Below are 57671 nucleotides of genomic sequence, written 5' to 3' on the forward strand. Positions count from 1 at the left end.
ACCAAAAATCGCTTCGTTTAAATATCCGGAAAAAAAATATAAAAATCCGCTGAGCGCAACGGTAACTAAAAAAATGGCCATGACTACCGTAGAGAGCAATTCTTTCAGCTGCTGTTCTTTATGTTCATATTCGGCAACATACTTGATAATTCCGTTTTGAAATCCGAGCAGACCAATACTTTCAACTGAACTAATAAAATTCCTTAAATTCCCCACCAAGGCCATACCTGACGGCCCCACAAAAACAGCTAAAAATTTTGAAGTAATAAAACCAACAGCAATTTTTATCAGCACGCTGATACTGTTTAACGAACTTACTTTGAATAATTCCTTATCCCGTATTTTGCCCAATACTTTCAATTAATATTGATTTAAAATTTGAATCAAGGTATCAACCTCTGCCTCGGTCATGACCGGACTCATCGGAAGGCTCAATACCTCCTGATGGATTTTTTCGGTAACAGGAAAAGAACTGTCCTGCCAATGGTTCAAAGCCTGCTGACGATGGGGAGGAATGGGGTAATGAACCATTGTCTCGATGTCGTTTGCTTTGAGGTATTCCTGCAATTCTCCTCTGTTTGCCGTACGGACGACAAACAAATGAAAAACATGATTGGCAGAAAAATCCCAATGCGGTAATACAATCTTATCGTTTTTAATTTCGGCTAAATAGCGTTGGGCTATTTCTCTTCGGCATTCATTTTCTTTGTCCAAATGAGGCAGTTTCACATTCAAGAAAGCGGCCTGCAATTCGTCTAATCGGGAATTCACGCCGATGAAGTCGTTATGGTATTTTTTTTCGGAACCATAATTTCGTAAAGCGAAAAGCACCTTGGCTAATGCGGCATCATTGGTTGTAATGGCACCGGCGTCGCCCAAAGCTCCTAAGTTTTTTGAAGGGTAAAAACTAAACCCGGCAGCATCAGACAAATTTCCGGCTCTTCGGTCTCCCGTTTGAGCTCCGTGTGCCTGAGCAGCATCTTCTATAACCAATAAATTATATTGTTTGGCAATAACATTAATATGATTCATATCAGCTATTTGTCCGTACAGATGAACCGGCAAAACAGCTTTGGTTTTTGAGGTTATTTTGGCCGTAATCAAATCGGAGTTGATGTTGTAGGTTTCCGGTTTGGGTTCTACCAAAACAGGAACCAAATCGGCTTCAAGTACAGCCAGAATACTCGCAATATAAGTATTGGCCGGAACCAGGACCTCATCGCCCTTTTGCAATCGGCCCAATTGAATATAGCCTTTAAAAATAAGCACCAAAGCATCAAGACCATTCCCTACTCCGATGCAAAATTTTGTTCCGCAGTAAGCGGCAAAATCGTTTTCAAATGCCTTGACCTCATCGCCCAAAATAAACCAGCCTTTATCCAGAAATTGTTGTGTTTTTTGGTGAAAGGCTTCTTGGTAAGGCAAATTGATTTTATGTAAATCGAGGAATTTAATCATATCAGTACGTTTTCGAGTCTAGAAAAATTGGCGGTTGGCACTTCATAAAAATCCTGAACCGTGGTTTTGGCACCAAAACTTTCCTTCCAATACAACAAGCCTTCATTTATTTTTTGGCCATTATCTTCGTGAGATGTTCCAAAATCGAAATAGGCTTTATCTGCAAATACTTCGGTCAATAAATAATAATGTAAAAAATCTAAACTTCCCAATTCACTTTTTTGATCATTGCCCGAAATATATTGCGAATGCGCTACTCTATCGGTAACAAAAACGGTGGTTCCGGCTACTATATTGCCTTCGTAATACACATTGAATTGACGGATGTTTTGAGGGAAGTATTGTTGCAATTTCGCCATTTCCTGAGCCGTATGAACCGGTTTGGCTTTGTGTTTTTTGTCTAAATTGGGAATTAATACCGTATTCCAAAACAAGTCGAAATCTGTCTCTTCCTTTACGGTCAGATTTTTTTTGGCACTTCTTTGCAAGGCATGCTTTCGTCCTTTGGTAAAAGAAAATGGCTGTTTCATGTCCATCACCGAGAGGCAATCTCTTCTGATCAATTGGGCTTTCGTCAAAAATAAAGCATATTCAACTTCTTCCGAAAAAGCCGTTTGATAAATGGCCGGAAGCAATTTTAACTGAACCGTTGTTATTTGATTTTCGTGCAGAAACTGCAAAACTGTTTTTATTATGGTTATGGCTTTGCCTAATTTGATTTTGGCATCAAAAACAAAACCGCCATACGTGAGTCCCTGATGGGAAAAAATTGTAGTACCGACAACATTGGCCGGGAGGATACTGATCAGTTTATCCTGTTCAAAAACCAATAATGAATAATCTGAAAACCTATCGGAATGGTATTCCATAAAATCGCGATGAAACAAAAAAGTCGCATTTTTGGCACTACTTACAAAAGCATTCCAAAGTGCATAATCATTGGCCTCATAACGTCTGACAGTATAGTTTTTCACGGAGTTTGTTTAGACATCGGAAAATTAAACATTTATTTTTAAAAACCTTTGGTATTGTTAAAAATTAGATTTTCAGGATTAATTGACTAATTTTAGGCTTCTTAATCCATAACCAAGGTGAAGGTAAAAAGTTATTGTATAGCATTTATTGTGATTGTAAGCGGTTTTTTATCGGCTTACGGACAAAATGTAAGCTTGTATCAACAATTCAACGGACGGTATGATTTTACCTTTGTGGGGAATACGATGAATTTGGGCGAAAATAACATCACTCCGGGTTGTGCTGATTTGGTTGCATCAAGCTCGTCAGCCGATTTAACTTTGAATCCCGATCAGTTGGTTGAAAGAGCTTACTTGTATTGGGCCGGTTCGGGATTAGGGGATTTCAATGTCAAATTAAACGGTGTTGACATCACAGCTGAAAGAAATTTTTCGGTAACTTCTAACATGCAACTTCCCTATTTCAGTGCTTTCGCAGATGTTACCAATCAAATTCTAAGTACCGGAAACGGCACCTACACGCTTTCGGATTTGGATATTTCGCAAACACTACTCACCGTAGGCGGCTATTGTCAGAACCGAACCAACTTTGCCGGCTGGGCTATTGTTGTGGTTTACAGCGATGCTGCTCTGCCCATAAATCAAATCAACATTTACGACGGTTTGCAGCGGGTACCCGACGATTTGGTCATCAATCTCAGCAGTCTGAATGTATTGGACAACAACAACTCAAAAATAGGTTTCATTGCCTGGGAGGGCGATGTCAATTTGGCCACCGAAACTTTTTACTTCAACAATCATCCGCTAAGCAATGCTTTGAATCCGGTAAACAACGTTTTCAACGGAACCAATACTGTTACCGGAAGTAACCAGTTGTACAACATGGATTTGGACATATACGACATCCAGAATTTCATAAATATCGGCGATGCCACTGCTACCATCAAATTGTCTTCTACGGGTGATTTTATCATGATCAATACTGTGGTCACCAAACTCAACAACCAGTTGCCCGATGCGACAATTACGGTTGACTCAGTAGATAAAACCTGTGATTCAAGGACCATAGTGGCCCATTACACAGTTGCTAATCCAAATTCTACCAACGCGCTTCCCGCCTACACGCCTATTGCTATTTATGCCAACGGACAATTGATTCAAACTACCGCCACCACCGCTATAATCCCTATAGACGGAAGCTGGACTTCTCAAATAACGCTGAACCTGCCCAATACAGTGCCTGATAATTTCACCCTGAAATTTGTAGTAGATGATAGCGGCAACGGAACAGGGATTGTTATCGAATTATTAGAAAACAACAATACGTTTTCACAATTGGTTTCGTTGTGGACATCACCGCAGTTCAATGCTCTTCCGCCACAATATTTATGTACTTCTGACACCAGCAATTATGTAATTGATTTATCGGCTTATCTTCCGCTTGTTTTGGTGAATCCATCGGATACTGTGACTTTTTTCAGCACTTCAGCCGATGCTAATGCTGACGTGAATGCGATAATCAACAGCAGTAGTTATGTGTTAACACAGCCTGTCACTACCCTTTACATTCGGTTGGATAATGCCCATTGCTTCAGCATTACTCCTTTGCAGATAAACCTGAAACCCTATCCGGCCTTCTCAACCCCTGATGGTGTAACCATTTGTCGGGAAACCGAAGAAAGTGCTTTTGATTTAACCGAATACCAAAACAGTATTCCTGCTGTTGCGACTGATTCGGTTACTTTTTTTGAAACGCAGCAAGATGCTGAAAACAATACCAACCCCATTCAAAACAGCGATCATTACCTGCCGAATCAATCTCCGAAAATTGTTTTTGTGCGCATTGACAACGGTTATTGTTTCAGCACAACCTCGTTTACTTTAACTTTTTATGATGTGCCGAAATACAATCCTTTACCCGATTTGCGTTCCTGCAACGAGGGATATACGCAGGGAACTTTCGATTTTTCGGGCTATGAAACAACGGTAAAACAAAATCAGAATGATACTGTTCATTTTTATGAAAGCCTGGATAATGCCGCTACCGGAATTAACCCAATATCCGACCCTGACCATTATGTTGCCTATACCACCCCAAAAACTATTTTCGTCAGAATAGACAATGAAAACTGCTACAGCATTACGTCATTTTCACTCACCACCCGAAACTGTCCGCCAACGGTTTACAACTACATTTCTGCCAATAATGACTCGGTTAACGACCGTTTTGTAGTTGACGGTCTCAAAACTATTTTCACCAATTTTCGCATAGAAATCTACAACCGCTGGGGAAGATTAGTTTGGACGGGAAATAAGGACAGTGAAGATTGGGACGGTCGTGTAAAAGATGGTTTTGAGATTTCCAAAGCTCCTGACGGCACCTATTTTTACGTCATTTACCTCAACGACAAAGACTATCCCGAACCCTTAAAAGGTTTTCTGTATTTGAATCATTGATGGCAAAAATCAAAAAATACTGTACCTTTGGCACTTAGTACCGTTGCTGAACCTAAGATGAAACAAATAACCAGCGCTCAAAATCCATTTATTAAATCATTGGTTTTACTGCAGGAAAAATCAAAAGCCCGAAAACAATCCGGGACATTTTTGATTGAAGGCCAGCGTGAAATTGAACTGGCACTCAAAGGAGGCTATTCAATTGAAACCATACTGTATGTTCCCGAAATTACCGGCAATCAGGCTGTTTCGCACTTTGCCGATGCTGACATCGAATGGATTGAAATTTCTAAAGAAGTATATCAAAAACTGGCCTACCGCGATACTACCGAAGGCATTTTGGCGGTTGCCAAAACCAAACCGTTGTCATTATCCGAACTGCAACTTCCGGAAAATCCTTTGATTGTTGTGATGGAAGCCATCGAAAAACCCGGAAACATAGGCGCCATGCTCCGAACCTGTGACGCAGCCAAGGTGGATGCCGTAATCATTGCCAATCCCAAAACCGATTTATACAACCCAAATATTGTTCGCTCGAGCGTGGGCTGCTTGTTCACCAATCAGATTGCTACTGCTTCTACCGAAGAAACGATTGCATTTTTACAAAAAAACAACATTCATTTTTACAGTGCCACACTGCAAAATTCGACTGCATACCATACCCAGGACTACACCCAACCTACTGCCTTGGTCGTTGGCACAGAAGCCACCGGATTATCCCAGCTTTGGCGCGACAAAGCCACTCAAAACATCATTATCCCGATGCAGGGAGCCATTGACAGCATGAACGTATCTGTAGCTGCTGCTGTTTTGATTTTTGAAGCTAAACGCCAAAGAGGATTTTAATTTCAGAAAGGAATAAGCAAATTCGATCCGGAATTACACAGGGAGCAATTGCCTTAATGATTAACTAAATTGATATGAAAAAATTACTTTTTATTGCCGTTTCTGTTTTCACTTTTGGGAACTTATCGGCTCAAATCACAGAAGCCGAAGTAGATGTTTTAGTAGAAAGAACCCTAAAAACCTTCAATGTTCCGGGGATAGCTGTTGGTATCGTTAAGGACGGGAAATTGGTTTTGGCCAAAGGGTATGGCGTTGCCAACATCAAAACCGGAAAAAAAGTGGATGCCAATACCTTATTTGGCATTGCTTCCAACAGCAAATCGTTTACCGCTGCGGCCTTGGCTATGTTGGTAGATGAAGGAAAAATAAAATGGGATGATAAAGTCATTCAGTACTTACCTGAATTCAAGATGTACAATGAATATGTGACCCGTGAATTCACCATTCGTGATTTATTAACACACCGAAGCGGTTTGGGACTGGGTGCCGGAGATTTGATGATTTGGCCTGATGGTCATGATTTTACACCGAAAGACATTATAAAAAACATCCAATACCTGAAACCGGTTTCCGATTTTCGGGCAAAATACGACTATGACAATCTGCTGTATGTAATTGCCGGAGAACTGATTGAACAAGTTTCGGGCAAATCCTGGTGTGCATTTGTGGAAGAACGCATGATGAAACCTTTGCACATGGACAACAGTGCCGCTTCCTGGTCGCGCCTGAAAGATACTACCAATACCATCGTACCGCATGTAGAAACCAATGGAAAACTGGAAGTTATTCCGAGATACACCAATAGTATTTTTGATGCTGCCGCCGGAATTTATTCTTCGGTAAACGATTTGAGTAAATGGCTGATTCTTCAAATGAATAACGGAAAATACGACGGAAATCAGCAATTATTCAGTCAAAAACAGCACGATGAAATGTGGAAGCCGCAAACCATCATGCCGGTAACCAATTACAAACCCTATAAAACCCTCTTTCGAAATTATGGTTTAGGATGGAGAGTTGAAGACATTAACGGTTATCTGCAAGTTTCGCACACGGGTGGTTTAGACGGTATAGTGACACAAACCCTTATGATTCCTGAAATTCAGTTGGGTATAATTGTGCTCACCAACCAGCAAATGGGTTCGGCCTTTATGGCTATTTCCAACACTATAAAAGACCGTTATCTCGGTTTTACCAATGCCGATCACGTGCAGCGGCTGAGCAGTGAACTCAATCAAAAAGAAGAAGATGCCGATAAAATCACGGATGAAGTTTGGGCCACGGTAGCTAAAAACAGTAAAGACAAAATTAAAATCAATTATTCCAAATACGTCGGAAATTACAAAGATCCCTGGTTTGGTTTGGTAACCATTTCGGAAAAAAAAGGTAAATTATACTTTGCCTCCAACCGTTCAAAACGACTGACCGGTGAGATTTTCTTTTACAAAGACCAAAATTTTGTGGTAAAATGGGATGTCCGAAGTTTCCATGCCGATGCCCATATTTTCTTCGATTTGGATGCCAACGGAAATGCTACTCATTTCAAAATGAAAGCCATCTCGCCGCTGACCGATTTCAGTTATGATTTTCACGATTTAGATTTTACCAAAGACAAGCAATACCTCATCCGCTAAAATCCATAAATCGCTTGGTTATCGCTTGCACATTTCATTTGTAATGTTTATTTTTAGGAATTGATTGAATAGGCTATGACTGAAATTGATTTAGAAGAAGAAAAAAAAGCGATTGCCCGAGAATACAAAGAATTACTTCGCATAAGTTACCAAACCCTTACGGATGATGATAAAAAATTAATCCGAAAAGCGTTTGATGTAGCTGTTGATGCACACAAGGACCAACGCCGCAAATCGGGAGAAGCTTATATTTTTCATCCTATAGGTGTGGCCAAAATAGTAGCCTCCGAAATTGGTCTTGGAGCTACCAGTATAGCGGCTGCACTAATGCATGATGTGGTAGAAGATACCGATATCACGGTAGAAGACATTGAACGCATGTTTAACCCGAAGATAGCGCATTTGGTTGAAGGACTGACCAAAATTGCTCAGGTTAAAAAAGATATGAACATCTCGATGCAGGCGGAGAATTTCCGCAAAATGCTGCTGACTTTAAACGATGATGTTCGCGTAATCCTCATCAAGATTGCCGATCGTTTGCACAACATGCAGACCATGGAATCGATGCCGGATTACAAGCAGGTAAAAATCGCCTCCGAAACCCTATACATTTATGCCCCACTGGCGCATCGTTTGGGATTATACAACATCAAAACCAAATTAGAAGACTTAGGCCTTAAATACACCGAACCGGACGTCTATCAGGACATTGTCAGCAAAATCAAAGAAACCAAAGAAGAGCAGGATGCTTACATCAAAACCATATCGGATGTATTGAAAAAATCGCTTGATGAGGAGGGAGTGGAATATGTAATGAAAGGCCGGCCGAAATCCATTTACTCCATCCGCCGAAAAATGGCCGCTCAGAACGTTACGTTTGATGAAGTATACGACAAATTTGCCCTCCGCATTATATACAAATCCAACCTGCATGACGAAAAGTTCCTGGCTTGGAAAATTTATTCCATTGTGACCGATCATTACCGTCCGAGTCCGAGTCGTTTGCGCGATTGGATTTCCTCACCAAAGTCAACCGGATATGAAGCATTGCACATCACCGTTATGGGACCTAAAGGTCGTTGGGTAGAGATTCAGGTGCGTAGTGAACGCATGGATGAAATTGCCGAAAAAGGCTATGCTGCGCATTACAAATACAAACAAGGTGCAACCGAAGAAAGCGGATTAGACACGTGGCTCAACTTATTGAAAGAAGCTCTGGAAAGTTCTGAAACCAATGCAGTAGATTTTGTGGAGGATTTCAAAATGAACTTGTATGCCAAAGAAATCTTTGTCTTTACGCCCAAAGGAGAAATCAAATCATTGCCCAAAGGAGCCACTTCACTCGACTTTGCGTTCAGCATACACTCTGAAATAGGGATCAAAACCCGCGGCACACGTGTGAATGGAAAACTAGTTCCGCTGAATCACGAATTAAAAAGTGGGGATCAAATTGAAGTCATCACCTCGGTACATCAAAAACCTACGATTAACTGGCTCGACTATGTAACCACTTCAAGGGCTAAAAATAAAATCAGAAACGTACTCAACGAAAATACCAAGAAAATTGCCGAAGACGGTAAAGAATTACTGACCCGAAAACTGAAACATTTGAAGATTACTTTAAATGAAAACGTGGTAAACGAGTTGGTTAATTTCTTCAAACTCAAAACCAGTCTGGATTTGTTTTACCGCGTGGGAATTGGTTCTATTGAAAACCAACAACTCAAAGATTTTGCTGCACAGAAAAGCAATACGCTGATGAATTTCTTCAAAAACAAAATCAAACGTTCGCCCAGCAGCAATCCGGAGGAGATTAACAAGCCCGAATTAAGCAACAATTATGATTTATTGGTATTTGGTTCCGAACAGGATAAACTGGATTATAAACTTTCTTCCTGTTGTAACCCTATTCCGGGCGATGATGTATTTGGTTTTATTACCATAAATGAAGGTATCAAAGTACATAAAAAAGACTGTCCTAACGCCATAACACTACAGTCTAATTACGCTTACCGCATCATGCAGGCCAAATGGATTGATTCATCACAACAAGAATTCAAAGCCGTTTTGAAAATTACCGGTATGGACAGTCTGGGGTTGACCAACGAGTTGACCAAAGTTATTTCAAACAACATGCATGTAAATATTCAGAGTATTTCCCTCAGCGGAGAAGCCGGAATTTTTAACGGGCAAGTAGCAGTCATTGTACAGAATAACAATATTTTGAGAAAACTAATAGAAAACATAAAAAAAATAGACGGGATTGATAAAGTTACCCGGGTATACACCAATTGATAGTGTGAATTTTGCAAAGACCTGAAAAAGCTTCATTGGTTCAACATATTAAACTCAGGAAACTTTGAAACCTTAGCTAAAAAAATTACCTTTGTCGCATGACACAAATTGCATCCGATAACATCAAAAATCAGGAAACCGTAAAAAACGTTTTTACGCATTATCTTGAAAACAAAGGACACCGCAAAACACCGGAACGGTATGCCATTCTTCAGGAAATTTACGACAGCGAAGAACATTTTGACATTGAGAATTTATACCTCAAAATGAAGAATAAAAACTACCGTGTGTCGCGCGCAACCTTGTACAACACTATTGAATTACTGTTAGATTGCGGTTTGGTTCGCAAACACCAATTTGGGCAAAACCAGGCGCATTATGAAAAATCATACTTCGACAAGCAACACGACCACATCATCATGACCGATACCGGTGAAGTGATTGAATTTTGTGACCCGCGCATTCAAACCATTAAGCAGACCATAGAGGAGATTTTTGGCATAGAAATTCACAACCACTCGTTGTATTTTTATGCTACTAAAAAAGAGTAATTCAATTGCCAGAGAATTGATTATTCAAGATATCAACAACAAAATTAAAATACAACTAAACTAACAACAACTACACACAACAACACAACAACAATGACTGTAGACTTACTACTCGGATTACAATGGGGCGATGAAGGTAAAGGAAAAATTGTGGACGTACTCACGTCACAATACGACATCATCGCACGATTTCAAGGCGGACCTAACGCCGGTCACACCCTCGAATTTGACGGCATAAAGCATGTACTGCGTACCATCCCGTCGGGTATTTTTCACCAAAACAACATCAATATCATCGGGAATGGAGTGGTGATTGATCCGGTGGTTTTTAAAAGCGAAATTGACGGTCTGGCTAAATTCAACCTCGATTTACAATCGAAGCTCATTATTTCGCGCAAAGCCCATTTAATTTTACCGACCCACCGTCTGCTCGATGCGGCTTCAGAAACCGCTAAGGGAAAAGCCAAAATTGGCTCAACATTGAAAGGTATAGGCCCAACCTACATGGATAAAACGGGGCGAAACGGCTTGCGTGTAGGCGATATTGAATTGGCTGATTTTAAAGAACGATACCGTGCTTTGGCCGATAAACACGAAGCCATGATAGCTTTTTATGATGTTAACATTCAGTACAATTTGCCGGAACTGGAGAAAGAATTCTTTGAAGCCATTGAAGATTTAAAGAAACTTAGTTTTATAGACAGTGAAGAATATTTGGCGCAGGCACAAAAAAAAGGAAAATCTATTTTGTGTGAAGGAGCACAAGGTTCATTACTCGATGTAGACTTCGGAACTTATCCGTTTGTAACCTCTTCTAACACTACAGCTGCCGGAGCCTGCACCGGATTGGGCATTGCGCCCAACAAAATAAAAGAAGTATACGGAATTTTCAAAGCTTACACCACCCGTGTGGGAAGCGGCCCCTTCCCTACGGAAGATTTTGGTGCAGCGGGTGACATGATGGCAAAAACAGGGAACGAGTTTGGCTCAGTAACCGGAAGAAAACGCCGTTGCGGTTGGTTGGATTTAGTAGCTTTGAAATACGCCATCCAGATCAACGGGGTAACCCAATTGATGATGATGAAAGCCGACGTGCTTTCGGGCTTTGACACCTTAAAAGTGTGTACCGCGTACAATTATAAAGGCGAAGTCATCCACCATTTACCCTACAACATTGAAGAAGAAAATGTAACACCAATCTACACCGAATTGAGAGGATGGCAAGCCGACTTAACCGGCATGACTTCATACGACAGTTTGCCGTTGGCCCTAAAGGACTATATTGAATTCATAGAACGAGCGGTTGGAGTACCTATTAAAATCGTTTCAGTAGGTCCCGACAGAAAACAAACAATAATGAAATAAAACAAGAAACCCTTTCAGCTATGAGAGGGTTTCCTTTTTTTGAGCTTTCTCACCTAGGTACAGCGTAGTTTATGATTTCCTTTTCATGGCGTTGGAATGATTTTATTAACAAGTGCTTCACTTAAAACTGAAGAATAAACAGAATAAACTTCAAAGACACATCTAAACAAAAAATCTTCTGATTTTCAATAAAATATACCTATCTTTAACCTCCCTAGTCTCTGAGGTTTAACCTAAAAAAGTAATTTTAAACCAACAGATTTATGAAAACAAAAATTTTAAAAGGAATTATCCTTACCTCTATTATGGTAATTTTAATTGCCTGTAATGCCAAAAAAGAAGAAAAAGTAACCGTAGACAAAGACCAAATCAAAGCTGAGCTCCAAGCCATGGAAACTGCATACGCTGATGCTTTCAATGCCGGAAAACCCGATGACATTGTATACTATGCTGATGACGCCACCAGCTTTTCTCAAAACATGCCCCCTTTAATGGGAAAAGAAGCTATTTACACCTCTATTAAAAATGACATTTCAGGGTTTACCAAAGGTCACAAAGTTTCCTTTACGGTTAAGGAAGTTTTTCCATCCAACGACGGAGAACAAGTAGTAGAAATCGGCAGTTATAAAGTTGTTGATAGCACGGTTGCCGTTGTTCGTAGCGGGAACTATATTAGTCTGTTTGTAAAAAAAGACGGCAAGTACCTCTGTATTCGGGATATGGGCGCTTCTGACATGCCCAAAGAAGAAGAAAAAGAAACTAAAAAACAATAAAGAATCATAAATTGACCTTATCACCAAAGCATCCTCTGCAGGATGCTTTTTTGTATCAAAAACAATTTTACCAATCTCTTTGTGAGGTGTTGTATAGCAACGGGTAATCCCCTATATTTGCAATCCACAAATTTATTTAGGAATGATAAAGATTACGTTACCAGATGGTTCTGTTAAAGAGTTTGTAAGCGGTTCCACTCCGATGGATGTTGCCAAAAGCATTAGTGAAGGATTAGCCCGAAATGTAATTTCGGCTGCTTTCAATGGTACCACCGTTGAAACCGAAACCCAACTGACAACTGACGGTTCACTGGTTTTATATACCTGGAATGACAAAGAAGGCAAAAAAGCATTCTGGCACTCTACTTCGCACGTAATGGCGCAAGCTCTGGAAGAGTTATTCCCGGGAATCAAATTAACGTTAGGACCGGCCATTGAAAACGGTTTTTACTACGATGTTGATTTCGGCGACCAAAAAATCACCGATGCCGATTTCAAAAAAGTGGAAGACCGCGTGCTGGAAATTGCCAGAGAAAAACACGAATTTAAAATGCGCTCAGTTTCTAAAGCTGAAGCCTTGGAAATTTATAAAGACAACGAGTATAAAACCGAATTGATTTCGAATTTAGAAGACGGAACCATTACGTTCTGCGACCACTCGAACTTTTTCGATTTATGCCGCGGAGGTCATATTCCGAATACAGGAATCATCAAAGCCATGAAAATCATGAGTGTAGCCGGTGCCTACTGGCGCGGGGATGAAAAAAACAAACAGTTAACCCGTGTATACGGCGTTTCGTTCCCGAAACAAAAAGATTTGACCGACTATCTGGAATTGCTGGAAGAAGCCAAAAGACGTGACCACAGAAAGCTCGGAAAAGAATTAGAATTGTTTACCTTTTCACAAAAAGTTGGTCAAGGTTTGCCGTTGTGGTTACCCAAAGGGGCTGCTTTACGCGATCGTTTAGAGCAATTTTTGAAAAGAGCTCAGAAGAAAGCAGGGTACGAACAAGTGGTTACCCCGCACATCGGCCAAAAAGAACTATATGTGACTTCGGGGCACTACGCCAAGTACGGAGCAGACAGTTTCCAACCGATTCACACTCCGGCTGAAGGCGAAGAGTTTTTATTGAAACCCATGAACTGTCCGCACCACTGTGAAATATACAACAACAAGCCTTGGTCATACAAAGATTTGCCAAAGCGCTATGCTGAATTCGGAACTGTTTATCGTTACGAGCAATCAGGAGAATTACACGGTTTGACTCGTGTTCGAGGATTTACTCAGGATGACGCTCACATTTTCTGTACACCAGACCAGTTGGATTCGGAATTCAAAAAAGTAATTGATTTGGTGTTATATGTTTTCGGTTCCTTAGGATTTGAAAACTTTACGGCGCAAGTTTCAGTTCGTGACTTAGATAATCCGGATAAATACATCGGAAGTTTGGAAAACTGGGAAAAAGCTGAGCAAGCCATCATTAATGCGGCAAGAGACAAAGGACTGAATTATATCATTGAAAGTGGTGAAGCCGCCTTTTATGGACCGAAACTGGATTTCATGGTTAAGGATGCTTTGGGCAGACAATGGCAATTAGGAACCATTCAGGTAGATTACAACTTACCGGAACGCTTCGAATTAACTTACAAAGGTTCTGATAACGAATTACATAGACCGGTAATGATTCACCGTGCACCATTTGGTTCGATGGAACGATTTATCGCTATTTTACTGGAGCACACAGCCGGAAATTTCCCGTTATGGTTGATGCCTGAGCAAGCTATAATCTTGTCTTTGAGCGAGAAATATGAAAATTATGCGAAAAAAGTTTTAGAATTGCTGGAAAATCACGAAATTCGCGCCCTAATTGACAACCGTAACGAGACGATTGGTAAAAAAATCAGGGATGCGGAAGTACAAAAAATGCCGTTCATGCTGATTGTGGGAGAGGAAGAAGAGAAAAACGGAACCATTTCTGTACGTCGTCACGGGCAGGAAGGCAAGGGTAACATAACGGTGAGCATTGAAGAATTTGTCAACATTGTAAACGAAGAAGTTGCCAAAACATTAAAAACATTTGAAGTTTAACTAAAATTATAAAGCCATAGCAATAAGAAATAACAGAGGACATCAGCCTCGCGTGGAAAAAACAGCAGCTCACAGAATTAATGAGTTAATTCGTGGTGTTTCTGAGGTTCGTTTAGTTGGAGAAAACATAGAGCCGGGCGTATTTAAATTTGCCGACGCTCTCAGATTAGCCAACGAACTGGAAGTAGACTTGGTAGAGATTTCGCCAAATGCTGACCCACCGGTTTGTAAATTAATGGATTATGGAAAATTCATTTATCAGCAAAAAAAGCGTGAGAAAGAGTTAAAAGCCAAATCGACTCAAATCACGGTAAAGGAGATTCGTTTCGGACCTCAGACTGATGAGCATGATTATGAATTTAAAAGAAAGAATGCTGAGAAATTCTTAAAAGAAGGTTCGAAACTAAAAGCTTTCGTATTCTTTAAAGGACGTTCAATCATTTATAAAGAACAAGGTCAAATCTTATTGTTGCGTTTAGCACAGGATTTGGAAGAATACGGTAAAGTAGAAGCCTTACCGGTATTAGAAGGAAAGCGTATGATCATGTTCATAGCGCCCAAGAAAAAGAAGTAAGCCTAGCCCCGATGGAAGCAAGCTACCGTGTAGCGCGGACAGCGGGAAAAAGCTTCAAAAGAAAGTAAGTAAGTTGAATCACAAATAAATTTGGGAAATTATGCCTAAAATGAAAACAAAATCCAGTGCTAAGAAACGCTTTAAAGTGACTGGCTCTGGTAAAATCAAAAGAAAACACGCTTTCAAAAGCCACATCTTGACTAAAAAGTCTAAGAAGCGTAAATTAGCGTTGACGCATGCTGCTTTGGTTCACCCAACAGACATGAAGAGCGTGAAAGAACAATTAAGAATCATCTAATTAATTGACAATTGATAATTAACAATTGATAATTAAAAGAATTCTTTAGGTTAAACAATTATTTAATAACCTTGGAGTATGGCTTTTTAAGTTCCCTTGATTCAATTCGGGACGCCTGCTACAAAAACACAGAAAAATTATGCCAAGATCAGTAAATTCAGTTGCTAAAAGAGCAAGAAGAAAAAAGATAATGAAGCAAGCCAAAGGTTTCTTTGGTCGTCGTAAAAACGTTTGGACAGTTGCTAAAAACGCAGTAGAAAAAGCAATGCTTTATGCTTACCGCGACAGAAAGCAAAACAAAAGAAATTTCCGTTCGTTATGGATTCAGCGTATCAACGCCGGAGCCCGTTTGGAAGGAATGTCTTATTCACAATTCATGGGATTAGTTAAGAAAAACGGTATCGAATTGAACCGTAAAGTATTAGCTGATTTAGCTATGAACCACCCGGAAGCTTTTAAAGCTATCGTGAATAAAGTAAAATAAACGTTTGTACAACCTCGATTTAACTTACTTACAATAGAAAAACCCAGTCGCAAGATTGGGTTTTTTGCATTTAAAAAGTACCTTTACTAAAAGCATAACCATGCCGGAGCATCTGATTCAGCACCTGAACAAGCACATACAATTGACCGAAGAAGAGAAAGAATTGATTCGGTCTAAAGTGGTTTTGAAAACCGTAAAGAAAAAAGAACTGTTACTGCGAGCCGGAGATGTTTGCCTCATGCAAAACTTCATTGCAAAGGGCTGCTTTAGACTGTTCATCATCAACGAAAAAGGGGCGGAACAAACACTACAGTTTAGTATCGAAGATTGGTGGATTACGGACTACATGAGTTTTTCTACGCAAAAAGCTTCTCATTTTTACATTCAGGCAATTGAAAATTCGGAAGTCATTTCCATATCCAAAAGCGACCTCGACCAACTGAATATCGCCATACCGCCGTTGGAACGCTATTTTCGCATCGTACTGCAAAAATCATTTGCCGCTTCCCAAATGCGCATCATGTTTCTTTTTACCATGTCGGCCGAAGAGCGTTACCACCATTTTAAAAACGCACAACCCGATTTTGTTCGACGCGTCCCACAGTACATGTTGGCTTCCTATCTCGACTTTTCTGCCGAATTTCTGAGTAAAATCAGAGCCGGTAAAGTATAACGTGATTTCTTGAAGTAGTTCAAGTTTTTTTAAGAAGTGGCTACGGAACTTTGTAGTGAACTTTAAAACACACTTTAAATGAAAACCAGAGTAAACATTTTACAAACACAACCGGAAGCCTACAAAGCCATGATGGGATTGGAAAAATACATGGCTTCCTCATCGTTAACCTCCACTCATAAGGAGCTCATCAAAATCAGAGCTTCTCAAATTAACGGCTGTGCTTTTTGTCTCAACATGCACACCCGAGATGCCCGAAAAATGGGTGAAACCGAACAGCGCATATATCTGTTAAATGCTTGGCGCGAGACCACCCTATACAGCCCGGAAGAAAGAGCAATACTTGCCATGACCGAAGAAGTCACCTTAATTCAAAACCATTTATCAGAAGTAACGTATGACCAAGCCTGTAAATTATTTGACGAACGATATATCGCCGAGATTATCATGATGATTACGACCATCAATGCCTGGAACCGAATTGCCATAGCTACGGAAATGGTGCTTGATTAATTCTTAACTAAAAATCCCAACCCGTTTGGTTGGGATTTTTTTTATGCTGTGATTAGTCAAAAACTTCTTCTTTTATGCCATCATAACTGGCAAACACCATGCTCGGATGCGAATCCTGATGAAACATATTCCCGGATGCATCAATGGCTATCGCTCCCGCAAAACCGTCAAAGGGTTTCAGTTCCTCGAACGTTTTTTCAAAGGCTTGTGCCAATGTAAATCCATCGGTCACACGAGTTACGATTTTGGCCGCTACTGCTCCACTGACGATATCCTCTCCCACTCCGGTTAAGCTAACACCACAAATCGCATTGGCATAATTCCCCGCTACTGTAGCCGAATCTGAAATCCTGCCCGGAATTTCAAAGCCTTTCCCTCCTGTTGAAGTGGCTACAGCTATTTTACCATCGGCATCCAAAGCCACACAGCCTACAGTTCCGGTTCCGGTGGCTTCGAGTTTGGCTTCGTATTCTGCCCTACGTTGTGGAATTTCAGTAGAAAATTGTTCAAAGCCGTGTTGACGGGCAAAGTTAGTGGCACCGCTTCCGCCCAAAATTCTATCGTCATAATTCATCAACACCTGAGCAACCTGCACCGGATTTTTCACATCCTCTATATTGATTACTCCACTCATTTTCATGGTGGAACCATCCATCAACGAGGCGCTCATTCTGATTTTGCCGTCGCTTTGAATCTGGGAACCAATACCGGCATTGAACAACGCATCATCTTCCAACAAGGAAACCGCATAGACCACCGTTTCTAAAGCAGAATGCGATTGCAAATATTGGTAGGACACTTTGGCAATTCGCAACAAAGCCTGTTGCTTGGCTACCTTAGTCTCGTGATTCGTTGACGATTCAGAAAAGAATCCGCCGTGTATGATTATTTTCATTTTTAGATTATTGGATTATTAGATTGTTGGAAATTAAATACATCTGATGATCTGAAAATCCGAAAATCTAACCCTCTTTTTAAACGTATTGCGATGACTTTATAGTCATTTTATATGTGGCCAAATCAAACGTATCGTACATGCTCATGACATGAGTGACTAAGTGATTAATTGAAATCGGTTGGCCCAATTCAACCTGAGTTAAATTAGTATCCTTGATTTCTCTACCATCTACAAGAATGACCAATCCGGAACCGATGGCTTCCATTTTGGAATTGTGCGTGATTAACAAACCGGTATCTTCTCCCAGTCCAACTCCTAACACTTTAGGATTTCCTACTACCGATTGAAACAAACGTCCTATTCGTCCGCGTTGTACAAAATGGGTATCAATAATCACCCCGTCAATTAAACCGAGTCCGGAGGTGATTTTCACTTCTCCTTTCAACAAAGCCTCACTACTGCTCCCCTGGTATATCATGTTATTGGAAGCCGCAGCAGCACCGGCAGAAGTTCCGGCATAGATGAATTCTTCATTATGGTATTTGTCCAATAAAATATCATGGAAAGGTGTTCCGCCAAGTATAGACGTCAACCGCAACTGATCGCCACCGGTAAACATCACCACATCGGCAGCCCGCAAACGACCTAATATTTCGGGATTAGAAGCTTGCTCCCGGGTTTCTATATTTAACACATCAACATTATCAGCTCCCAAGTAATGCAATGCTTTTACATATTCGGGACCAATCTCTCTCGGAATTTTGGAAGCCGTTGTAATAACTTCTATTCGGGATTCTGTCTTGTGTTTTGATTCTTCTATGATTCTTTTTAAAATTCCGGCTTCAAAAAAGTTTAAATTTTTAGCCGCATTTTTATCCAAATCGGTTTCAGTGAAACTACCTTTATCAACAGCGCCACCTATTATTATTAATTTTCCACGTATATTCATGTGGGTAAAAATAGCAAAATCTTACTAGCTGCAAATCTTTTTTAACTCTTTTTGAATCCGATTTATCAACGAACTTATCAAGAGGCAGTGTGCTCAAATTATCCTATATTTGCGGCACGAAACCATCAGGTTAAACGCATGCTGTAAAATGGAAACCAATCAAACCCGTATCAATAAATTCTTGTCCGAAAGCGGCTATTGCTCCCGACGTGAAGCTGACAAACTCTTGGAACAAGGTCGAATCACCATTAACGGAAAAGTGCCCGAAATGGGAACAAAAGTTTCTCCTGAAGACGAGATACGCGTTGACGGAAAACTGATTCGTGAAAAAATTGAAAAGCCGGTTTATCTGGCATTCAACAAACCGGTTGGCATTGAGTGTACCACCAATCAAAATGTGCGCGATAACATTGTGGATTACATTAATTATCCCAAGCGAATTTTCCCTATTGGCCGTTTAGATAAAGCCAGCGAGGGATTGATTTTTATGACCAATGACGGCGACATTGTCAACAAAATTCTAAGAGCCCGAAACAACCACGAAAAAGAATACATCGTAACGGTGAACCGACCGATTACCGATCGTTTTATCGAACGCATGAGCAACGGAGTTCCGATTTTGGATACCGTCACCCGAAAATGTAAAGTAGAGCAAATCAGCAAATATGTTTTCCGAATCATATTAACTCAGGGATTAAACCGTCAGATCCGCAGAATGTGTGAGTACCTGAGGTATGAAGTAACAGCCTTAAAAAGAATCCGAATCATCAATATTTCTTTGGATGTTCATGTGGGTCGTTACAGGGAATTAACCGATGACGAAATCAAACAACTCAACAAACTCATCGAACCGTCAAGCAAAACCGAAGAAGCCAGTTTACCAAAAACGGTGAATCAAAGCCGCAGAAATACTAAATCCTGAAGTGGTATTCAACACAGTCAAATCTCTTAAATAGTTTTGTTTATTATCGGTTATGCTCTTCTTTTGCCTTTGGCTTTGATTTTCGAGTTGGTCTCTAAGCCTGTCCATACAACTGTGTGAGGAGGCTCATTATTACTCGGACTTTTTACAGCCAAATAATCTTCTGTATCTGAAAAAAATGTAACTTCGCAACCAATGAAAAAAGAAGATATTATTGCCATTCAACAATTATTGGCAACACCCAAAAAAATTGCAGTAATTCCACACCGAAGCCCCGATGGTGATGCTATGGGTTCCACTTTGGCGCTGTATCATTTCCTTTTAAAACTGAATCAGCAACCGGTGGTTATAGCCCCCAATGATTTTCCTAACTTTTTGGCTTGGTTGCCGGGTTCGGAAAGCGTTTTGATTTATGAAAATGAAAAAGAGAAATGCACTGCTGTCTTACAAGAATCGGAAATGATTTTTTTATTAGATTTCAATGCATTGCACCGAACCGGAGAAATGGAACATGTACTAAGTAAACTCACCGCTCCGATGGTAATGATTGATCATCACCAAAAACCGGATGGATTTGCTACTTATACGTACTCAGACACTTCATTTGGCTCAACTTGTGAAATGATTTACAATTTCATTGGTTATTTGGGCCAAAAAGACCTGATTGACCAAACTATTGCCACTTGCATTTACACCGGTATTGTTACCGACTCAGGTTCCTTCCGATTTCCTTCGACTACGGGAACCACCCACCGAATCGTAGCTGAACTGATTGACAAAGGCATCAACAACAGTGAAATTCACAATCTGCTTTTTGACAACAACTCATACAACCGTTTGCTATTGATGGGAAGAGCTTTGCAGAACATGAAAGTTTTCCCCGAATACAAAACGTCATACATCACCCTTACACAAAAGGAACTGGATGAATTTCATTATGAAAAAGGCGATACCGAAGGCATAGTAAACTATGGTCTGACCATAAAAGGTATTCATTTTGCTGCTATTTTCATTGAACACAAAGACGAAAACATCATCAAAATATCCTTCCGATCACAGGGGAATTTTGATGTTAATCAATTTGCCCGCGACCACTTTAACGGTGGCGGACACATCAATGCAGCCGGTGGAAAATCATATGAAAACATGAAGGAAACCGTCAAAAAATTCGAAACTTTACTATCACAAATAACCATTTAGGAGATGAAAAATTGTTCCAAAATTATAGTGTTGTCAGTCGTTTTAGCAACGTTAATCAGTTGCAAACAACAACAGGCGCGAATGCCTATTTCGCGTTCTTCCGGAACTTTCATGAAAGAATCCATTATCCGAAACAAAAAGCTGGTTGCCGGAGAAGAAGGAAAAATCGATTCAATCATCAAAAGCAATCCTCAAATACAATACATCGCATCTAAAAAAGGCTATTGGTATCATTATGAAGTGAGAAACGACAAAGATACGCTACGCCCGAAGAAAGGCGATGTTGCCCAATTTGATTATGAAATCAAAGACTTAAAAGGAAATGTGGTGTACTCAGAAGTTGAATTAAGACCGCAAACCTATAAAGTTGACAAGCAAAATATCATTAAGGGTCTGCGCGACGGCATCAAACTGATGCGTAAAAAAGAAACGGTTACCTTCCTTTTCCCCTCACACATGGCTTATGGGTATCATGGCGACAACAAACGCATCGGTTCGAATCAACCGCTGATTTGCACTGTTACCCTGAACGATTTTAAACCCGAAGAAAAAGTAAAAACTGAGAATCAATAATTGACTATGACAAAGAAAATAGGACTTATTATAGCCGTTATAGCACTGACGCTTAGCTCCTGCAAAGACGAATACAAAAATTTAAAAGATGGTTTATATGCCGAAATTGAAACCACTAAAGGGACTATTCTCTTAGAACTGGAGTACAAAAAAGCCCCGATTACAGTAGCCAATTTTGTGACGTTGGCTGAAGGCAAAAACCCATTTGTTTCAGAAGAAATGAAAGGAAAACCATTTTATGACGGTTTGCAATTTCACCGTGTGATTCCCGATTTCATGATTCAAACCGGAGATCCGTTGGGCAATGGTTCGGGAGATGCGGGTTATAAATTCAGAGACGAAATTACCGATTTGAAACACAACAAGCCCGGAATCCTGTCTATGGCCAATTCAGGTCCTAACTCCAACAGCAGCCAATTCTTTATCACTCACACAGAAACACCATGGCTCGATGGCAGACATGCAGTTTTCGGACATGTTACTCAAGGTATGGATGTAGTTAATGCTATAGCACAAGGAGATGTAATGAACAAGGTAATCATCATTCGAAAAGGTGAAGATGCTAAAAAGTTTGATGCTGTAAAAATTTTTAATGACTATTTCAAATCCGAAACAGAAAGCCAGAAGAAGCAAGCCGCTATCGATGCCGAAGCCAAAAGACTTTACGATGAAAAATACAAAGGAGTAAAAGCGAAAAAAGCAGCGTATTTTGAAACTTTAAAAAAATCAGCCATCAAATCATCTACCGGTCTGAGTTATGCCTTAACTCAAAAATCGATTGGAGAAAAACCCAAAGACGGAACCACTCTTTTTATTAAATATTCAGGATTTTTAGAAGACGGAACACTTTTTGACACCAGCAACCCCGAAGTAGCCAAAGAATTTGGTAAGTTTGATCAGCAAAGAGCCTTACAGAACGGATATTCTGAACTGCCGTATCAGATTGGACGACGCAATCAGCTTATACCCGGATTTGTGGAAGCTATGGGAAAAATGAAAATTGGGGACAAAGCAGTACTTTTTATCCCTGCTAATCTGGGATACGGTGAACAAGGAGCCGGAAACGTAATTCCGCCCAACGCCAATTTGATTTTTGAAATTGAAGTAACTTTGAAAAATAATAATTAATTGAAATAAAATTAAATACACCATGAAAATAAAATGCAACATCCTGCTTTTGGTTTGCCTGGGCATGTTGAGCGCTACCGCTCAAACCACAAAAAAACCTGCGGCAAAATCAACCAAAACTATCCCCGCTAAAAAAGTAGTAGCTACACCGGCTGAACAAGGCGTTTTTGCCGAAATTGAAACTGATAAAGGAAAGATTCTGATTCAGTTAGAATACAAAAAAACACCCGTTACGGTAGCCAACTTCGTGTCGCTGGCACAGGGAACCAATACTTTTGTTAACGATGCTAAATTAAAAGGAAAACCGTTTTACGACGGGTTGAAATTTCACCGAGTAATTGCTGACTTCATGATTCAGGGAGGTGACCCACAAGGAAACGGTACCGGTGGTCCGGGTTATGCCTTTAAAGATGAGATTACTGATGCTGTTTTTGATAAAGCAGGTATTTTAGCTATGGCCAATTCAGGCCCGAAAACCAACGGATCACAATTTTTCATTACCCACAAAGATACGCCATGGTTAAATGGGAAGCATACTATTTTCGGTTATGTCGTTAAAGGACAGGATGTGGTAAATGCCATCAAACAAGATGATGTGATTAAAAAAATTATCATTTCCAAAAAAGGAGCAGAAGCTAACAAATTTGACGCTGCCAAAGTTTTCGCCGATTACATGGCCGGAAAAGCAGCTGAGGACCAAAAAGAAGCAGCTTTAGAAGCAGAGAAAAGAAAAAAAGAAGCCGAAATAATTGCTGCGAAACAAGCTGAGTACAAAGAAAAATACGGACCGGTAATCTCAGCCAAAGCAAAATATTTGACTGAAACCCGAGCTACAACAACCGAAACTCTATCCGGTTTGAAATATAAAATCCTTCAAAAAGGAGCAGGCAAAAAACCGGCTGACGGTGCTACCGTTTACATTCATTATGCCGGTTATTTAGAGGACGGATCTTTATTTGACAGCAGCTATGAAAGCGTAAACAAAGAATTTGGTAAGTTTGATGAAAACAGAGCCAAACAAAACGGATACCAACCTTTTCCTTTTCAGTACGGTAAAAAAGAAGGCTTGATTCCGGGATTTCTTGAAGGTATGAGTTTGTTGAATTTTGGTGACAAAGCCATCATCTACATTCCGTCAAAATTAGGGTATGGAGAAAGAGGAGCAGGAAATGTAATTCCGCCCAACTCAAATATTGTTTTTGAAATCGAATTGTTGGAAACACCTCCAACGGCAAAATAATCAAAATAACATAGTTAAAAAAGCCCCGATTACTCGGGGCTTTTTTTTATTCTTTTTTATGCATAAACAAATAATAGACCGGTATTCCCAGTGCTACAATTGCCAACCCCAGACCGGTATTTCTTGTATCGTACACCAATAGTGTAAAACAAATCAAACTCGTCGTAATAATATATAAAACAGGGACTAAAGGATAACCGAATGCCCTGTAAGGACGCTCAGCATCGGGCTCTTTTTTTCTCAAAATAAACAAGCCTCCTATCGTTAAAATGTAAAACAACAACGAGGCAAAGGTGGCATAAGTCAGCAAGTCGCCATACCGACCGGTTAAGCACAGGAAGCAGGCCCAAACACATTGCAACCACAAGGCTCTCGACGGCACATCATAATCATTCAAATCAGCTGCCTTTTTGAAAAACAAACCGTCTTTGGCCATGGCGTAAAACAATCTTCCCCCTGATAAAATCAACCCGCTGTTACAACCAAAAGTAGAAACCATAATCAGACCGGCCATCATGAAAACGCCAACATTCCCCATTATGGCGCTGGCAGCAGCAGCTCCTACTCTATCCTGACTGGCAAACATGATTCCGTGTTGGGTTACCGATGCCGTTTCGCCCGGAATTCCGTGTAGCGGCAATACTGCTAAATAAGCTATATTGGCCAAAATGTATATGATGGTTACAATTAAAGTTCCCAAAAATAAACTCCTCGGGATATTTTTTTTAGGATCTTTAATTTCTCCGGCAATGAACGTCACATTGTTCCAAGCATCACTCGAAAACAACGAATTGATAATGGTTGCCCCCATAGCTCCCAACAAAGCTACACCCGATAACTTGGTTATGGTCAGTGTGCCGTCTTCAGCTAAAACGGTTTTGCTAGCATCCCACATGTTGGTAAAGTTCTGAGCAAATGTATCGGTATGAAACCCTATATAAATCCCAAGAGCTATTAATGAAAACAAGGCAATTAATTTGGCCGAAGTAAAAACCAACTGTATAATCTTTCCGCTTTTGATTCCTTTGGTATTGATAAACGTAAGTAAAGCAATTACGAACATGGCTAAAATCTGCTTGTTTGTAATGGCAAAATTGGCTCCCAAAGTCAGAATCTTATGCTCTAAAACCGGGAAAAAAACAGCCGTATAATTTGAAAAAGCAACGGCAACGGCGGCTATGGTTCCCGTTTGAATAACCGTAAAAACAGTCCAGCCATATAAAAAAGAAATCAACTTTCCGTAGGCTCTTTGAATGTAAACGTATTGTCCGCCGGCATTGGGCATCATACCCGCCAACTCGCCGTAACTCAAAGCTGCCGACATGGTGAGTAAACCGGTTACAAGCCAAATCAACAATATCCAAGCGGCCGAACCTACATCTCTGGCCATGGCTGCAGTTACCAAAAAAATACCGGAACCTATCATAGATCCGGCAACCAAACTAGTGGCATCAATAAGCCCCAAAGAACGTTTTAATTCGTGTTTTACTTCTGACATATATGTATTTCTATTATCTCAAATATACATTTTTTTAACAGAATGCATTGATCCGCATGATATTTATCAGTTTTTAAACCCCTGAGGTTTTCAATCTTTGTCAATTAATAAACTTTACTAAGAATATATGAATTCTACAAAACCTATTCATACTTTTCACATACCCGTAATGGGATTGGCCTATACCATTGACAGCCCAATCAGAGTAGCTCAATACGGAATTTCATCTGTCATCTCTATCATTGATGATGAAATAATTGAAAAGATGCATCAATTTTACAGCAAAAAATTTCATTTTAATTACGAGGGAATTTCAAATAAAATTCACGACTATCGCGCCAAAAGAATAACGGCTTATCTGAACATGGTAGATGATGTGGTGAAGCAAAAGTTTGACGCTTTCAAATCGGAATTAGCCGAAAGCAAAGAAGCTCTAGAACATTACCTGACCATACTTCCGAACAAATCGGAAATCAAACAGAGTTTACAAAACTTGCTGGCTGAAGGAAAAACCGCTAAAGAAACTCTGAAAAATTATCTTGAAACTCATCTCAGTCCGGGCAGCATTGATGTGAACATCATGACCAAAGTGGACAAAGACAATTTTATAAAAAATGAGCAATTACCGACTATTTTTAACGACGCTCATGCATCTTTGAGAGGATTTGCCAACAGCAAACTCACATCATCCGTAGTTCTTTCGGCAGGTATGAATCCGAGATTGTACAGCTATTTTGAGAGTTTTGAGGATTTCTTTCCCGATGCAAACGGAATTCTGAAAAAGAAAATTATCCTCAAAGTAAGTGATTTCCGTTCGGCCATGATACAGGGAAATTTTTTAGCCAAAAAAGGACTTTGGGTTTCGGAATACCGTATCGAATCGGGTTTAAACTGCGGCGGACATGCCTTTGCTACCGAAGGTTTTCTTTTAGGTCCCATTTTAGAAGAATTCAAACAAAAAAAGGAACAATTGGTGCACACTGCTCATGATTTAATGGTAAAAACTTTGATTCAAAAAGGGATTCAAGCACCGGACAAACCTTATGATCTGAAAATAACCGTACAAGGAGGAGTGGGCACCGCGGAAGAGCATTCATTTTTGATGGAGCATTACCAAATAGATGCTGTAGGTTGGGGCTCTCCGTTTTTATTGGTTCCCGAGGCTACTTCTGTTGATGATGAGACCAGAGCTTTATTGGCCAACGCAAAAGAAAATGATTTTTACACCAGTCAGATATCGCCTTTGGGGGTTCCGTTTAATACCGTAAGAGGCACCACAAACGAAGTTTTAAAAACAGCACGGATAGCCAACCACAAATTCGGCAGTTCGTGCCCGAAGAAATTATTAGCCTTGAGCAAAGAGTTTTCCGAACAAGGAACCTGCACAGCTTCTAAAAAATACCAAGAGATAAAACTGGGGGAATTGGAGACACAAAAAAGAGAGTTATCCGAAGCTGAATTTGACAAACGAAAAACAAAAATAACCGAAAAAGCTTGCCTTTGCGTAGGTTTAGTCAATTCGGCTTATCTGGAAAACGGCATCAAAATTAAAGGCGAAGAACAAGGAGTAGTGATTTGTCCCGGACCCAATTTGGCCTATTTTGACAGGGTGGTTTCTTTGTCGGATATGGTGCAACACATTTACGGCAATAAATCGGTACTGAGTCAAAACAACCGTCCTAATTTATTTTTGAATGAACTGAAGATGTATGTGGATTATTTGAAAAAAGAAATCTCTGAAATTACAAATGAAAGCAGTTCGGCTCAGCTCAAAAAACTACAGTCATTCAAGAGCAACCTGCTCGAAGGAATTGGCTACTACCAACACCTTTTTGCACAAATTCTTTTCTTTAAAACTGATATTGATACTATCCAACATCAATTAGAGAAACAACTGCAAAATGTTCTGACTATTGCAATACCTCAGCCGGAAATGGCTTAAATGAAAAAGCGACCTGAATATGTTCAAGTCGCTTTTTTTTATAATTTCTTAGTTTTTTTTTAGGGAAGACGTTTTGCCTCCTCCCAGAATATATCCATCTCAGCTAAAGACATGTCTTTTAGAGGCTTTCCAGTTTCAGCGGCTTTGCTTTCGAGGTACATGAAGCGTTTGATGAATTTTTTATTGGTACGTTCCAATGCATCTTCGGGATTTACCTTGAGAAAACGGGCATAGTTAATCATCGAAAACAATACATCGCCAAACTCTGCTTCTATTTTATCCTGATGATCGGCTTTAACTTCATCCTGCAATTCCTGTAATTCTTCCTGTACTTTGTCCCACACTTGGTGCGGTTCTTCCCAATCAAACCCTACGCCTTTTACTTTGTCCTGAATGCGGCTTGCTTTTACAAGAGCCGGCAGACTTTTGGGAACGCCTTCCAGTACTGATTTTTTACCTTCTTTGAGTTTTAATTTTTCCCAATTTTGCTTGACCTCTTCTTCATCGGCCACCACTACATCGCCGTAAATATGCGGATGACGGTCGATTAATTTATCACAAATACTGTTGGCTACATCGGCTATATCAAAGGCATTGGTTTCGCTTCCTATTTTGGCATAAAAAACAATGTGCAACAACAAATCGCCCAGTTCTTTTTTGATTTCCTGCAAATCATTATCCAAAATAGCATCTCCCAATTCATAGGTCTCTTCTATGGTTAGATGACGTAGACTTAGGAGGGTTTGCTTTTTGTCCCACGGACATTTCTCTCGCAAATCATCCATGATATCCAGTAAGCGACTGAAGGCTTCGAGTTGTTGTTGACGTGTGTTCATAGTTTGTTTTGAATTTGGAATGACTGATTACATCTTATATCTTACCATCGCTGACATAAAACAAGCTAAAGCTTGTATCCCTTAAGTCCATTGGGCTTGCTCCTCTTACTATCAAAAATAAAAAATCCTATTACCGAAATTCAGCAATAGGATTGATTTTTATCAGAAAGTAATTAACTATTTTTTAGTCTTAGTTTTAGCCGGAGCTTTCTCTGCTTTCTCTGCTTTTTCTGCTTTATCCGCTTTGGCTTCTTTTTTTACTTTTTCAACCACTTCTTCTTTTACGGCTTCTGCATTTGCCACTTTAGGTTCTTCTTTAGACACCAATCCTTTTGCCTGAAGAATATTGTACCAATTCAGTACTTTTTTAATATCGGAAACATACACTCTGTCTTCGTCGTAATCGGGTAAAATTTCTTTGAAGTAAGCGGTAAGCTTGGCATTGTCTTCTTTGCTGGAAATAGTAGGGCCTTCGTTTTCTTTTACAGCAATAGCGCGCATAATTTCAACCAATGGTTTTTCTTCGCTGTAGGTATACATTGAAATTTCAGAAAGCAGACTCACATTGCTTCTCATTCCTACGGTTATTTTCTTTCCGTCAAGCAATGACTCGGCTAAAAACCCGGAACGGGTTTGCAATTTCAATTCGAATAAACCCGGTTTACCGGCAATGGCTAAAATTTTTTCTACGTTCATTTTTTAAATTCGTTTAGGGCAATACTAGTTATTATTTTTCAATTTCCGGAGGCAAATTAAAGTAAAAAATATGTTTCGTTTTTCAATTTTTCACTTTTTTTATCCTCAGGCCTATCTTCCTTTTTTATTGGCAAATTTCATTTTGTAATCCGGTCGGGCTTTACCATCCATGATATTTTGCAATTTCTTCTTAATCAATGTCTTTTTCAACATCGAGATTTTATCGGTAAACAATATTCCTTCGATATGGTCGTATTCATGCTGAATCACTCGGGCAATCAAACCGTCAAACACATCGGTCTTTTTGTTAAAATCTTCATCATAGTACTCGATAGTGATTCGCTCATGTCGGTAAACATCTTCGCGAACATCAGGAATACTCAAACAGCCTTCGTTGAAACCCCATTCCTCGCCTTCTTCTTTTAGCATTTTGGCATTGATGAAAGTTTTTTTGAATCCTTTCAACTGTTCTTGTTCTTCTTTACTCAAGTCATCGCTTTCGCTGAACGGTTCGGTGTCAATCACAAACAACCGGATAGGCAAACCCACCTGAGGTGCGGCCAAACCTACTCCGTATGCATTATACATAGTGTCATACATGTTGGCAATTACCTCTTTTAAATTAGGATAATCGGGTGAAATTTCTTCTCCGACTTTTCTTAAAACAGGTTCACCGTATCCATAAATTGGAATAATCATCTTGCTATTTTTTTTTGGCAAAAATAAGTAAATTAAATCATTTTTCGCGTCAGATAATCTTGCAGTAAAATGGTAGCGGCAATTTCATCTACTAATCCTTTGTTCTGACGTTGTTTCTTTTTGAGTCCGCTGTCAATCATGGTTTGAAAAGCTATTTTTGACGTAAAACGCTCATCCACTCTAATAACCGTCATATCGGGAAAAACCTCTTTGAATTGGGTCACAAATTTTTCTATTACGGCTGTACTTTCTGAAGGCTCTCCGTTCATTTGCTTGGGTTCGCCAATCAATACTTTGGATACGTTTTCTTTTGAAAAATAATCTTTTAAAAAGGCAATCGCCGTTTCAGACGGAATGGTAGTCAGGCCCGAAGCAATAATCTGCAACTCGTCGGTAACGGCAAGTCCGGTTCTTTTTATTCCGTAGTCTATGGCGAGTATTCTTGGCATTGGTTTTTACTTTATCGGTTCAAATGTAGCCAAAACTTCTCTCTTGTCTTTTTTAAGGTGAAGAATGTTATCGGTTAGTGTGTAACGATCCGCATTTTGCAACACTTGAGTAAAACGGGATTCGAGATCCATATCTGTACAAGCCATTTCGGTTGAAATGACATTTTTAAAAGCAATTCCGAAAGCTGTAGGCATCACATAATTTCCGGATATGTGGTTGCAACCGGCATAGGCAGTAAATTTTCCGTCTTTGGAATTCAGTTTGAGAAAGTATGTTTTTTTGCCCTTTTGCAGCACTCGTTTTCCGTTGATTTGCACCAGTTTCCATTTAGTTTCTGCCAAAGTGACTTTGCCCACTGCCGGGTTCACGGTTTTGATTACCGTCTTGGCTTCCATTTTATTATTTAAATTGACAGTGGTTTGGTTTTCTTCTGCGGTCATCTCATTATTCAGTACGTGCTTTTGTTTGGCCAAAATATACTCAGCAGCGTGATTACCCGTGATTCGTTTTCCTGACATATCCAATTGTAACAGGATATTTTTACCTACTTCATACCGATTGGGTCCGTCTTCGGCATTATCAAACTTGATTATATTCCCCGATTTGTTCCAGGAATAGGTTCCTTTTTGTTCAAAGATTTTATTGCCTTTGCCTAAATAAGTGGTACGAATAGTATAGGTTGAATTTTCGTTTAAAGAAATGGTGGTTTCTATGCCCTCACAATCAGCACAAGGCAAGATACCTTTGTAAACTCCCTGATAATCGAGTTTATTTTTGGCATCAAGTACAGTGACAATAGCTGCTTGCTGATTTTTAACTTCGCCAGCCGACTGTTTTTGGCAAGCCGATAGTATGCCCGCACTGATGATAACAAATAAGATGAGTTTTTTCATAAACTATTTGGTTTAACATAGCATTTGGAGGCAGACAAACTTACTTAATCCGCAGAGTAAATGAAAGGTTTTAACAATTTTTTCTGAAACTACACCCCTAAATAAATGCTTTGTTACTTTCTAAAAATGCCACTATATTTGTTCACTCATCTCCCGAAGGAGAAATGTATGAGACTAAAAATTTGAAAAGCATGGTAACGTTACAAAACATCATAGAAACAGCTTGGGATAACCGGGCCTTATTACAGGAAGAAATCACCATCAATGCCATCAAAGAAGTAATTGCACTATTGGATGCGGGAACCTTACGCGTGGCCGAACCAACAGCCAAGGGTTGGCAGGTAAACGAATGGGTTAAAAAAGCGGTGGTCATGTATTTTCCCATCCAGAAAATGGAAACCTGGGAAGCCGGAATTTTTGAATACCACGACAAAATGTTGTTGAAAAACGGTTATGCCGACAAAGGAATACGCGTAGTACCACCGGCAACAGCCCGTTATGGTGCTTACATTTCTAAAGGAGTAATCTTGATGCCTAGTTACGTCAATATAGGTGCTTATGTAGATGAAGGCACCATGGTGGATACCTGGGCAACCGTTGGAAGTTGTGCCCAAATCGGGAAAGACGTTCACCTTTCGGGTGGTGTAGGTATTGGAGGCGTTTTAGAACCTTTACAAGCCGCTCCGGTTATCATTGAAGACGGGGCTTTCATTGGTTCGCGCTGTATCGTAGTAGAAGGCGTTCGGGTGGAAAAAGAAGCGGTTTTGGGAGCCAATGTCTGTTTGACTGCTTCCACCAAAATCATAGACGTAACCGGAGGTGAACCTATTGAATACAAAGGATATGTACCTGCTCGTTCGGTTGTGATTCCTGGAAGTTATACTAAATCATTTGCTGCCGGTGACTATCAGGTTCCTTGTGCTTTAATCATCGGAACCCGTAAACCGTCCACCGATTTAAAAACATCGCTCAATAATGCATTGAGAGAATATGATGTAGCGGTTTAATTTTAATTGTAAAATCTTTCTATGCACAATCATCGCCAACTGCTGAAATTACTGGTTCGCCGAATCCTTATTTTGTTTGTCGTTTACCAAATCAGCAGGGTCTTATTTCTGCTTTTCAACCGTGCAAACTTTAGCAATTTAGATGTCAAAACGTTTCTTGGCGGTGCTTTGTTTGATTTGTCAGCGATAGGTTTTATCAATTTACTATTTATTCTTTTACACTTATTTCCGGGAAATTTTAAATACCGAATTGGTTATCAAAAAAGCTTAAAAATTGCATTTTTTGCGGTCAATCTGGTTTTTATAGCTACCAATTTTGTTGATTTGGAATACTACAAATTCACCGGAAGGCGAAGTTCATTCGGTTTAATTACTGCCAAAGGAATGGAACATGAAATCGGCGGTCTGATTATTTCCTTTCTTCAGGAATTTTGGTATATCCTATTGGGATTCATTTTATTAGCTATTTTACTTTGGAAAGCTTTAGGCCAAGCCAAATTCATCTTGCCTGTAGAAAAACTAACGGTTAAGGTTATTTTTAAACAAATCGGGATACTGATTCTTTCGCTTGGTGTCGGGTTGTTGATGGCGCGCGGTGGTTTGGGAGAAAAACCTTTGCGCATAGTTGATGCCATTAATTACTCATCGCTGGGGAATTCGGCTTTGGTATTGAATACGCCTTTCAGCATCATGAAAACGGCCGGTAAAAAAGAAACCTTAGTAGACCCAAAATTTTACTCGGAAACCGAACTGAACCAAATTTTCAATCCGGTTTTTATTTCCAACCCATCTGAAAATCCGATTAAGAAAAATGTTGTGATTTTTATTCTGGAAAGTTTCGGTGATGAAAATTTACGCAGAGGTTTTACACCCTTTATTGATTCGTTAGCGACACAATCCTACTATTTCAAAAATGGTTTTGCTAACGGCAAAGTATCAATTGATGCGGTGCCATCTACCCTTTCAAGCATCCCGAGTCTGATGAATACTCCGGTAATTTCTTCAGGCTATTCATTGAATAAAGTATACGGATTGCCAAAAATTATGAAAAAACAAGGTTACAATACTTCGTTTTTCCACGGGGCTTTTAATGGCAGTCAGAACTTTGACCAATACTGTAAAGTGGCGGGATTTGATCATTATTTTGGCAAAAATGAATACACAGGTCCCGAAGCTTTTGACGGCAGTTGGGGTATTTTTGATGAGGAATTCATGCAGTTTTTCAATAAAAAATTAACCAGTTTTAAGCAGCCTTTTTTCAGTACGCTTTTCACTATTTCCTCGCATAACCCTTATAAAGTCCCCGATAAATACAAAAACAAATTTATCAAAGGCAATCGAAAAATTCAGGAAAGCATCGGCTATACCGATTATTCGTTGCAACAATTTTTCAAGGCTGCTAAGAAAGAACCCTGGTACAACAATACTTTATTTATTATCGTGGCCGACCACACCTCTTCGGAACCAACCGAAAAAAAATACAGTACCAATGTGGGGAAATTCAGAATTCCGATTTTGTTTTTTGATCCTTCCAATCCAAATTTCAAAGGAGTACAGGAGAAAAATTTCCAGCAAATTGATGTGTTGCCGAGTATCTTAGAGTACCTCCACATCAGGGATAAAGTAGTGAGTTACGGCAAGCCGTTTACGTCTGATAAGAATTATATAGTTTATTATTTAGACAACATTTTCCACCTGATTCAGGATGATTATTATTTGGCATTTGACGGTCAGAAGGCTATTGGTTTGTACAATTTCAAAACCGATGAATTGCTCAAAAACAATCTGTTAGACAAAGATAAAAATCGTGCTGCCGATATGACAAAATTCATCAAAGCCTACATGCAGTCGTTTAATGAGCGAATGATTTCGGATAAATTAACGACCCAATAATTACTTATTTGTCTTCTGAATTTTAATCAACTTGGCGTATTTCATGTACGAAAAGAAAGCCTGTATCATCGAAATGCTTAAGCCGTCAATACCGTTCAAAAATCCTTTTTTGAAGAAATAGCAACGAACAAAAGCTACCGTTCCGTTGAGTACCGGTTTGAATACATTAACTCGTTTGCCCTGATTGTAAAGTTGCTGGGCATGCCAGCCTGAATATTGATTTTTCTTGGTAATAATCTGTTCTAACGAATCCCATCCATAATGAAGGATATGTACCGGAACTCTGGTTTCGCGTTGCGCGATTATTTTTTGGTGCACTTTTGAATCTGATGGCCCGGCAGTTTTCTTGTTGAAAAAACGCACTTTGTGATCGGGGTACCAACCGGCAAAGTCAATAAGTTTATCCGCTAAATAATTTTTTACCCGAAAACTGAAGGCATCGTAATTGCCAATCAGGTATTTTTCTTTTAAGATAAATTCTTCTGCATCTTCGTCCAGAAATTCATCGGCATCCAAATTCAAAATCCAATCGTTTTTACAAAATGGCAAGCCATGTGTGCGTTGCGGACCATCACCTAAAAATGCCTGAGAAATAACCGTAGCTCCTTTTGAGGCTGCAATTTCAACCGTTTTATCTTTGCTTAAAGAATCTACTACAATTACTTCGTCACACACTCTGAAAAGTGCATCGATGCATTTGCCGATATTTTTTTCTTCATTAAACGTGATAACCAAACCGCTGATTGCCATAGTACGTTGCATTTTGTTGGGAGCAAAAATATAACTTTTGGAACTAATTTCCGCACAAGGCTTAGGGCTTCTTCAAATACTTTGTATTTTAGCCCAATCAATCTGGTCATCGTTTATGAAAATACTTGTCATTCAGCAAAAAAGAATAGGAGACGTGCTCACCAGCACCATTTTATCCAACAATCTGAAAAAATTTTACCCTGATGCAGTGGTTGACTACATGTGTTACCCTAATTGTGTGGATGTTTTGAAAGAAAATCCTAATATTGACAATATTATTGTTTTGACTAATGAAGTACGGAAGTCGTATCCCAAATTATTGAAATTCATTCTCCAAATCAGAAGACAGAAATACGATGTGGTGGTAGATGCCTACAGCAAGTTGGAAACCAATTTAATCACTTTATTTTCGGGAGCCAAGTATAAAATTTCATACGATAAAGGCTATTCGAAAATATTCTACAATTACAACATGAAGCGCATTCCGAATGGTACCAAATCGGAGCTGGGATTGGCCATTGACAACCGCTTATTGTTGCTGAAACCATTGATAAAAGAACCCATCACCGACTATAAACCCAAGATTTTTTTAACCCCAACTGAAATTCAGGAAGCGAGAGATTTACTGGGTAAATTCGGAATTACTGTGGGCAAAAGACCTTTGCTCATGTTTGGAATTCTTGGCAGCGAATGGTACAAAACCTACCCGTTGGAAAAAATGGCGAAGATTATTGATTTTGCTGTCGAAAAACTGGATGCCGATATTTTATTCAACTACATTCCGACACAAACCGAAGAAGCTCAAAAGGTCTATAACTACTGTACTGAAAAGACCAAAAAACATATTCATTTTAACCTATATGCCAAAGGATTACGTCCGTTCTTAGGATTACTTTCGCAATGCGACATACTGATTGGCAATGAAGGCGGTTCGGTGAATATGGCTAAAGCTTTAAATGTGCCCACATTCTCGTTATTCTCTCCGTCAGTTGATAAAGAAACCTGGCAGATTTTTGAGAATGAAAAAGAGAATGTTTCTATTCATTTAAAAGATTTGAAACCCGAAATTTACAAACAACACGATGAAAAGTACATCAAGGAACATACCTTTAAATATTTTGACGAATATCCGTTGGAACTGATTTTGGAAAAATTGGAATCCTATTTTAAAGACCTCGGATTTCCCAAAAACTAAAGAGAGGAAATTCCGTTTTCAATCTGAATAACTTTGTGCCTGCGGTTGTAACTTCGGATGGCATTGTTTTTCTCCCAAATTTCAGGACTCGAATACCCACGGGCGTGATCTAAATGCAGACAAATAGCACTGTAGCGAATTTGCTTGGAGAGCAATCCCAAGTTGAATAACCGTTCGCCTAATTCCCTGTCGAGGCCACCGTATTTCATATCGTGGTTGAATCCGTTTACAGCCAAAATATCGCTTTTGAATCCGGAGGAATTGTGTCCGTTCCAGGAACGTTTGGTGGGCGTAATCCAGTTCATAAAATCAGCAAATAGCTTAGTATGCGTGAGTTTGGTGATTTTAAAATTCATATTCAATCCCTGCCTTCTCAACCATGAAATGCGGAAACAGTTTTGAGAAATTATATCCTCATCAGCAATAGCCTGTGAAATACTCATCGGCAATTTAAAGTAACCGCCCGAGAGAAAATAACCTTCTTCTTTATATTTCAAATGCACCGCCACAAAATCTTTTCTGGGCACGCAATCGCCATCGGTAAACAGTAAATAATCAGAATTGGCTCTTAAAATGGCCTTATTGAGAATTTTGGATTTTTGAAACCCGTCATCTTCCTGCCAAACATGTACAATAGGATGTTTAAATTTTGAGGAGAAAGCATCCAGAACTTCTTTGGTTTTGGGTGTTGAACCGTCGTCGGCAATAACCAATTCAAAGTCGGTTTCAGTTTGAACGCTAAAGCCTACAAGAACTTTTCGCAACCAATCTTCGGCATTGTAAGTGGTAATGATAACGGAAACTTTCATCCAATGGTTTAAGAAGTGAAAAATACTATTTTTTCAGAAATTTTACTTCCAAAACTTCAATTTCTTTTTGATTCTTTTCTTGCGGTAGTAACGATATTGAAAATCGGCAGTCATTTTCCAAAGTGTGGTAAATATTTTTTCTTCCGATTCGCCCGAAACTTTAGCATATTCATTGCTCATCACAGCTACCATTTCTTTGTGGGGTGTCAGGCGGCAAAGGTTTTTCATGCGCAGTTCAAACGGCATTTCACGGTGGAACTCCATGCGGTTTAAATCGACTAAAAAGAAATCATAAGTCCCTTGTCCGTTCTTTTTAATCAGTGTATTTCCTGGTGAATGGTCTTTGAACTCGATTCCTTTTTGATGTAATAAATAAGAAAATCGGGTAAACTGACGCAAAATGTTATCACCATCCGGGTAATTCGGAATTTCAACCAATTCTCGATAGGTCAAATCGGCTGCCAAATGTTCGCTGACATAATAACTGTCTTTCAATCCAATCCAATCCGTATGTTCTAAATAAGCAATCGGTTCGGGGGTTCCGATACCGTTTTCAAGTAACTTGTTGGCAAATTCAAAAGAGCGTCTTGCTTTAGATTTTCGGAAATACCGGTAAATGATTCGGTTGACCAAATGCGGAACTTTGAAGGATTTTACATTTAGTGTTCTGCCGTTTAATTCGAAGAGTTTTATCTTGTTTCTTTTACCGTCGATGAACATTTTACCGGTTGCGGAAAACTGCTCAAGCATTGAAATAACATCGGATTGTGATAAATTACTGTTCGGATTTAGGCGGAATTCCATCAACTATTTTTTTACAAATTTAATTAGATAATTTTCAAAATAACTAATTAGATTTGCAAATTAAGTTTAAAGTTTTCATTACATACAAGTTACATGGACATTACCAAAAACAACCTGAAAAAACAACTCTATATTGTTTTTATTTTTAACGTTATTGTCCTGCTGATTATCTCTAAAAAGTACAGTGCTTTTTTTGAAAATGCCGATACTTTATTCACCAAATTTTACTTAACCATCACCACCTTCAGTCACTTTTTTCTGTTGGGTACTTTGCCCATTTTACTGAGCCTGATGACTTTATTGCTCACAAAATCCAAGCGATTAACCAAGGGCATTCACATTTTGTTTTCGGTTTTGGTGATTTTAATTATACAGATTGATTCTACTATTTTCGGGCAATTTCGCTACCATATTTCACCCATAGTGTTGAAACTAGTTTTCGGAAAACGTTCGGGAGATATCTTTCAGTTTTCGGCTATCAACATTATCATTGCGGTTCTTTTTGTAATCGGATTGGTTGCTTTGCAGTTTTTCTTTTTCTTTTTATCGAAAAAAATCATAGCCAAAGACGTCAAACTGCGTATCAAAGCCACCATGGCCTTCTTTGTTTTCGCTACACTTTTCAGTCATTTTGTATATGCCTGGTCGGATGCCAATTATTACCGTCCGGTAACTCAGGTTAAAAATGTGTTTCCGGTTTTTTATCCGCTGACGGCTGACGATTTGTTGGACTCGATGGGACTGGTTGACCAAGCCAAAGCCAAACGCAATAAAGAAATAGCCAGTACTGATTTCAGCAACAAAACGGTGAATTATCCTTTGCATCCGATTGTTTCCGAAACTTCACCAACCCCAAAAAACATCTTGTATTTAATCATAGATACATGGCGTTACAATTGCATGACGGAAGCGATTACGCCTAATATTTATAATTTTTCGAAAAAATGTCAGGTATTTGACAATCACATCAGCGGTTCTAACATGACTACCGGAGGTGTTTTTTCTTTATTTTACGGTATTCCGGCCACCTATTTTGACACGTTTACCGGTCAGGAAATTGCACCGGTTTTTATGAATGAACTACAGAAACAACAATACGATTTATTGATTTACGGCAGTTCCGGATTAGAGAATCCGCCATTTAACAGAAATGTTTTTGCCAAAGTACCGAATCTGAGAGTTTTTTCAAAAGGAGAAACACCGTCTGAACGAGATTTGACCATCAACAACGAATGGATGGCAGCTATTGAAAAACGCAATACCAAGCAACCGTTCTTTGGGTATTTGTTTTATGATTCGGCTCACGGATTTGATATTCCGAAAAATTACAAACTGAAATTCAAACCGTCCTTGGCAGAAGTCAATTACCTGGAAATGGATGATGATTATGACCCAACATTGCTATATAACCGCTACTTAAACTCGCTGCATTATATTGATGAATTAGTAGGCAAAGTACTCCAACAACTGGAACAAAAAGGCTTATTGGAAAACACTTTAATTGTGATTACCGGAGACCACGGTCAGGAATTTAACGATTGTAAAAAAGGCTATTGGCAACACGGCGGCAATTTCTCCAAATACCAAATCAGAACACCGATGATGGTTTTTGATGCCTCAAAAGCAGCCAAAGTTTATAACCATCAAACCATACACTACGATATTACCGCCACAATCATGAAAGATTATTTGGGCGTGAAAAATGATTTGAACGATTTCAGTTTCGGGAAAAATCTGTTCGTTCCTAACAAAAGGGATTACTTCATTTGCGGTTACAATCAAAAGTTTGCCATCATCGAAAAAAATAAAATCACCAATATTTATCCTTCGGGACTCTTTGATGTGACCGACGGGATGCTCAATCCGCTCAACGACGAGAACATCAATTACGATTTGGTTACCGAAGGTTTAAGCGAAATGAATCGTTTTTTCGTTAAAAAATAAACTTATTTCTTAGAAGCTACCGTGGCATACTGCAGGTAGAAAATATCCATTTGGGTAAAGAAAAAAGGGATGTTGTATAAGTATGGCTTAATTGATTTGGTTCGGTTGATTCCTTCATTTACCTGAACATGGTAACCCGCCTCTTCATACATACGACGGATGCTTTTTTGGGTATAAAATTTCAAGTGAGTAAAATCCATGATTCCGTGATCACAATATTTCCAATCTTTCCCGATTAGTAATTTAAACAACTCATTGTGGTAACGCATATTCGGAATAGAGCTGATTACAACGCCTTTATCGGTAAGTTTGTTTTTCAATTTAGCCAAAAAACTCCCCGGATCAAACATATGTTCCAACACATCGTTAAAATAAATGGCATCGAAATAATTATCGGGTAAATCATCAATAAAATCTTCGCACATACCGGTAAACACTTTGTCTAAAATGCTTTTGGCAGCTTCCGCTTCATCGGGCATCATTTCAATTCCCCAAAATTCACCTTGGTGTGTTTTCTTGATTTCTTCTATAAAACAACCGTTACCACAACCTACTTCCAGTATTTTTTTAGCATCTTTTGGCAGATACTTTAGCATTTCATAACGCACTTTACTGTAATAATGACTGGGTTTGTTGTTGTAATCCATAATTGTTTTAATTTTTTTTCAAAGATAGATTTTTTTTAAATAAACCGCCAAGGGTATTTTCAATGAGAACAATTACTTGGTGGATATACCTATATTTGTGCACAAATTATTCCGGGCATATGAAAATTACACTGATCAGCTTTGACAATTGGGGATTGAACAAACACATTGCCACTACTTTAGAACAAAGAGGCCATGAAGTGCATCACATTGATTTTCACAGTTTCAGTTATCAATACCCCAATGTGTTGCATAAGGTGTACAATTTTTTCCTTAAAACGTTTTTTAAAAAGAATATTAAAAACATTTATTACGGTCAGGAAATCATTAAAAAACTGAACAGTTTTGATCAAAAACAAGACATTATCCTAACCATAAAAGGGGATTTTATCGACCCTAAATACCTACGCGAACTCAAACAATTTACTTCTAAATCAATCGGATATTTTAACGACAACACGTACCGCTGTCCCAAAATAAAACGAGCGATTCCTTGTTTTGACGAAGTCTATTCGTTTGAAAAAGAAGATTGTAAAACTTACGGGTTGCATTTTGCTCCGAATTGGATTTACAGTCAAAAACCGGAAACCAAACCCGAATTTAAATACGATATTTTTAACATCAGTTCTAAAGACAAGCGTCTGACTACTTTGCTGAAAATTGCTAAGGATTTGAAATCAAAGAACATCCGGTACAAATTCATGGTTTTGGACAAAGATACTTCGGCACAATCAGAAGATATTGAATACTTTCACACCAAAATACCGCTGGAAGAAATGACCCAACTCATTGCTGCTTCTAAAACGTTGTTAGACATCAACCGTCACGGCCAAAAAGGCCTCACATTCAGAGTATTTGAAAGTTTGGGATTAGAAAAAAAACTGATTACTACCAATCCTGAAATCACGTCTTACGATTTTTACAATCCGAATAATATTTTGGTAATTGATGAAGAAAACCCTAATGTTCCGGTCGAATTCTTTTCAAACGAATACGAAAAACTGCCCGAAGCGCTCTATTATAAATACACGTTAGAGGGTTGGGTTGACCAAGTAGTTTTTGGTAAAACATTATGAGTATGAGTGATTCTGTTTATGTTTACCTGATTCCGGTCTTCATCATTTTATGGATTACGGTAATTGCTGTCAACAAACTAATTAAACTGGAACTGACCCCGGTAAAGTATCCCGAGATTGATGGTTTGAGAGGTTATTTGGCTTTTTTCGTTTTTTTGCACCACAGTTACATTTGGTACCAGTACCTGCAAACCAAAACTTGGAGTGATCCAAACTCCAATTTATTTACACACTTTGGACAAACCAGCGTGGTATTGTTTTTTATCATTACAGCTTTCCTTTTTATAACTAAATTACTCGAAAGTAAAACTGATTTTGATTGGAACCACTACCTGAAATCACGTTTCTTTCGTTTGTTTCCCATGTATTTCTTTATTGTTATCGTAATCCTAATCATGGTGGGTTATTATACCTATTGGCAACAACATGACTCCTTTTTAAATCTACTAAAAAGCATCAGTTCCTGGTTGTTTTTTACCGTAGCCGGCGCCTCTGATGTCAACGGTTTTAAAGATACATTCCTGATGAATTCGGGGGTGAGTTGGACCCTGCCCTACGAATGGATGTTCTATTTCCTGTTGCCGGTTTTGGCTTTGTTGTTCCGAAAAAAAGTCCCGCGTAAAATCATCCTACTATTTACTTTTACTTTTCTGTTAATTCTGTATATTAATCAAGGTTCGGCCAGACATTTTATGCCGTTTATCGGTGGTATCGCGGCCGCAGTTTTACTGTATAAATTTGACCTGAAACCCATAACTGAAAAAGTTGTTTTTTCGTTCATCGCCATAGCACTACTGGCATTTTCTGTGGTCTTTTTTGAAAGTGGCCGAAAGCCCGTTCCGTTGATTAGCGCTTCACTGTTCTTTATTATCATCGCTTCGGGCAATTCGCTTTTTGGCTTACTGACGAATACACTTTCACGGAAATTGGGGCAAATAACGTACAGCTTATACTTAGTCCACGGAACATTGTTATTTATCCTATTCTTCGGAATCATCGGAATCGAAAAAGCAGCCAAACTGAACCAGTACGAATATTGGGGAATAATTGCGTTAACTGTGATACCTTTGCTTTTCATCAGTCAACTTACATTTAAATACATCGAATTGCCGATGATGCATTTTATTAAAAAACAAAAACCATGAACGATATCAATACTGAAGTACACCACGCTTTTGAAGTCATCCAAAAGGGAGGCATCATCCTCTATCCTACCGATACCGTGTGGGGCATTGGGTGTGATGCTACCAATGCGGAAGCCGTAAAAAAAATCTACGCGCTCAAGCAACGCGAAGAAACTAAGAGCATGATTGTCCTGATGAATGGCGATAAAATGATGTACAACGTTTTCAAAGATATCCCGGAAACAGCCTGGCAAATTTTGGATTTATCTGAAAAACCAACGACCCTAATCCTTGATAATCCGAGAAATGTAGCCTCTAACATCATAGCCGAAGACCAAACCCTAGGTGTACGAATCGTAAAAGAACCTTTTTGCTTTAAATTAATGGAGCGTATGAAAAAACCCTTAGTTTCTACCTCAGCCAATATTTCGGGGCAACCCACACCAAAATCTTTCAAAGAAATTTCACCCGAAATTATAAAAGGTGTAGACTATGTAGTAGATTTGCAACACGACAAAATTTGTGACAAACCCTCCACGATTATCAAACTTTCGTTGGATAATCAAGTGAAAATTATTCGCAAGTGAATGTGATTTAAGAATGAAGATTAGCGAATTTAGATTACAGCATTATCAATTACATCAAAAATCGACAATCGTTAATCAACAATCAACAATCAAAAAATGAAGTACACCAAAGCCTTAAACAATAAGATATTCGACGTCATTGCCAAAGCAAGTCAAGAACTCAATATTGAAAGCTATGTCATTGGGGGCTTTGTTCGCGATTATCTGTTGCAACGCGATTTTAAAAAAGACATTGATATCGTGGCTGTCGGCTCCGGAATTGACCTTGCCCTGAAAGTTTCCGAACTCCTGCCGCACAAACCTAAAGTGCAGGTGTTCAAAAACTACGGCACTGCTATGTTGCGCTATAAGGAAATAGATGTTGAATTTGTGGGCGCCCGAAAAGAAAGTTATGCCGAACACAGCCGGAATCCGTTGGTAGAAAACGGCACTTTGGAAGACGATCAAAACCGACGCGATTTTACCATCAATGCCTTAGCGTTTTCACTAAATCAACACAATTATGGCGCATTGGTGGATCCGTTCAACGGCTTGGCCGATTTGGAAAACAAAATCATCAAGACTCCACTGGACCCCGATATCACATATTCCGATGACCCGTTGCGAATGATGCGCGCCATTCGGTTTGCGACCCAATTGCATTTCACCATTGAAGCAGAATCGCTCGAAGCCATTTCAAGAAATAAGGACCGCATCAAAATCATCTCAGGCGAGCGAATTGTAGACGAGTTGAATAAAATTTTGTCGACCAACAAACCCTCTATCGGATTTTTGCATTTGTATAAAACCGGATTATTAGACATTATTTTACCCGAATTGACAGCCCTCAACAACGTAGAAGAAATTGAGGGACACACACATAAAAATAACTTTTACCACACCTTGGAGGTGGTTGACAATATTTGTCCGAATACCGATGATGTTTGGTTGCGATGGGCGGCTTTGTTGCACGATATTGGCAAAGCACCCACCAAGCGTTTCAACAAAAAGCAAGGCTGGACGTTTCACGGACATGAATTTTTGGGCAGTAAAATGGTCAAGAAAATCTTTGAACGCCTGCACATGCCTCTGAATCACAAAATGAAATTTGTGTCCAAAATGGTCATGCTCAGCTCCAGACCAATTGTGCTGTCAGAAGATATTGTTACCGATTCGGCCGTGCGTCGTTTGGTATTTGATGCCGGCGAAGATGTCGATAACCTGATGACCTTATGTGAGGCGGACATCACAACCAAAAATCCGGCTAAATTCAAAAAATATCACAACAATTTTGACATTGTCCGACGCAAAATTATTGAAGTAGAAGAACGCGACCATGTGCGTAATTTTCAACCGCCTATTTCCGGTGAAGAAATTATGACTTTGTTCAACCTGCAACCTTCCCGTGAAATCGGAGTTTTGAAAGAAGCGGTGAAGGAAGCGATTTTGGAAGGTGAAATTCCGAATGACTATCGGGCGGCTTATGATTTTGTTTTGGCGAAAGCCCAAAAAATGGGATTGAAGAAAGTCGACTGATCTAAAACGATTTAACTTAAAAAGGCATTAATAGATTTTTATAATTTGTTTAAGGCTAAAAAAAATAAAGCACAGTAAATTTGCAACTCAGCGACTCAAAAATGAAAAAAGATACATCAGTCATTATTTGGCTACTTTCAGGATGCGTTTTAGTATTTATAATGGTGGTGGTAGGCGGTATCACCCGCTTGACGAATTCAGGTTTATCTATGACCGATTGGCATTTGGTTACCGATACTTTTCCACCAATGAGTGAAACGGCCTGGCAACATGCTTTTGACGAATACAAGAAATTTCCGGAGTATCAAAAAATCAACATCCACAATGATTTTCAACTGGACGATTACAAGTTCATTTATTTCTGGGAGTGGTTCCACCGGTTTATCGGCAGAATCATAGGCTTGGTTTTCATTGTGCCTTTTATATACTTTTTAATCCAAAAAAGAATCGACAAAGCTACTTTACAAAAATGCTACATCCTTCTGGGAATGGGTGCTTTACAGGGATTTTTCGGTTGGTTCATGGTGAAAAGCGGTTTGGTAGACAACCCGGATGTGAGCCATTTCAGATTGTCATTGCACTTGACTTTTGCCTTTATCACATTTGCTTATACCCTTTGGGTGGCGTTGGATTTGATTTATCCCGAAAGAAATCAAGTCATTATCCCTCTGAAAAAACTGGCGCGCATTACCTTAGTTTTTCTTTTGCTCCAAATCATTTACGGCGGTTTCGTAGCCGGACTCAATGCCGGATTAATTCACAACCATTGGCCATTGATGAGTGACGGACAGTTCTTTCACGACAGCATTACTTTGGAACAAAACAACTGGTTGCTTCGCCTTACCGAAGGTAAAAGCGGCGTACAGTTTGTGCACCGAATCATGGCTTATGTGGTGGTGGGTTTGATCTTGTTTTTATACTTCAAAAGCAAACAATACAATTTATCAGCACCACAACAAAAAGGATTAAACGCATTGGTCTTTATCGTGTTTCTGCAGTTTACCCTAGGCGTTTTGACACTGTTATACAGCGTGCCGCTTTGGTTGGGATTAACCCATCAGGTAGTCGCCTTCTTTTTGTTGACGGCCATGACCTATACCTTACACCGATTGAGTAAATAGCTAACCCAGCCATTCCTTAAAATCATTCACCCGTTCCCGCGCCACTATGACCTCATCGTCTTTGTAGGTGGGCAATATCACTTTCAGGCGTGAATTGCTGTAAAGCTGAATTTCTTTAATGGCTGCCAACGGCACAATGAATTTGCGGCTTACGCGATAAAAAGCTGTCGGGTCCAATTCGGTTTCGAGTTGTTCCAGAGTAGTGTCCAAAAGATAATCCCGGTTCTCAAACGTATGCAGGTACGTGCCTTTGTTTTCACTGAAAAAACATTCTACCTCTTCTATGTTGACCATCTTGAGTTGTTGTCCCATTTTGATGGTAAAGCGTTTTTTGTAGCTTCTCTCTACAGGGTTTACCAGCATTTTCTTGATCATTTCAAAATCGAGCGATAAGTTGGGTGCCCCGATGTTTCTGGCCTTGAATTTATTGACCGCCGTTTCCAAATCGTCTTTGTCTATGGGTTTCAGCAAATAATCAATACTGTTGAGTTTGAACGCGCGCAAGGCATATTCGTCATAGGCTGTAGTGAAAATCACAGCACTTTTGATGTCAATGGTTTCAAAAATTTCAAACGATAAACCATCCGAGAGTTGGATGTCGAGAAAAATCAAATCGGGGTGATCATGCTGGGAAAACCAATGGATGGCTTCTTCTACAGAATGAAGCAACGTACTGACCTGTAGTCCCAATTTTTCAACCTTGCGCTGCAACAGTCGGGCAGCCGGTTTTTCGTCTTCGATGATGATGATGTTCATTAGTTATGCGAAATTTATTCCCATTTATTATTTTTTTCTTTTTCCATCAGTTCGTTGATTTTTCGCGCCTCCCATTCCTTGCTCAAAATAAAGGCCGGCATGAAAACCGAAAAGCCGTGCGCCACCAATCCGATGCCCCAAAAGAAAGCCGTCGAAAAATTGCGCCATGCCAAATAATCGCCGTGAGATGCGCGCACATTGGCAACATAAATAAAGACATTTACAAAGACAAACACCAGCAAGTGCATGTAAAACCCTTTGATTTTTTTCACTCGTTTTGCCGCTTGTTGGTAGCGTAGTTCTTCGCTGTTGTAGGGGTTATTTTCCATGATTTCCTCGTTTTTCCTGATCCATAAATTCTTTAAGTTTGCGCTCTTCCCAATCTTTGCCCAAGAACGGCGTATAGTCAAAGGCTTTCATGCCGTGAAATGCCAATCCGATGCCCCAACCCAACATGGGCCAAAAGAACCACAATTCTTCCGGTGTATATTTGAGGTTGATGAACAGCAGAAACAAATTGACAACGATATAAGAAATCAAATTGCCGTAAAATCCTTTTATCTTTTCGACCTTCTTTTTGGCTTGCTGGTAGCGCTCGTATTCTTGTTGATTCGTATCCATGATTACTTCCATTTGTGTTGTTTGTCTTTGTTCATGATTTCTTGTATCTTTTTTTCTTCCCATGATTTTCCGTAGCCAAACGTTTCTAAGGCGTGGAATAACAATCCCATTCCCCATCCGCACATAGGGAACCAAAACCACTGAAAACCGCCGCTTCTGAGGTTGATGAAAATCAGAAACGGAATGACACAACAGTAGGAAATCAAATTGCCATAGAAGCCTTTGAGTTTTTCTACCCGTTCTTTGGCCCGAATAAAAGCCATGTTTTCGTTATAAATATTTTGAGTTTCCATATAAGCGATTTGTTTGGTTAAAATGGGAATTTTTACTTTAAAGCAATCGGCGGTTTCTTCTATCAAAACTTTGCGTTCCGAGATTAAACCGTAGCGATTGACTATATTTTGCAGGCCAACCCCACGCCTATCCTGCAACACTTCTTTCTTTTGCAAATTATTCTCAACAATCAGGTAATTGTTTTCAATATAAATTTTAATATGCAAAGGTTTCTTTTCACTGACAATGTTGTGCTTGATGGTGTTTTCGAGCAACAGCTGCAGCGAAAGCGGTACTACTTTGGCTTCAGGATTATCATAATCAATGGGCACTTCATACGTAATGCTGTTTTCAAAACGCATTTTGAGCAGGTTCATATAGGTTTTGGCGAAAGCCAATTCTTCTGGAACCGAAACCAGTTCTTTGTCTTTTTGTTCCAACACATAACGGTAGATTTTAGACAGTGAAGTAGTAAATTTTTGCGCGTTATCCGGATTTTCCTCTATCAGCGAACTCAATACATTCAGACTGTTAAACAAAAAATGGGGATCGATTTGATTTTTCAAACTCTCAAACTGAGCCGAAGCCGTACCCGCAATGATTTTTTGTTCCTTTATCTTGCTGTCACTATACGCTTTGTAAAAATAAAAAGCATAAAAAGAAAGAGAAACAATAACTGTAATGACCAATGAAAAAACGTAATTACCCGGCTTTTCATGAGCAATGAATGTCTGAAACGTATGTTGATTAACTATGATTTCCTGAAAAGCACGTAACAGAAAAATTACAACCAATGTCAGTACAAACGAACTCAGGACTCCAATAATTATTCTTTTTAATGAAAAACGACTGTTTTGAAAAACCCGATCAAGATAATGAAACAAGGCCCAGTTGCTGAAAGAAAGAGAAAACGTATACAAGGCCGTATAACCAAAATGGATCCACAACTTGCTGTTAAAATGAAATTCGCTTCCAAAAATAACATTCAGAACTTGTATCACTACAAAAATAATGATGGTCAGTACTATCGTTTTTACCAATATCCTGAAGAATCGTTGCATCTGTTTTATTTGCAGTTTTTAAGGGTTTGTTCCGCTCTTTCCAAGCCCCAGTTCGGGTGAAAAGCTGACTCGGGTTTAAATTTAGCAAATAAATCTATCGATTTGGCCACCTGCTCACACAATGGTTTGGTATCGGCACCGGTCCATCGGGCACTGTTAATTTCAAAATCCGCTTTACAAAATACCACTCTTGGATTTTCGGGTGCAATTGCCAGTGCTTTGTAATACTGTTCCATGGTTTTACCGGAGTATTTCATACCGTTAGTCATCGGATCCTGAACAATCAGTGCGGTATATAACATCGCCTGCAAAACCATGATTTCAGGGTTATTCGGGCTCAGCAAACCGGCATTATCAATAGCACTTTGTGCTTTATCTAACATGGCCGGAACCTTTTCTTTATTAACCGGATTAAAAGAAGCCGTTACATTGACCATACCAACATAATAATTGGGTAACCAATTTGACTTTTCAGCAGAAGCTATTCTTTCAAACATGGCTGTAGCATCTTCTGTTTTGCCTTCTTTCCATAGTAACATGGCTTTGCCCATTCCTTGTTCGTATTGACCTTGTGCTGTTACTAAAGAACAAATAAACAGGGTAAAGGCGGTAATGATTGTTTTCATGATTTTAAATTTAGATTGATTTACTATTGATTGAAACTCTAATTGATGCTTCAAAAGTATTTCGATTTTTACTCCTTAAAAATTAATACTGACCGAATTGTTGATTTTGGCGGATGAATTGTTAACGCACTCCCGTACAAATTACAAATTTTTCAATTGATTGTCTTTTTTGTTGTCGCTAATCGTCCAAAAGAAGCCTACAAAAAAGAATCGGTCAGCAGTCGGAGCAATTTCTCTTCGGTCGTACACCCCATTAGAATTCGGAGTTTTTGCATATTCATAGCCAAAGACATTCTGCGTTCCCAAAATATTCGACACCGAAAAATACAATATCTTTTGCTGTGACAATAAATAGGCCCAATTGAAGCTCAAGCTGTTATACAATTTGGTTTTGCCGTTCATAAAAGCCGTTTCATTCGGGTTGTTATAAGGTCTCCCGCTGTTGAACTGATGCGTGAATCCAATCTGTGATTTCCAATCCGAAATCCAGTATTTGGTTACTAACGACAAACTGTGGGTCGATACAAAACCTGGTGTCACCTCAGCAACATAGTTTTTATAATTTCTTTTGGAATCAATATAGGAATACGAAATCCAGTATTCTAAGTTTTTGATTGAATTTCCGTCTCTCCAAAACACATCCAGTCCTTTGGCAAAACCAGTTCCGTTGTTGTTGAACTGCGAATTGTATTGTGCACCATCGGTATCGTATTTCACCAAGTCGCTGTATTTCTTAAGATACAACTCGGTGCGTAACGTTCTGTTTTTCTTTACATATTGGTAATTCAAAATGTAATGAGACGCTTTCTCAGTTTTAAAATCGTTTGAATATTTTAAATATTCCTGTTTGGGTGCCTGTTCAAAATTTCCGTAAGCAAAAGAAAACTGGCTGTTTTTTGACACTTTGTAGGCAACAGAAGCTCTTGGCGAAAAACTGTTTTGGTCAATATAATTGTTGTTTGAAGCTCTGACTCCCACTTTAGCTGCAAAGTTTTTCGAAAAGAAAATATCCGCTTCAGCATAAACCGCAGCAATAACCGCATCATATCCGCTGTTAAATGCGGTGTTGTAATCCTCATCAAATCGGGTAATAAAATAATCCGAACCAAAGTTAAGCTTCACTCTTTCAGACAGCTTTTTGGTCAGCTTCAACTTCATGTGTGAAGCCTGTTCGGCATTATTCAATCGGTTAGTATTTAAATCCACTTTGTTCTGCCCGTATCCGTAACTTAAGCCGGTAAACAACTGCCATCCTCCGCTAAAATTGCCTTTATAAGAAGTATTCAGATAAAAATTATTGTTGTTCAAATTCACCCTAACCTTCTCAGGCTGGTTGATATCTTCCTGATTTAAATCAAAGCGGGCAGCGTCAAAAGCCGCATAAAATTTAAAGATGCCATTGTTCAACGAATAGCGGTATACCGTTTCCCCGGAAAGCGACTGGTAAGGACGATTCCAATCAACATTCTGAGGAATAGCTTTCTGATAGGCGGCCAAATCAATGTAAGCCGTGTTCACACTCAAGGAGCTTTTTTGCCATTTTTGAGTATTGCTCAATCCGAGTCCGACGGTCATCAGGGAAATATCAGTTTTGTTCTGATCGGCTTCATCCTGAGTGTTAAGCAATAACACACTTGACAGCGCCTCGCCATATTCCGCAGAATATCCTCCCGTAGAAAACGCAATCCCGCTAAACAAAAACGGCGAAAATCGACCCCGGGTGGGTACGTTATTGGTGCTGGCTCCATACGGTTGCGCGACCCGGATGCCATCAACAAACGTCTGAGTTTCATCGGCCTCACCACCACGTACAAACAAACGGCCGTCTTCACCCACCGTTTGGGTTCCGGGCAAAGTTTGCAAAGCCGCAATGATATTTCCGGCCGAACCGGCTGTAGTCACAATGTCCAAAGGTTTCAGTACCGAAACCCTGCTTTTTTCTCCGGCACTAAACGTGCCGGCAGTTACAACCACGGCATCCAGGGTATTGACACTTTCCTTTAATTTAAAAGTCTTGCCTTTGCAATTGGCCACATCAACAGCAATTTTTAATGTTTCAAAAGCCAAATAACTAATCACTAAAATTTGGTTTCCCTTGGCCTCAGTCGTAAAACTGAAATTCCCTTTTTCATCCGAAGTTGAACCATCGTACGTTCCGTCAATAAAAACATTGGCACCTGCAACCGGCTTGTTTTTTTCGTCTACCACGATTCCGCTAACGGTATTTTGAGCAGTACTCAGATAAACAGAAAATAAAAAAACTAAAGCGTAAAACGTTTTCATGTATTGTGATTTTTGATGGCGCAAAGATTCCCCAAACGTTAAAACTATACAATTTTAAAATACCGAATTGTTATTTTTTCAGGATGAAGTGTAGAGTATGGTGCAATTTGTGATTGATCTACCAAGACTTTGAAGAATCAGGTATTGGTACACAATATCACAAAGTATGTATGGAAAAAGTCTAACCCTTCAAACAAAATCAATAAGTTTCTCTAAAAGAATTCAGTCATCAACTTTAACTTTTTAAAAGGCTGATTTTCCTTTTTCAAAGAGTAACTTTGTAAAAACTTAGTTATCATTGATGAATTCAACGGCAAAACTCAAGAAAAAATACCATTTCATAAAATACCAAAAACTGATTATTGTTTCAATACTCATAGGATTTCTCAGTGCTTTACTGGCCATCATTTTAAAACGAATGACCGAACACTACGAAACCATACTTTTAACAAAAGCCGATAACTACTGGTTTTTATTTTTCCTCTTTCCTCTTTTGGGTTTGAGCATCATTTACTTTTTACGTCGTTATTTATTTCAAAAAAAAGAAAACAAAGGCATACGGGAAATTTTTGAAACCACAACACAACGGCGCAACAGTCTGCCCGTTTACAAAATTCCGTCTCATTTTATCAATGGTTTTATTACCGTCATTTTTGGTGGTTCCACCGGAATAGAGGTGTCAACGGTAGTGGCAACCGCTACGATAGGTTCGATAGCACAGGAAAAAGAAAACCTGTTCAACCGTCACAAAACCGAACTCATCTGTGCCGGGGTAGCCGCCGGTATAACCGCATTATTTTTCAGTCCGTTTGCCGGAATTTTATTTGCTTGGGAAGTCATTTCCAAACGCGTGAACACCGTTTTTTTGTTAGTTTGCGGTATAGCCTCATCAGTAGCCGTTTTGATGTTGCATCTTTTGGATGAAAAACCACTATTTGTTGTGCCCCTTCACGGTTGGAATGGGTATGCATTGCCTTATTTCATCCTTTTGGGTATGCTTGTCGGAATGCACTCGGTGTATTTGACAAAATGTGTGCTTTTCTTTAAAAAACGCTTTGCCAAAATTAAAAAACACAGCAACCGAATCCTGATAGGAACAGCAATCTTGGGGATTTCGATGCTGCTGCTTCCGCAACTTTACGGAGAAGGATATCATGCTATTAAGGAAAACATTTTGATGGCCAATCATACACTTTTAACGGCATCTGTAGCAGTAACTTTTCTGGGTATCATCCTGCTGAAACCCATAGTAACCTCGGTAACATTAGCCTCAGGGGGAGACGGTGGCGTCTTTGCCCCAAGTATTTTTATAGGAGCTTTTATTGGCTTATTATTAGCCGTTTTTTTGAATACTTTTTTTAATGCCGGCGTGATTCCGCTAAACTTTATGATTTTGGGAATGGGAGCTATGCTCAGTGCCAGCATTAATGCGCCGTTTACGGCACTCTTTTTAACCTGCGGCATCATCAACAATTATTCTTTGTTTATCCCGATATTGTTAACCTGCTTGGTAGCCAAATATACAGCACAACAACTCTATCCATACACGGTATATACTTATAGTCCAAACGCAAAATTATAATGCCGACACCGAAAATAAAACGCAATTATCGCAAAGCCAAATACGTACTTTACAAAGAAACACTGGTTGATTTTAAGGAGCACTTTTGGGCCTTTCTGGGTTCGTTTATTGGCATGGGCATCATTGCTTATCTGCAATATGGTAAATTTGCACAACCCGAATATGTATTTCTTATCGGTTCGTTTGGTGCTTCATCGGTACTGGTTTATGGCGTTATCCAAAGTCCGCTGGCACAACCCCGAAATTTAATTGGCGGGCATCTGATTTCAGCTCTAGTCGGCGTAACTGCCCAAAAACTGATTCCGGATATCTTATGGTTATCGGCTCCATTGGCTGTTTCATTGTCTATCGTTTTAATGCAAATCACCAAAACCTTACATCCTCCGGGTGGCGCTACAGCATTAATTGCTGTGACGGGATCTCCTGCCATTATCAAATTGGGTTACTGTTATGTCATTTCACCGGTACTTACGGGGGCTCTCATCCTGTTTTTAGTAGCTTTGATATTCAACAATATAACCCACAACAGGCAATATCCTACCAATCGAAAATTTACAAAATTCAAAAGCAAGGTCAAAAACAACACCAAAAAAAAGATTAAACAGTTGTTAAAATAATTATTTTCATTAACAGTATTGCACGCCAAAAATTAGTAGACTTGCATTACAAACAACAAAACCATAAAAATAAAAACAATGAAAATCATTAAGTCTCTCTTTGCTTTTGCTGCTTTTTTTGCACTGAATTCAGTATCTGCGCAAACCATTATTGATCGGTGGCCTCAGATTAAAGCATACCACGAGTTGATGTCAAAAACTTACCATCCGGCCGAAGAAGGCAACTTAGAACCTATAAGGAATAACTCAGAATTACTGCTGAAAAGAGCCGAAGCTTTATCTGTAGAAACCATGCCTAAAGAATTCAGAAATCCAAAAACAATAGAAACCTTACTTACTCTGAAAAAACAAACACAAGTTGTAAACGATTTAGTTCGAAAAAAAGCCGCTGATGACGAAATTACCAAAGCATTAGCTCTGCTGCATGACACTTTTCACAAAATTGTAGGCATGTGTCAACCGGAAAAAAAATAACCCTTAAACCCAATCTGAGATTGGGTTTTTTAATTCAAATTCTTATCAACAAATCACAAATCCAACTTCAAATTGTGAAATTAAATTTTACCTTTGCACGCTTACTAAAACAGAGATTATGATTTACAAATTCAGGGCAATTCTCGATGCCGAGGACGATGTTTTCAGAGATATTGCCATACAGGAAGATGACACTTTAGAAGATTTACACAATGCCATTGTTAATGCCTTTGGATTTGACGGCATGGAAGTAGCTTCGTTTTATACCTGCGACGACCAATGGAACCAGGAAGAGGAAATTCCGATGTTTGATACCGGTGATGTGGCAGGTGAACAAAAAATCATGAGTGATTATACATTAAACCAACTCCTGAGTGAAGATCAAACCAAAATCATTTATGTGTATGATTTTATCAATATGTGGACTTTCTTAGTTGAGTTAGCGGCTATTGAAGAAGCTGAAACCGGTGTTACTTACCCTAGTTTGTTATTCTCGCACGGCGAATTACCGGCAGCCGCCCCTGAAAAGGAATTTGAAGCTGAAAATGAAGATTTTTACTCTGAGTTTGAAGACGATTTAGATGAAGATGACCTGGATATGTTTGGTGGTGATGACAGTTTCGAAGATTACGGATTTGAGGAGAATTGGAATTAAAAATCAGAAATAGATAATAGTTAACAGAAAACAGACAAGTCTATCATCTTTTATCTCTTTGTCTATACTCTTAAAAACAAACAAATGATAAACCTATTTAACGCCCATATCGAAAACTTGTCCATCCATCGTGTTGGCAACAAAAGCCGCAATGAAGCTATATTTCTTTCGGAGCAGCCTTATAATTTGAACGACGAAATTGTTCCGTTACTAAAGGAATATTTCTTTAAACCATTTCGTGAAAAAGAAGAAAATTATTTCCAGTTTGCTCACGATGTCGACTTGGAATACAATGACATGTACAACCTGGCATCAGAAATTTTCACCAATCCCGGCGATGTGCATGAAGTTTCTAAAAAAATAACCAAACACCTATTTGAACAATCCAATCATCCGCATATTAAAAACGGTGAAGTATATGTAGCGTATATTACGAACTTAACCATTGACAACAATGTGGTGGATGCCATTGGTGTTTTCAAAAGTGAAATCAAATCAGATTTTATGCAATTTGAAGAAAAAGGTTCCACTCTTGAGATGATTTTGCAACAAGGAATTAACCTCAACAAATTGGATAAAGGTTGTTTGATTTTTAATCATAAAAAAGAAGAAGGATATAAAATCTTAACCGTTGACAGCAACCGTTATGATGCACGATACTGGTTAGAGCATTTCCTTTCGGTAGATGCTTTTCAGGATGAGAATTTTTATACTAAAAAATATTTGAAATTCTGTCAAGGCTTTGCCAAAGATGTTGTTTTACCTGCCGAAGACAAGAAAGAAGAAGTAATGTTCATGAACCGTTCGGTAAACTTTTTTGCCAAAAATGATGAGTTTGAAGAAAGTAAATTCCTGAACGAAGTATTGGATAATCCCGATTTGATTCCGGAGTTTAAAAACTACAAAGTTGACAAAGGCGAAAAATACAGCATAGAGGATATCACCAATTTCCCGATTGCCAACGCAGCGGTAACCGACGTTCGAAAATCGATTAAAAACGTCATTAACTTAGATACCAATATTCAAATCAAACTGGATTTTATCAATCCGGAAAGTGCCGAAAAATTTGTGGAAAAAGGTTGGGATGAAGAAAAACAAATGTATTACTATCTCGTATACTTCAACAAAGAACAAAAAAGCTAGTTGATGTACTGAAAAATAAAATCCTCAATTGTAAAATAATTGGGGATTTTTTTCGTTTTAAAGAAAATCGGATGTGTTAAAATCATCAAACCGACTTTTAAATTTCTATATATTTGTTCAAATCGCTTGACCTGCATGATCAACAAAACACTTTTTGGCGTAATGCTCTTATTCCTTGCTTCGCAGCCCATGCAGGCACAGGTAAAAAACAGCGGGAATGATTCGGTCAAAGTGTATAAAAAAATCGAAAACTATTCACAAAAAAATAAAGTGAACGGCTTTATTTACCGATTATTGTTCCGTTCGCAACGCAAGACAACCCCATCGGCCAACACGACCAGAAAACGCTATTTTATTAAAAAATCATTTGATCGAAACGAAGGCAAAATCATTCGAAACATCAATATAGAAACTCTAGACCCGTTTGGGTATTCAGTAGACAATTACAAAGACACTCCCGAAAAAGGCTTTGAAAAATTTGGTAATGACCTTCACATAAAAACAAAAAACTGGACCATTCGCAACCTGCTCTTATTTAAGAAAAATGAACCTTTAGATTCATTACTGGCTAAAGAATCCGAGCGTTTGATTCGTAAACAACGTTATGTGAGAAGTGTCATCATCAAACCGGTAGAGATTCCCAAATGTAAGGATTCTGTGGATATTTCGATACGCGTATTAGACTCTTGGAGCCTTATTCCAACCGGAGCTATCTCAAACTCGCAAGGGAGTTTTGAACTTACGGAACGCAATTTTTTTGGATTGGGTCACGAATTTGAAAACGACATCAACAGGCGCTTTGAAACCGGACAAAATGCATACAAAGCCAAGTATACCATCAGCAATATAAAGAACACGTTTATCAATTCAACTTTTGCCTATGAAAATTCAATTGATAATTATACTACGAAAAGTGCACGGGTGGAGCGACAATTTTTCTCTCCCTTCACCCGATTGGCAGGGGGTGTGTTTTTAGAAAATCGGTTTTATATTGATTCGTTACCCGATAATACCGGTGCGTTTGCCAAGCAACGTTTCAAATTAGAAACTCAGGAATATTGGGCCGGACATTCATTTAAAATTTTCGGAGGTAAAAATGAAGACTATCGAACCACAACTTTGGTAACTACCATAGGGTACAAAAATATCACTTATTTGGAACAACCTACTTTAACCTATGATCCTGAAAAGTTTTTTTCCGCAGAAAAATTATATTTGGCTACCATTGGTTTAAACACCCGAAAATTTGCAGAAGACAAATATTTGTTCAATTTCGGGATTATTGAAGACGTTCCTTACGGACAGGTATATGCGCTGACCGGTGGTGTGCAAAATAAGAACAACCTGAATCGGAGCTATTTTGGCGGTCGATTTGCCTATGGAAATTATTTCAACTTTGGTTATTTGGGCACCAATATTGAATGGGGAAGTTTTTACAATCATGGCTGTACAGAGGAGACTACTTTCAGAGTAGAAGCCAATTACTTCACTAACCTGCTCAGCGTCGGCGATTGGAAAATAAGACAATTTGTAAAACCGACAATCGTTTTTGGGAATCACAGAGCTCCTATAATTAAAGACCGCGTTACCTTATCGGATCAGAATATTATTACCGGATTCAACAATCCGCTGATCAACGGAAACCGAAAACTTACCCTTGCATTCCAAACCCAAACTTATGCACCGGGTAATTGGCACGGGTTTCACTTCAGTCCGTTTTATAATATGACTTTTGGTCTATTGGGTTCAGAAAAAGATAAAGTTTTCAATGACCGATTGTATTCCAAATTCAGTTTAGGCGTTTTGATTAACAACGATTATTTGGTTTTCAATCGGTTTCAGATTTCTTTTTCATTCTACCCTTCGATTCCGTATGAAGGCACTAATGTATTCAAAACCAATTCGTTTAAAAATGACGATTTAACCTTACCGGATTTTCAGATTGGACAACCGATTATTGTTCCTTATAGATAAATTTATTTTTTTGTAAGTTTTATTAGTTGTTAAGTGTTAAAAATACGTATTTTGACGATTATTTTTTGCTTTTAATCGATTTATTTTTATGTTTATCCAACCATAACCAACACCTTATTTGTATGAAAACAAATTACTTACCCGAAGGCAAGGTGAAAAAAAACTATCTCTGTTCCTTGTTTGGACATCGCTTTATTGAGACTAAAAAAGTCAACACTCATTTCAG

The 57671-nt window shown here is 39.1% G+C and carries 56 protein-coding genes (2 of these 56 cut by a window edge); 35 read left to right on the forward strand and 21 right to left on the reverse strand.

What is annotated here, in order from left to right:
- The 3 genes in view from EZL74_RS08085 to EZL74_RS08095 are tightly spaced (each overlapping or abutting the next) and all read right to left on the reverse strand, a layout consistent with a single transcriptional unit that may run on beyond the window.
- Positions 1-360: the 5' end (the start) of an O-antigen translocase gene (locus tag EZL74_RS08085; RefSeq protein WP_131476099.1), read on the reverse strand. The gene continues 915 nt to the left of window position 1, outside the view; 360 of the gene's 1275 nt are visible here — the first part of the coding sequence; the start codon lies at positions 358-360; the stop codon falls past the left edge of the window.
- On the reverse strand, positions 361-1458 hold the full coding sequence (locus EZL74_RS08090) for a DegT/DnrJ/EryC1/StrS family aminotransferase (RefSeq protein WP_131476100.1): 1098 nt from the start codon (positions 1456-1458) through the stop codon (positions 361-363).
- Complete coding sequence (locus EZL74_RS08095; protein WP_131476101.1) at positions 1455-2432, reverse strand: GNAT family N-acetyltransferase; 978 nt, start codon at positions 2430-2432, stop codon at positions 1455-1457. The genes EZL74_RS08090 and EZL74_RS08095 overlap by 4 nt, the downstream gene beginning before the upstream one ends.
- A 117-nt stretch (positions 2433-2549) precedes the next feature.
- On the opposite strand from EZL74_RS08095, the gene EZL74_RS08100 reads away from it, so the two are divergent.
- From EZL74_RS08100 to EZL74_RS08160, 13 genes are all read left to right on the forward strand, one after another.
- A complete protein-coding gene (locus tag EZL74_RS08100) occupies positions 2550-4889 on the forward strand; it encodes a gliding motility-associated C-terminal domain-containing protein (RefSeq protein ID WP_131476102.1) in 2340 nt (779 codons plus the stop codon).
- A 57-nt stretch (positions 4890-4946) separates the two neighbouring features.
- Positions 4947-5735 carry a TrmH family RNA methyltransferase gene (locus EZL74_RS08105; protein ID WP_131476103.1) on the forward strand — a complete coding sequence of 263 codons (789 nt, stop codon included), beginning with the start codon at positions 4947-4949 and terminating at the stop codon, positions 5733-5735.
- Positions 5736-5809: 74 nt separating this feature from the next.
- Positions 5810-7369, forward strand: a complete 1560-nt coding sequence (locus EZL74_RS08110) for a serine hydrolase (protein ID WP_131476104.1) — start codon at positions 5810-5812, stop codon at positions 7367-7369.
- A gap of 75 nt (positions 7370-7444) precedes the next feature.
- On the forward strand, positions 7445-9664 hold the full coding sequence (locus tag EZL74_RS08115) for a RelA/SpoT family protein (protein WP_131476105.1): 2220 nt from the start codon (positions 7445-7447) through the stop codon (positions 9662-9664).
- A gap of 98 nt (positions 9665-9762) precedes the next feature.
- Entirely contained in the window at positions 9763-10215 is a 453-nt protein-coding gene (locus EZL74_RS08120) for a Fur family transcriptional regulator (RefSeq protein ID WP_131476106.1), read from the forward strand.
- A 93-nt stretch (positions 10216-10308) separates the two neighbouring features.
- A complete protein-coding gene (locus tag EZL74_RS08125; protein ID WP_131476107.1) occupies positions 10309-11580 on the forward strand; it encodes an adenylosuccinate synthase in 1272 nt (423 codons plus the stop codon).
- 263 nt (positions 11581-11843) lie between these two features.
- A complete protein-coding gene (locus tag EZL74_RS08130) occupies positions 11844-12353 on the forward strand; it encodes a YybH family protein (protein ID WP_131476108.1) in 510 nt (169 codons plus the stop codon).
- Positions 12354-12495: 142 nt separating this feature from the next.
- A complete protein-coding gene (gene thrS / locus EZL74_RS08135) occupies positions 12496-14442 on the forward strand; it encodes a threonine--tRNA ligase (protein ID WP_131476109.1) in 1947 nt (648 codons plus the stop codon).
- 52 nt (positions 14443-14494) lie between these two features.
- On the forward strand, positions 14495-15016 hold the full coding sequence (gene infC, locus EZL74_RS08140) for a translation initiation factor IF-3 (RefSeq protein ID WP_204745134.1): 522 nt from the start codon (positions 14495-14497) through the stop codon (positions 15014-15016).
- Positions 15017-15116: 100 nt separating this feature from the next.
- A complete protein-coding gene (rpmI, locus tag EZL74_RS08145) occupies positions 15117-15314 on the forward strand; it encodes a 50S ribosomal protein L35 (protein ID WP_131476111.1) in 198 nt (65 codons plus the stop codon).
- A gap of 139 nt (positions 15315-15453) precedes the next feature.
- Positions 15454-15798 carry a 50S ribosomal protein L20 gene (gene rplT, locus EZL74_RS08150; protein ID WP_131476112.1) on the forward strand — a complete coding sequence of 115 codons (345 nt, stop codon included), beginning with the start codon at positions 15454-15456 and terminating at the stop codon, positions 15796-15798.
- A gap of 100 nt (positions 15799-15898) precedes the next feature.
- Positions 15899-16471 carry a Crp/Fnr family transcriptional regulator gene (locus tag EZL74_RS08155; protein WP_131476113.1) on the forward strand — a complete coding sequence of 191 codons (573 nt, stop codon included), beginning with the start codon at positions 15899-15901 and terminating at the stop codon, positions 16469-16471.
- Positions 16472-16549: 78 nt separating this feature from the next.
- A complete protein-coding gene (locus tag EZL74_RS08160) occupies positions 16550-16984 on the forward strand; it encodes a carboxymuconolactone decarboxylase family protein (protein ID WP_131476114.1) in 435 nt (144 codons plus the stop codon).
- Positions 16985-17036: 52 nt separating this feature from the next.
- Here the strand turns inward: EZL74_RS08160 and EZL74_RS08165 are convergent, their stop codons facing one another.
- Positions 17037-17879, reverse strand: a complete 843-nt coding sequence (locus EZL74_RS08165) for an isoaspartyl peptidase/L-asparaginase (protein WP_131476115.1) — start codon at positions 17877-17879, stop codon at positions 17037-17039.
- A 79-nt stretch (positions 17880-17958) separates the two neighbouring features.
- A complete protein-coding gene (locus EZL74_RS08170) occupies positions 17959-18831 on the reverse strand; it encodes a cyanophycinase (RefSeq protein ID WP_131476116.1) in 873 nt (290 codons plus the stop codon).
- Between the two features lie 148 nt (positions 18832-18979).
- Here EZL74_RS08170 and rluF point away from each other — a divergent pair, with 148 nt between their 5' ends.
- The 5 genes from rluF (at position 18980) to EZL74_RS08195 (ending at position 23894) form a co-directional block, all read left to right on the forward strand.
- Positions 18980-19753: a 23S rRNA pseudouridine(2604) synthase RluF gene (gene rluF, locus EZL74_RS08175; RefSeq protein WP_131476117.1), complete on the forward strand. Its 774-nt coding sequence runs from the start codon at positions 18980-18982 to the stop codon at positions 19751-19753.
- Between the two features lie 195 nt (positions 19754-19948).
- Positions 19949-20953, forward strand: coding sequence for a DHH family phosphoesterase (locus EZL74_RS08180; RefSeq protein WP_131476118.1), 1005 nt, complete (start codon positions 19949-19951; stop codon positions 20951-20953).
- Between the two features lie 3 nt (positions 20954-20956).
- The gene (gene gldI / locus EZL74_RS08185) at positions 20957-21526 is read left to right on the forward strand and encodes a gliding motility-associated peptidyl-prolyl isomerase GldI (protein WP_131476119.1); all 570 of its coding nucleotides are present in this window, start codon (positions 20957-20959) and stop codon (positions 21524-21526) included.
- 6 nt (positions 21527-21532) lie between these two features.
- Positions 21533-22654: a peptidylprolyl isomerase gene (locus EZL74_RS08190; protein ID WP_131476120.1), complete on the forward strand. Its 1122-nt coding sequence runs from the start codon at positions 21533-21535 to the stop codon at positions 22652-22654.
- Positions 22655-22676: 22 nt separating this feature from the next.
- Entirely contained in the window at positions 22677-23894 is a 1218-nt protein-coding gene (locus tag EZL74_RS08195) for a peptidylprolyl isomerase (protein ID WP_131476121.1), read from the forward strand.
- Between the two features lie 46 nt (positions 23895-23940).
- On the opposite strand, the gene EZL74_RS08200 is transcribed toward EZL74_RS08195, so the two are convergent.
- A complete protein-coding gene (locus tag EZL74_RS08200; RefSeq protein ID WP_131476122.1) occupies positions 23941-25392 on the reverse strand; it encodes an APC family permease in 1452 nt (483 codons plus the stop codon).
- Positions 25393-25519: 127 nt separating this feature from the next.
- Here EZL74_RS08200 and EZL74_RS08205 point away from each other — a divergent pair, with 127 nt between their 5' ends.
- Positions 25520-27334, forward strand: a complete 1815-nt coding sequence (locus EZL74_RS08205) for a hypothetical protein (protein ID WP_131476123.1) — start codon at positions 25520-25522, stop codon at positions 27332-27334.
- A gap of 59 nt (positions 27335-27393) precedes the next feature.
- On the opposite strand, the gene mazG is transcribed toward EZL74_RS08205, so the two are convergent.
- From mazG to EZL74_RS08230, 5 genes are all read right to left on the reverse strand, one after another.
- Entirely contained in the window at positions 27394-28170 is a 777-nt protein-coding gene (mazG, locus tag EZL74_RS08210; protein ID WP_131476124.1) for a nucleoside triphosphate pyrophosphohydrolase, read from the reverse strand.
- Positions 28171-28347: 177 nt separating this feature from the next.
- Positions 28348-28866, reverse strand: a complete 519-nt coding sequence (locus EZL74_RS08215; protein ID WP_131476125.1) for a DUF5606 family protein — start codon at positions 28864-28866, stop codon at positions 28348-28350.
- A 111-nt stretch (positions 28867-28977) separates the two neighbouring features.
- Entirely contained in the window at positions 28978-29565 is a 588-nt protein-coding gene (gene def, locus EZL74_RS08220; protein WP_131476126.1) for a peptide deformylase, read from the reverse strand.
- Between the two features lie 32 nt (positions 29566-29597).
- Complete coding sequence (ruvX, locus tag EZL74_RS08225; RefSeq protein ID WP_131476127.1) at positions 29598-30014, reverse strand: Holliday junction resolvase RuvX; 417 nt, start codon at positions 30012-30014, stop codon at positions 29598-29600.
- Positions 30015-30020: 6 nt separating this feature from the next.
- The gene (locus EZL74_RS08230) at positions 30021-30908 is read right to left on the reverse strand and encodes a copper resistance protein NlpE N-terminal domain-containing protein (protein ID WP_131476128.1); all 888 of its coding nucleotides are present in this window, start codon (positions 30906-30908) and stop codon (positions 30021-30023) included.
- Positions 30909-31099: 191 nt separating this feature from the next.
- Between EZL74_RS08230 and EZL74_RS08235 the strand changes: the two genes are divergently transcribed.
- The gene (locus tag EZL74_RS08235; RefSeq protein WP_131476171.1) at positions 31100-31915 is read left to right on the forward strand and encodes a 2,3,4,5-tetrahydropyridine-2,6-dicarboxylate N-succinyltransferase; all 816 of its coding nucleotides are present in this window, start codon (positions 31100-31102) and stop codon (positions 31913-31915) included.
- A 21-nt stretch (positions 31916-31936) separates the two neighbouring features.
- Positions 31937-33808, forward strand: a complete 1872-nt coding sequence (locus EZL74_RS08240) for an LTA synthase family protein (RefSeq protein WP_131476129.1) — start codon at positions 31937-31939, stop codon at positions 33806-33808.
- Here the strand turns inward: EZL74_RS08240 and EZL74_RS08245 are convergent, their stop codons facing one another.
- A complete protein-coding gene (locus tag EZL74_RS08245; RefSeq protein WP_131476130.1) occupies positions 33809-34558 on the reverse strand; it encodes a glycosyltransferase family 2 protein in 750 nt (249 codons plus the stop codon). It lies immediately after the preceding gene.
- A 115-nt stretch (positions 34559-34673) separates the two neighbouring features.
- Between EZL74_RS08245 and EZL74_RS08250 the strand changes: the two genes are divergently transcribed.
- Positions 34674-35753, forward strand: a complete 1080-nt coding sequence (locus EZL74_RS08250; RefSeq protein ID WP_131476131.1) for a glycosyltransferase family 9 protein — start codon at positions 34674-34676, stop codon at positions 35751-35753.
- Here the strand turns inward: EZL74_RS08250 and EZL74_RS08255 are convergent.
- The gene (locus tag EZL74_RS08255) at positions 35750-36562 is read right to left on the reverse strand and encodes a glycosyltransferase family 2 protein (RefSeq protein ID WP_131476132.1); all 813 of its coding nucleotides are present in this window, start codon (positions 36560-36562) and stop codon (positions 35750-35752) included. The two genes, EZL74_RS08250 and EZL74_RS08255, sit on opposite strands and share 4 nt — an antisense overlap.
- Positions 36563-36604: 42 nt before the next feature.
- Positions 36605-37366, reverse strand: a complete 762-nt coding sequence (locus EZL74_RS08260; protein ID WP_131476133.1) for a Kdo domain containing protein — start codon at positions 37364-37366, stop codon at positions 36605-36607.
- A gap of 93 nt (positions 37367-37459) precedes the next feature.
- Between EZL74_RS08260 and EZL74_RS08265 the strand changes: the two genes are divergently transcribed.
- Positions 37460-39310, forward strand: coding sequence for a DUF3413 domain-containing protein (locus tag EZL74_RS08265; RefSeq protein WP_131476134.1), 1851 nt, complete (start codon positions 37460-37462; stop codon positions 39308-39310).
- Positions 39311-39312: 2 nt separating this feature from the next.
- Here the strand turns inward: EZL74_RS08265 and EZL74_RS08270 are convergent, their stop codons facing one another.
- Positions 39313-39957: a class I SAM-dependent methyltransferase gene (locus EZL74_RS08270; protein WP_131476135.1), complete on the reverse strand. Its 645-nt coding sequence runs from the start codon at positions 39955-39957 to the stop codon at positions 39313-39315.
- A gap of 119 nt (positions 39958-40076) precedes the next feature.
- On the opposite strand from EZL74_RS08270, the gene EZL74_RS08275 reads away from it, so the two are divergent.
- The 5 genes from EZL74_RS08275 to EZL74_RS08295 all read left to right on the forward strand — a co-directional run bounded on the left by EZL74_RS08275 (position 40077) and on the right by EZL74_RS08295 (position 45380).
- Positions 40077-41033 (forward strand): hypothetical protein, encoded by a 957-nt coding sequence (locus EZL74_RS08275; RefSeq protein ID WP_131476136.1) that lies wholly within the window; start codon positions 40077-40079, stop codon positions 41031-41033.
- 2 nt (positions 41034-41035) lie between these two features.
- Positions 41036-42178, forward strand: a complete 1143-nt coding sequence (locus EZL74_RS08280) for an acyltransferase family protein (RefSeq protein ID WP_161971715.1) — start codon at positions 41036-41038, stop codon at positions 42176-42178.
- The gene (locus tag EZL74_RS08285; protein WP_131476138.1) at positions 42175-42744 is read left to right on the forward strand and encodes an L-threonylcarbamoyladenylate synthase; all 570 of its coding nucleotides are present in this window, start codon (positions 42175-42177) and stop codon (positions 42742-42744) included. The genes EZL74_RS08280 and EZL74_RS08285 overlap by 4 nt, the downstream gene beginning before the upstream one ends.
- Positions 42745-42840: 96 nt before the next feature.
- Positions 42841-44259, forward strand: coding sequence for a CCA tRNA nucleotidyltransferase (locus EZL74_RS08290; protein WP_131476139.1), 1419 nt, complete (start codon positions 42841-42843; stop codon positions 44257-44259).
- A gap of 101 nt (positions 44260-44360) precedes the next feature.
- Entirely contained in the window at positions 44361-45380 is a 1020-nt protein-coding gene (locus tag EZL74_RS08295; RefSeq protein WP_131476140.1) for a COX15/CtaA family protein, read from the forward strand.
- Here EZL74_RS08295 and EZL74_RS08300 read toward each other — a convergent pair whose 3' ends face one another.
- The 6 genes from EZL74_RS08300 to EZL74_RS08325 all read right to left on the reverse strand — a co-directional run bounded on the left by EZL74_RS08300 (position 45381) and on the right by EZL74_RS08325 (position 51000).
- Positions 45381-46136, reverse strand: a complete 756-nt coding sequence (locus EZL74_RS08300) for a LytR/AlgR family response regulator transcription factor (RefSeq protein WP_131476141.1) — start codon at positions 46134-46136, stop codon at positions 45381-45383. It lies immediately after the preceding gene.
- 14 nt (positions 46137-46150) lie between these two features.
- Positions 46151-46465 carry a 2TM domain-containing protein gene (locus EZL74_RS08305; protein WP_131476142.1) on the reverse strand — a complete coding sequence of 105 codons (315 nt, stop codon included), beginning with the start codon at positions 46463-46465 and terminating at the stop codon, positions 46151-46153.
- Positions 46455-46757 carry a 2TM domain-containing protein gene (locus EZL74_RS08310; RefSeq protein WP_240034576.1) on the reverse strand — a complete coding sequence of 101 codons (303 nt, stop codon included), beginning with the start codon at positions 46755-46757 and terminating at the stop codon, positions 46455-46457. The genes EZL74_RS08305 and EZL74_RS08310 overlap by 11 nt, the downstream gene beginning before the upstream one ends.
- Before the next feature lie 2 nt (positions 46758-46759).
- Complete coding sequence (locus tag EZL74_RS08315; RefSeq protein ID WP_131476144.1) at positions 46760-48091, reverse strand: 2TM domain-containing protein; 1332 nt, start codon at positions 48089-48091, stop codon at positions 46760-46762.
- Positions 48092-48096: 5 nt separating this feature from the next.
- Complete coding sequence (locus EZL74_RS08320; RefSeq protein WP_131476145.1) at positions 48097-48717, reverse strand: tetratricopeptide repeat protein; 621 nt, start codon at positions 48715-48717, stop codon at positions 48097-48099.
- A 141-nt stretch (positions 48718-48858) separates the two neighbouring features.
- Positions 48859-51000 (reverse strand): TonB-dependent receptor, encoded by a 2142-nt coding sequence (locus EZL74_RS08325; protein WP_131476146.1) that lies wholly within the window; start codon positions 50998-51000, stop codon positions 48859-48861.
- A 301-nt stretch (positions 51001-51301) separates the two neighbouring features.
- Between EZL74_RS08325 and EZL74_RS08330 the strand changes: the two genes are divergently transcribed.
- From EZL74_RS08330 to EZL74_RS08360, 7 genes are all read left to right on the forward strand, one after another.
- On the forward strand, positions 51302-52582 hold the full coding sequence (locus EZL74_RS08330) for a chloride channel protein (protein WP_131476147.1): 1281 nt from the start codon (positions 51302-51304) through the stop codon (positions 52580-52582).
- Positions 52582-53199, forward strand: coding sequence for an HPP family protein (locus EZL74_RS08335; protein ID WP_131476148.1), 618 nt, complete (start codon positions 52582-52584; stop codon positions 53197-53199). Before EZL74_RS08330 ends, EZL74_RS08335 begins: the two co-directional genes overlap by 1 nt.
- 78 nt (positions 53200-53277) lie before the next feature.
- Entirely contained in the window at positions 53278-53673 is a 396-nt protein-coding gene (locus EZL74_RS08340; protein WP_131476149.1) for a hypothetical protein, read from the forward strand.
- Positions 53674-53791: 118 nt separating this feature from the next.
- Positions 53792-54328, forward strand: a complete 537-nt coding sequence (locus tag EZL74_RS08345) for an IS1096 element passenger TnpR family protein (RefSeq protein ID WP_131476150.1) — start codon at positions 53792-53794, stop codon at positions 54326-54328.
- 84 nt (positions 54329-54412) lie between these two features.
- Positions 54413-55471: a nucleoid-associated protein gene (locus tag EZL74_RS08350; protein WP_131476151.1), complete on the forward strand. Its 1059-nt coding sequence runs from the start codon at positions 54413-54415 to the stop codon at positions 55469-55471.
- A gap of 162 nt (positions 55472-55633) precedes the next feature.
- A complete protein-coding gene (locus EZL74_RS08355; RefSeq protein WP_131476152.1) occupies positions 55634-57445 on the forward strand; it encodes a BamA/TamA family outer membrane protein in 1812 nt (603 codons plus the stop codon).
- A gap of 122 nt (positions 57446-57567) precedes the next feature.
- Positions 57568-57671: the beginning of a hypothetical protein gene (locus EZL74_RS08360; RefSeq protein WP_131476153.1), read on the forward strand. The gene runs 160 nt beyond the window's last position; the window shows 104 of its 264 coding nt (coding positions 1-104); its start codon is at positions 57568-57570; its stop codon lies off the right edge, out of view.

Origin of the sequence: Flavobacterium silvisoli, assembly GCF_004329815.1 — a bacterium.
In the GTDB taxonomy this organism is placed as follows: Bacteria; Bacteroidota; Bacteroidia; order Flavobacteriales; family Flavobacteriaceae; genus Flavobacterium; species Flavobacterium silvisoli.

Bases quoted from the DNA above. Each gene is read 5' to 3' on its own strand.
- EZL74_RS08090 (WP_131476100.1), bottom strand. From the start codon at position 1,458: ATGATTAAATTCCTCGATTTACATAAAATCAATTTGCCTTACCAAGAA.
- EZL74_RS08105 (WP_131476103.1), top strand. From the start codon at position 4,947: ATGAAACAAATAACCAGCGCTCAAAATCCATTTATTAAATCATTGGTT.
- EZL74_RS08110 (WP_131476104.1), top strand. From the start codon at position 5,810: ATGAAAAAATTACTTTTTATTGCCGTTTCTGTTTTCACTTTTGGGAAC.
- EZL74_RS08115 (WP_131476105.1), top strand. From the start codon at position 7,445: ATGACTGAAATTGATTTAGAAGAAGAAAAAAAAGCGATTGCCCGAGAA.
- EZL74_RS08120 (WP_131476106.1), top strand. From the start codon at position 9,763: ATGACACAAATTGCATCCGATAACATCAAAAATCAGGAAACCGTAAAA.
- EZL74_RS08125 (WP_131476107.1), top strand. From the start codon at position 10,309: ATGACTGTAGACTTACTACTCGGATTACAATGGGGCGATGAAGGTAAA.
- EZL74_RS08130 (WP_131476108.1), top strand. From the start codon at position 11,844: ATGAAAACAAAAATTTTAAAAGGAATTATCCTTACCTCTATTATGGTA.
- thrS (WP_131476109.1), top strand. From the start codon at position 12,496: ATGATAAAGATTACGTTACCAGATGGTTCTGTTAAAGAGTTTGTAAGC.
- rpmI (WP_131476111.1), top strand. From the start codon at position 15,117: ATGCCTAAAATGAAAACAAAATCCAGTGCTAAGAAACGCTTTAAAGTG.
- rplT (WP_131476112.1), top strand. From the start codon at position 15,454: ATGCCAAGATCAGTAAATTCAGTTGCTAAAAGAGCAAGAAGAAAAAAG.
- EZL74_RS08155 (WP_131476113.1), top strand. From the start codon at position 15,899: ATGCCGGAGCATCTGATTCAGCACCTGAACAAGCACATACAATTGACC.
- EZL74_RS08160 (WP_131476114.1), top strand. From the start codon at position 16,550: ATGAAAACCAGAGTAAACATTTTACAAACACAACCGGAAGCCTACAAA.
- EZL74_RS08165 (WP_131476115.1), bottom strand. From the start codon at position 17,879: ATGAAAATAATCATACACGGCGGATTCTTTTCTGAATCGTCAACGAAT.
- EZL74_RS08170 (WP_131476116.1), bottom strand. From the start codon at position 18,831: ATGAATATACGTGGAAAATTAATAATAATAGGTGGCGCTGTTGATAAA.
- rluF (WP_131476117.1), top strand. From the start codon at position 18,980: ATGGAAACCAATCAAACCCGTATCAATAAATTCTTGTCCGAAAGCGGC.
- EZL74_RS08180 (WP_131476118.1), top strand. From the start codon at position 19,949: ATGAAAAAAGAAGATATTATTGCCATTCAACAATTATTGGCAACACCC.
- gldI (WP_131476119.1), top strand. From the start codon at position 20,957: ATGAAAAATTGTTCCAAAATTATAGTGTTGTCAGTCGTTTTAGCAACG.
- EZL74_RS08190 (WP_131476120.1), top strand. From the start codon at position 21,533: ATGACAAAGAAAATAGGACTTATTATAGCCGTTATAGCACTGACGCTT.
- EZL74_RS08195 (WP_131476121.1), top strand. From the start codon at position 22,677: ATGAAAATAAAATGCAACATCCTGCTTTTGGTTTGCCTGGGCATGTTG.
- EZL74_RS08200 (WP_131476122.1), bottom strand. From the start codon at position 25,392: ATGTCAGAAGTAAAACACGAATTAAAACGTTCTTTGGGGCTTATTGAT.
- EZL74_RS08205 (WP_131476123.1), top strand. From the start codon at position 25,520: ATGAATTCTACAAAACCTATTCATACTTTTCACATACCCGTAATGGGA.
- mazG (WP_131476124.1), bottom strand. From the start codon at position 28,170: ATGAACACACGTCAACAACAACTCGAAGCCTTCAGTCGCTTACTGGAT.
- EZL74_RS08215 (WP_131476125.1), bottom strand. From the start codon at position 28,866: ATGAACGTAGAAAAAATTTTAGCCATTGCCGGTAAACCGGGTTTATTC.
- def (WP_131476126.1), bottom strand. From the start codon at position 29,565: ATGATTATTCCAATTTATGGATACGGTGAACCTGTTTTAAGAAAAGTC.
- ruvX (WP_131476127.1), bottom strand. From the start codon at position 30,014: ATGCCAAGAATACTCGCCATAGACTACGGAATAAAAAGAACCGGACTT.
- EZL74_RS08230 (WP_131476128.1), bottom strand. From the start codon at position 30,908: ATGAAAAAACTCATCTTATTTGTTATCATCAGTGCGGGCATACTATCG.
- EZL74_RS08235 (WP_131476171.1), top strand. From the start codon at position 31,100: ATGGTAACGTTACAAAACATCATAGAAACAGCTTGGGATAACCGGGCC.
- EZL74_RS08240 (WP_131476129.1), top strand. From the start codon at position 31,937: ATGCACAATCATCGCCAACTGCTGAAATTACTGGTTCGCCGAATCCTT.
- EZL74_RS08245 (WP_131476130.1), bottom strand. From the start codon at position 34,558: ATGGCAATCAGCGGTTTGGTTATCACGTTTAATGAAGAAAAAAATATC.
- EZL74_RS08250 (WP_131476131.1), top strand. From the start codon at position 34,674: ATGAAAATACTTGTCATTCAGCAAAAAAGAATAGGAGACGTGCTCACC.
- EZL74_RS08255 (WP_131476132.1), bottom strand. From the start codon at position 36,562: ATGAAAGTTTCCGTTATCATTACCACTTACAATGCCGAAGATTGGTTG.
- EZL74_RS08260 (WP_131476133.1), bottom strand. From the start codon at position 37,366: ATGGAATTCCGCCTAAATCCGAACAGTAATTTATCACAATCCGATGTT.
- EZL74_RS08265 (WP_131476134.1), top strand. From the start codon at position 37,460: ATGGACATTACCAAAAACAACCTGAAAAAACAACTCTATATTGTTTTT.
- EZL74_RS08270 (WP_131476135.1), bottom strand. From the start codon at position 39,957: ATGGATTACAACAACAAACCCAGTCATTATTACAGTAAAGTGCGTTAT.
- EZL74_RS08275 (WP_131476136.1), top strand. From the start codon at position 40,077: ATGAAAATTACACTGATCAGCTTTGACAATTGGGGATTGAACAAACAC.
- EZL74_RS08280 (WP_161971715.1), top strand. From the start codon at position 41,036: ATGAGTGATTCTGTTTATGTTTACCTGATTCCGGTCTTCATCATTTTA.
- EZL74_RS08285 (WP_131476138.1), top strand. From the start codon at position 42,175: ATGAACGATATCAATACTGAAGTACACCACGCTTTTGAAGTCATCCAA.
- EZL74_RS08290 (WP_131476139.1), top strand. From the start codon at position 42,841: ATGAAGTACACCAAAGCCTTAAACAATAAGATATTCGACGTCATTGCC.
- EZL74_RS08295 (WP_131476140.1), top strand. From the start codon at position 44,361: ATGAAAAAAGATACATCAGTCATTATTTGGCTACTTTCAGGATGCGTT.
- EZL74_RS08300 (WP_131476141.1), bottom strand. From the start codon at position 46,136: ATGAACATCATCATCATCGAAGACGAAAAACCGGCTGCCCGACTGTTG.
- EZL74_RS08305 (WP_131476142.1), bottom strand. From the start codon at position 46,465: ATGGAAAATAACCCCTACAACAGCGAAGAACTACGCTACCAACAAGCG.
- EZL74_RS08310 (WP_240034576.1), bottom strand. From the start codon at position 46,757: ATGGATACGAATCAACAAGAATACGAGCGCTACCAGCAAGCCAAAAAG.
- EZL74_RS08315 (WP_131476144.1), bottom strand. From the start codon at position 48,091: ATGCAACGATTCTTCAGGATATTGGTAAAAACGATAGTACTGACCATC.
- EZL74_RS08320 (WP_131476145.1), bottom strand. From the start codon at position 48,717: ATGAAAACAATCATTACCGCCTTTACCCTGTTTATTTGTTCTTTAGTA.
- EZL74_RS08325 (WP_131476146.1), bottom strand. From the start codon at position 51,000: ATGAAAACGTTTTACGCTTTAGTTTTTTTATTTTCTGTTTATCTGAGT.
- EZL74_RS08330 (WP_131476147.1), top strand. From the start codon at position 51,302: ATGAATTCAACGGCAAAACTCAAGAAAAAATACCATTTCATAAAATAC.
- EZL74_RS08335 (WP_131476148.1), top strand. From the start codon at position 52,582: ATGCCGACACCGAAAATAAAACGCAATTATCGCAAAGCCAAATACGTA.
- EZL74_RS08340 (WP_131476149.1), top strand. From the start codon at position 53,278: ATGAAAATCATTAAGTCTCTCTTTGCTTTTGCTGCTTTTTTTGCACTG.
- EZL74_RS08345 (WP_131476150.1), top strand. From the start codon at position 53,792: ATGATTTACAAATTCAGGGCAATTCTCGATGCCGAGGACGATGTTTTC.
- EZL74_RS08350 (WP_131476151.1), top strand. From the start codon at position 54,413: ATGATAAACCTATTTAACGCCCATATCGAAAACTTGTCCATCCATCGT.
- EZL74_RS08355 (WP_131476152.1), top strand. From the start codon at position 55,634: ATGCTCTTATTCCTTGCTTCGCAGCCCATGCAGGCACAGGTAAAAAAC.